The organism is Nocardioides sp. NPDC059952 (assembly GCF_042730435.1).
Lineage (GTDB): Bacteria > Actinomycetota > Actinomycetes > Propionibacteriales > Nocardioidaceae > Nocardioides.
Window position 1 is genome coordinate 1 of sequence record NZ_JBHWLY010000024.1, and the last position, 54,424, is coordinate 54,424.

A 54,424-nucleotide genomic window follows, 5' to 3' on the forward strand; every position below is an offset into this window, starting at 1 on the left:
CCCCGCCAGCCGCCCTCGCCCCCGCTGGCCGACCCGCGCGGCGGCCTGCGGCCGCGCGTTTCGAGACCCACCCGGCCCCCACTGCGCTCGATGGCACCGTGTTGGTCTCGACACGCCTACGCCTAGCGGCTCCGGCGGCTCGACCAGCGGGAGGCCGGCTCGACCAACGGGGCTCAGAGTCGCTCGATGACCAGAGCCATGCCTTGGCCGCCGGCTGCACACATGGTCTCGAGGCCGTAGCGGCCGCCGGTCTCCTGCAGACCGTGGAGGAGCGTGGTCGCGAGGCGGGCGCCGGTGGAGCCGAAGGGGTGGCCGAGGGCGATCGCGCCGCCGTTGACGTTGACCCGCTCGGGGTCGAGGCCGATCTGGGCGATGCTGGGGAGCACCTGGGCGGCGAAGGCCTCGTTCATCTCCACCAGGTCGATGTCGTCGGCGGTGAGCCCGGCGCGGGCGAGCGCCTGGCGGGACGCCTCGACCGGCCCGAGGCCCATGATCTCGGGCGAGAGCCCGGAGACGCCGGTCGACACGATCCGGGCCAGGGGCGTGATGCCGAGCTCGGCGGCGCGTACGTCGCTCATGATCACCAGCGCGGCCGCACCGTCGTTGAGCGGACAGCAGTTGCCGGCGGTGACGGTGCCGTTCTCCCGGAAGACCGGCTTGAGCCCAGCGACCTTCTCCAGGGTCACCCCGGCCCGCGGCCCGTCGTCCGTGGCCACCACCTCGCCGGACGGCAGCGTCACCGGCGTGATGTCCCGCTCCCAGAATCCCCGGGCGGCGGCGGCCTCGGCGCGGTTCTGGGAACGTACGCCCCACTCGTCCTGTGCCTCGCGCGTGATGCCGTACATCTCGGCGACGTTCTCGGCGGTCTCACCCATCGCGAGGTGGTAGTCGGGCAGATCGCCGGACTCGCGAGGGTCGGTCCAGGCCTCGCCCGCGGCTACCCGGGCGGCACCGCGCTCGCCCGCCTTGAGGAACTCCTCGGCCTTCGTGTCCGGCATCCCGTCGGCCTTGCCGCGCTCGTAGCGGGACACGCACTCGACCCCGGCGGAGACGAACGCATCGCCCTCTCCCGCGCGGATCGCGTGGAAGGCCATCCGGGTGGTCTGCAGCGACGATGCGCAGTAGCGGTGGACCGTGGTGCCGGGCACGGCGTCCAGGCCCAGGCGTACGCCGACGACCCGGCCGATGTTGTATCCCTGCTCCCCCGCAGGCTGGGCACAGCCCATCATCAGGTCGTCGATCCGCGTCGGGTCCAGCTCCGGGACGGACGCGAGGGCGCTGCGTACGACCTGCTCGGCCAGCTCGTCGGGCCGCAGGTCCTTGAGCGATCCCTTGAAGGCGCGGCCGATCGGGGAGCGGGCGGCGGAGACGATGACGGCTTCAGGCATGAGGGCTCCTCAGGAGTTGGGGGTGTGCTGGAGGAAGGCGGGCCACTCGCCGCCGCCGTCGACGGCGAGGACGGCACCGGTGATGTGCGCGGCGAGCGGGGAGGCGAGCATCAGACAGGCGTCCCCGATCTCCGACGGGGTCGCGAAGACGCCGCGCGGGATGGTCGCGGCCACCGCGGCCCGCTGCTCGGGGCTGCCGTAGTGGTCCTCGGACCCGGGGGTGGCGACGATGCCGCAGGCGATCGCGTTGACGCGTACGTCAGGGGCCCACTCCACAGCGATCGACCCGGTCAGGCTCTCGACCGCCGCCTTCGCGGCCCCGTAGACCGCTGTCCCGGGACTGGGCCGGTGTGCCGAGATCGAACTGATGTTGACGATGGATCCGCGGGTGGCCTTCAACGCCTCGTACGCCGCGTGGCAGACGTAGGCGGTGGCCAGGAAGTTGATCGCGGAGATCTTCTCGTGGAAGCGCGGCGACGCGGTCGCGAAGTCGGCGTAGGGCGCGCCACCGGCGTTGTTGACCACCACATCGAGGCGGCCGTGCCGGTCGGTGATGGCGCCGATCCAGGCCGCGACCTGCTCCGGATCCCGCACGTCCACCTGGGAGAACACCGGTTTGCGACCATCGACCACCGGAAGCTCGTCAGGCGCGTTCCGGCCGCATATCTCGACCTCCGCACCCGCCTCGAGGAACCGCGCGACGATCCCGGCTCCCACGCCGCGGGCGCCACCGGTCACCGCGACCACCTTGCCGCTGAAGTCGATCTCGACTGCCATGTCGGGCAGTCTAGAGCGCCTACCAAGCAAATGCTAGGTTGATGGTCCCGGTGACCGGATCAGAGGGTTCGGAAATAGTGCCTCAGACGCAGTGCACGTCCACCCAGTAGGTGTGTTCCCCACTCATGTGCTTCTTGACCTGGACCGAGACGGTGACCGAGCCGTTCGCGTCGGGGAGGAAGGTCTGCCCGGCGTGGTGCACGTCCTCGATCTCGCAGCCGGCCTGGTCGGTCACGGTGATCTTGTGAAGACCCGCCTCCGCGGCCTCGACGTGCGCCTCATGGAACGCGAGGACCGCCGGGTCGTACTCGGAGTACTTCACGTTGTGCGCCCCCAGGGTGTCGGTCCACTCGGCAGCCAGACCGTCGATGTACGGCCCGCCGTGCTGGGAGAAACGGGTGTCGATCTCGACGATCGCCTTCGCCTTGACCTTGAAGTTGTCGGTCTTGCTGTCGGCCGGGACGAAGCCGTGCCGGTTTCCGGGCGCGGTGGCGTCGAGCGCGTCGTACGGCGTCAACCAGACCTTGTACTCGCCACCGTTGTTCGGGGTGTCGAGGTAGGGGAACAGCTGCACGGTGATGCCGCCGTCCTCCGCGTCGGTGCCGGTCGCGTGCGCGCAGGCGCCGCTCGGGGCGACGCTGACGAAACGGCCACTGGCGTCGACCTGGACCCGGCGACAGGCCACCGGGTCAGTGGAGAGCAGGGTCTTGCCGGACGGGTCGGTCACCTGGAAGGCGTAGATCCCCGCGGGCAGGCCGGCCGCGTCGACAGGCGCGTTGATGCCGGGACCGCCGTTGAGGTAGACGTCCTCCTTGGCGGCATAGTGGTTGAGGTTGACGGGCGCACCGGTGACGTCGGTGGTGAAGATCGCGCCGGAGAGCTGCAACAGCGGCGGCGCGGCAGAGGCCGGCATCGACCAGAGCGCCGCCGCAGCGACCCCGGCCGCGACGACACAGACGAGCTTTCGGATCATGGGTTCTCCCCCTCGGATAGGTCGGATCTCGAGTCTTCGACGCACCCCGGTAAAGACCTCTGCCCGACCTCTGGGTATCACCCGAACCGGGTACCCCGGATTGTGTGATGGGCCACCCCGGCACCAACCCAGGGAATACCGGAGAGTCCCTCCGTCTTGCGTCAGGAGTGGATCGAGGCCATCAGCCTCGGCAGACCTGAGAGGAACTTCTTGTGACCACGACCGCCGTCGACACCTTCACGGACGTGATCCGCTCGCGCCGCTCCGCGCGAGCCTTCCTGCCCGACCCGGTGCCCGCCGACGACATCCGCGGTGTGCTCGAGGACGCCCAGCGCGCCCCGTCGCACAGCAACACCCAGCCGTGGGAGGTCCACGTCTTCTCCGGTGAGGCCCGCGAGCGCCTCAGCGAGGCGATGCTCAAGGCGTTCGAGGCCGGCCAGATGAGCCCCGACTTCACCACGACGTACGGTGCCGACGACAGCGTCCACACCCAGCGGTCCCAGCAGGCCGGGGCGGTTCTCTACGGCGCGATGGGCATCGCCCGCGAGGACGTCGACGGCCGCACCAAGGCCGTCGCCGAGAACCTCCGCTTCTACGGCGCTCCCCACGTCGCGCTGCTCTTCGTGCCGGAGCTCGGCGATGTCGTACGCGCTGCCAACGACGTCGGCATGTACGCCCAGAACTTCCTGCTCTCCCTCACCGCCCGCGGCTACCACGGCGTACCCCAGGGCATGCACGGCCTCTTCGCCGACGCCGTCCGCGCTCACCTCGGCCTGCCCGCCGACCTCAAGCTGCTCTACGGCATCTCCTTCGGCACCGCCGACCCCGACGCCTCGGTCAACCGCCTCGACATCGGTCGCGCCCCGCTCGACGAGCACATCGTGCTGCACGACACCTCGCTCTGAGTCGCTGCGCTGGGCTGTCGATCGAGCTGTAACACGTCGTTCGTAGGACTTCTCGCCCTATTGCGGCGACCGGATAGTCCTACGAACGACGTGTTACTCGGGCGGCGCCCGTCAGGCAGCAGCTCCGCGGATCTCCGCCACCGACGTACGCTGCGCCCGGCCCGCCGCGAAGAGGCTGAGCGCCACCGCGAGCAGGAGCCAGAGGACCAGGCCTCCGACCGGGACAGCGACCGCGCCATCGCTCTGCGCGACCACGACCCCGCGGAGCGCCTCGGCGGCGAGCGGGACCGGCAGGATCCCCGCGAGCGCACCGAACGACGCAGACGCGGTGGCGACCGGCAGCAGCCCGCCGAGGGTGACCAGCTGCAGCGCGAGGAAGCCGAGAGAGATCAGCCAGCCGCGACGCTGGCCGACGAGCGCGACGACGGCCTGGTGGACCGCGACGAACGCTACGGCGGCGAGCGCCGCGATGCCAACGGCGGCGGCAGGCCGGGCCAGGTCGGCGCCGAACGTACGGACCGCGAGCACGAGGAGCAGCGCCTGTGCCACCCCGACCAGGGCCGCCGGCCACAGACCGGCGAAGGTGAGCCTCCGCGCCGTGAGCGCGTCCCGCAGCCGCCCGGCGGGGAAGGCCGGACGGAGCAGGTAGATCGCGAGCGCACCGAGCCACAGCGCCAACGCGATCACCGCCGGCGCCAGCCGGGTCGCCCCAGAGGTGGAGGACTCCGAGGCGACCGCGACCTGCACCGGGTCGGCGACGACCTCGGCCTGCTTCTCACCAGGAACCGCGATCTGCGAGGCACCGTCGTCGAGACCCGAGGCGAGCGAGTCGGCACCCTCGGTCAGCGAGGACGTACCGGAGGCCAGCGAGTCGGCACCGGAGGCCAGCGACGCCGAACCGCTCTCGAGCTGCCTGGTCCCGGAAGCGAGCTGATCGGCTCCTGAGGCCAGCGCGGTGGCGCCGTCGTTGGTCTTCCCGAGGCCGGACTCGAGCTCACGCGCGCCCTTGGCGAGGCGGGCGTTGGCGTCGGCGACCTGGGACGCGCCGGACGCAACCTTCCCGGCACCGCCGGCCGCCGACGAGATCCCTCCGCTCAGCTCGGGCGCCGCCTGCGACAGCGCCGAAGCCCCCGAGGCGACCTGGGCCGCGCCTGCGGCGAGCTGGTCGGCCTGAGCCCCACCGGACCCGACCGCCTGCGCGGTGGCGCCGCACAGCTGCGGCTTGGAGGCCGCGAGCAGGGGGTCGCTCGCGCACGCCTGCGCCCAGCCCTTGGCGAGCTGGGTGTAGCCGTCCACTCCCTCCGACACCTGCGAGGCGCCGGTCGCGAGCGACGAGGCCTGCGACGGGAGCCCCGCGGTCGACCTCTCGAGCCGGTTGAGCCCACCGCTCAGCTCGTCGGCACCGGCGGCCAGCGAGGACGCGCCCTTCGACGCCTTGCCCGCCCCCGAGGCCAACGACCCTGCCCCGGTCTCCAGCTGCGCGGTCCCGCCGGCGAGCGAGTCGAGCCCGCCCGCGACCTGCGAGGCGCCGTCGGCAGCCCCGGACGCACCGGAGCTGAGCGACCGAGCACCGTCGGCGACCTTCCCGGCCCCCGAGTCGGCGGCAGCGGTGCCGTCGGCGAGCTGGTCGGCACCGTCGGCGGCCGAGTCCAGGCTGGTCTTGAGCTTTCCGGTCTGGTCCCGGACCCCGTCGAGGTAGGTCGTCGTGACCGTACGTCCCAGGGTCGAGGCCGACTGCCGCGCGACCTGCCGGGCGATCTCGGCGGTCACCTCGCTGGAGGCGTCGGACGCCTCCACGCTGACCCGGCCGGCACTCGGGTCGCTCCCCTGCACCCCGGACAGCGTCTTGGACAGGTCCGCGGGGATCGTGATCACCGCCGCGTACGTCCCGTCCGCATAGCCCGAACGCGCGTCCTCCTCGTCGGTGAGCTCCCAGCCGAGCGTGGGGCTCTGGGACGAGCCCGAGGAGGAGACCAGGTCCGCGGCGAGCGCGCGGCCGGCGTAGACCGTCTGCTTGTTCTTCCCGCTGCCCGTCGTCACCGGCTCGTCCAGGTTGACCACCGCGGCGGGTACCTCGTCGAGGTTCTCGGTGCGGTCGCTGAGCGCGACGAGCGCGAGCGCCGTCACGACGACCGGGAGCAGGATCGCGGCGGCCACCAGGCGACGGCCCGACCACCAGAATTTCGTACGTTTCATCGAACTGTCTCCAGGTCGGCGACCGAAGCCGCGGGGTCAATGAGCGCAGGATCAGGTGAGGTGCCGGCGGGCTCCGCGCCCGCGAGCGCGTCCGCGACCTGCGGCACCGCGGGCAACGACGGCATCCCGAGCAGGACCGTCGTGCCGCGCGAGGTCAGCGCGGACAGGGCCGCGAGCTGACCGGGGTCGAGCGAGGTGGCGCTGTCGATGGCGACCAAGGCCGGGGCGCGCCGCGCGCCGGCGAGCCGGAGCGCTTCGGCGACGTCGCCGACGAGTGCGGCCCGGGCCCGCACGGCTCCCGACTCCTCGGGCAGCAGCCGGTCGAGCACGACGAGCTGGCCGGAGAACCCGAGCCGTCCGGTGATCGCCGCGAGCGCAGAGGATCGAGCGACCGGGTCGGACCCGTGGACGATCCCGAGCCCACCCGGGCGTAGGTCGAGCGAGATCGGTGCGAGCGCCCCCGGAACCTCGACCTCGTGCGCCCGCACGGCGACCTCACCGTGAGCAGCGACGTACTCGGCGTGCTCGAGATGGTGGACGAGTGCCTCACCCTCGATGTCGAGGACCGGCATCCGCCGGTCCAGCCAGCCCGGCAGCCACCAGGCGCCGCGCCCGAGCAGGGCGAGCACCGCCGGCACCAGCGTCATCCGCACCAGGAACGCGTCCACGAGCACCCCGACCGTGAGCCCCAGCGCCATCGGCTTCACGATCGGATCGCCGTTGGGCACGAAGGCGGCGAAGACCCCGATCATGATGAGAGCCGCGGCGGTGACGACGCGGGCGCTCGCGACGAAACCGCTGTCCACGGATGCCCGGGCGTCGCCGGTGTGGACGTAGTCCTCCCGCATCCGGGAGACCAGGAACACCTCATAGTCCATGGCGAGCCCGAAGAGCACGCCCATCAGGATGATCGGGAAGAAGGCGATCACCGGCCCGACCTTCGCCACGTTCAGGACATCGGCGCCCCAGCCCCACTCGAAGACCGCGGCGACCACCCCGAACGACGCCGCCACCGAGAGCACGTAGCCCAGCGTCGCCTTCAGCGGCACCGCGATCGAGCGGAACACGATGGTCAGCAGGATCAGCGACAGCCCGACGACGACCGCCCCGAACGGCAGGATCGCACCGGACAGACGAGCGCTCACGTCGATCGCGACGGCCGTCTGCCCGGTCACCATGACGTCCTCGATCCCGAACCGCTCCTCGAGCTCAGCCGAGTCCGCACGGATCTCCTTCACCAGGTCCGCAGTCGCGGGCGAACTCTTGTCGGTGGTCGGGTAGATCACCACGAGCCCGAGATCGGCGGTCCGGTTCGGCGTGGCCAGCGCGACCTTCTGCACCCCGTCATAGCCGCCCAGCGCCTCGCCCAGAGAGTCCATCACCCCGATCGGGTCGGTGGTATCGATGATGTCCGCGGTCACGAACAGCGGCGCGTTGTAGCCGGGCCCGAAGTCACGGCTGATCAGGTCGTACGTCTCCCGCGGAGCGGTCCCCGGATCGGCGCTGCCGTTGTCGTTGAGCCCCAGCGCGAGGTCGCGCGCCGGGATCGCCAGGACGGCGATGACGAGCAGCGAGAGCACGATCGTGACGACCGGGATCCGGGTCACCAGCCGCACCCACCGTGCCCCGAGGGTGGTGGCGTGAGGCCGCCCCTCCGCGACAGCCTCACGCCGATGGGCCCGAGACCCAGGCTTCGGACGCAGCCGCTCCCCCGCGACCGCGAGGAGCGCCGGCACGGCGGTGAGCGCGACGAGCACGGCGACCAGGACGGCGGAGGCCGCTGCGTACCCCATCACCGCCAGGAACGGGATGCCCGCGACCACGAGGCCGCACAGGGCGATGATGACCGTGACACCCGCGAAGATGACCGCGCTGCCGGCGGTGGCGACCGCCCGGGCGATCGACTCCTCCACCCCGAGACCGGCGGCGAGCTGGCTGCGGTGCCTGACGATCACGAAGAGCGCGTAGTCGATCCCGACCGCGAGCCCGATCATCAGCGCGAGGGTCGGGGTGGTGGCCGAGATCGTGGTGACCGCGGCGACCGAGAAGATCCCCGCCATCGCGATCGCCACCCCGAGCAGCGCGGTCAGGATCGGCAGGCCGGCGGCCAGCAGCGACCCGAACGTGATCGCCAGGACCAGCAGGGCGATGAGGATCCCGATCCCCTCGGTCGCACTGACGTGCACCCCGGTGACCGAGTACGCATCCCCGCCGACGTGCAGTTCCAGAGACGACCCCGACGGCAGCTCCGCGGCGTCCTCCAGGTCCGAGGTCACCCCCTCCGGGAGCTCGTCGAGACCGAGGTCGAACTGCACCGTCGCCAGCGCGTCCCGGCCGTTGTCACTGACGGTGCGGCTGTCCGGGCCCAGCGGGTCGGTGACCGTCGCGACGTGATCCACCTTCCCGACGGCCGCGAGCACCGCCTCGACCTCGTGCCGGTAGTCGACGATGCGATCCCCCTCGGGAGCGACGAAGACCAGCTGGGCCGAGGTCCCGGAGACCTCGGGGAAGCGCTGCGTGAGCGCGTCGAGACCCTGCTGGGACTCGGTGCCGGGGATCGTGAAGTCGTTCTGGAGCTTGCCGCCGAGCGAGACGGTCAGCGCACCCAGGAGCACCGCGAGCAGGAGCCAGAGCGCCAGCACGGTCTTGGCGTGGCGCGCGACCTGTCGGCCGAGGCGGTAGAGATAGGAGGACACGTTCGATACATTAACGCATTCAATACGAAACTGTATCGTTGGCGTATGTGAGGATTACTACATGACCGAGGTGAAGGCCCCCAGGCGACGTACGAACACCCGCGCCCGGCTGCTGTCCGCGGCCGTCGACGTCTTCGTCGAGCGTGGGGCGCGCCGGGTCACCGTCGACGACCTGGTCAGCGCGGCCGGCTACACGCGCGGAGCGTTCTACTCCAACTTCGGCAGCGTCGAGGAGGTGCTGCTCGAGGCGTTCAAGGAGGAGTCGGAGCGGCTGATCGCGGCCGTACGCACCGCCGTCGGCGAGCACAGCGACGCCGACTCGAGCGGATCACTGATCGGCGCGGCCTTCGACGCGATCCGCCCCCTCCAGGACCGCTGGTTCGTCCTGCAGAGCGAGGTGGTGCTGCAGAGCCTGCGCGACGCCGATGCGCGAGAGATCAGCTCGGCGACGTTCACGGCGCTCAGCGAGCAGCTCGTCGAGGTCGTCGACCTCGCCCTGGACCGCCTCGACCGCACCTCCACGATGCCGAGCGACCTCCTCGCCCAGACGATGATGGGCGTGTTCCTGCACAGCGTCACGATGCGTACGATCCGCCCCGAGGACCCCCGTGCCGACCGGCTTCTCGAAGACGCGCTCCCGCAGATCATCGATGGGCTGTCGATCCCGAGGGCCTCCGCCTAGGCTGAGGTCCGGTCCCATTCTCGGGTCGATTCTCAGGGGGTTGTCACATGGGCGCACCGACATGGGTGTGGCTGGTCACCGTGGTCGCGATCGTCGGCCTGCTCGCGTTCGACTACGTCTTCCACGTACGCAAGGCGCACACGCCCACGCTCAAGGAGGCGGCCACCTGGTCGGCGATCTACGTCGCGATCGCGCTGATCTTCGGTGTCGGCGTGCTGGTCTTCGGCGGCGGGACGATGGGCGGGGAGTACTTCGCCGGCTACATCACCGAGAAGGCGCTCTCGGTCGACAACCTGTTCGTCTTCCTGATCATCATGACCAGCTTCCGGGTGCCCCGAGAGGACCAGCAGAAGGTGCTGCTCTTCGGGATCACGTTCTCGCTGATCGCCCGCACCGGGTTCATCTTCGTGGGCGCCGCGCTGATCAACACCTTCGCCTGGGTGTTCTACCTGTTCGGCCTGATCCTGCTGATGACGGCGGGCAACATGCTCAAGCCCGACGACGACTCCCACGGGGAGAACTTCGTCGTCCGGCTGGCCCGGCGGCTGTTCCACGTCAGTGAGCACTACGACGGCGACAAGCTGTTCACGGTGGAGGACGGCAAGCGCATCCTGACGCCGATGCTGCTGGTGATGGTCGCCATCGGCGGCACCGACATCCTCTTCGCCCTCGACTCGATCCCGGCGATCTTCGGCCTCACCCAGAACGTCTACCTCGTCTTCACGGCGACGGCGTTCTCGCTGCTGGGCCTGCGTCAGCTCTACTTCCTGCTCGACGGCCTGCTCGACCGACTCATCTACCTGTCCTACGGACTGGCCGCGATCCTCGCCTTCATCGGCGTCAAGCTGATCCTGCACGCGCTCCACGAGAACAACATCCCGTTCATCAACGACGGCGACCCCGTGCACGTGGTCGAGATCAGCACCGGCCTCTCCCTGACCGTCATCCTCGGTGTCCTCGTCGTCACCATCGTCGCCTCGCTCTTCAGCAAGCGCGGCCGCGCCCAGAACGCCATCGCCAACGCCCGCCGCCACGCCGCCGCCTACCTCGACTCGGAATACACAGCGGACCCCGCCGAGCGCGAACGCATCCACAACGCCCTGCTCGCCGAGCGCGACGTCATCGTCTCCCTCGGCCCGAAGTACCTGCAGATCGCGCGCGACGAGACCCCGCTCATGGAGCTCCTCGAGCGCGCCCTCACCAGCCACACCGCCGCCGTCGAGCGCGGCGAGGCCTCACCGGCAGGGCCCCCGAAGATCCTCCGTGAGGAGTAGGGGGAGCCAAAGGCTTGGTCGCGTCCCATCCCGGTGACCAGTCATCCTCGGCCTCGCCGCGGGCAAGCCTCGTGGATCAGGCTCGCGACCCGCTCAACCGGGCGGTGTCGAGGACGAGCCGCTCGGCAAGCGCCCGGGCGGAGGCGGGGTTCTGGCCGGTGTAGAGGTTGCCGTCGACCACGACGAACTCGGCCCAGCCCTCGGGGGCGGAGCTGTAGAGGCCGCCCTCGGCCTTGAGTCGGTCCTCGACGAGCCACTTCGCGAGCGGGGCGGTCCCGACGGCGTACTCCTCGACGTTGCTGAAGCCGGTGACCTCCCTGCCGGAGAAGAGCCAGCCGCCGTCGTCGTCGCGGGCGGGCAGCAGGGCCGCCGGGCCATGGCAGACCGCCGCGATCGGCTTGCCTGCGTCGGCGAAGCGGCGCAGCAGGGCGCCGAACGGGACCGACTCGGCGAGGTCCTCCATCGGACCCCAGCCGCCGGGGACGAAGACGAGGTCGAAGTCATCGACGTCGACGACTTCGAGCGCGATGGGCGGATGCCGCTCGATGATCGACTCCAGGTGGAGCCGGACCCGCAGGGCCTCCTCCTCGCTGTCGCCGTGGTAGACCGGGTCGAAGCCTGCCGGGTCGGCGGTCGGGACCACGCCACCGAGCGTGGCCAGAGTGATCTCGAGGCCGGCGTCGGCGAAGACCTGGTACGGCGTGCTCAGCTCCTCGGGCCAGTAGCCGCTCGGGTGCCGGGTGCCGTCGGCCAGCGTCCAGTAGTCGACTCCGGTAGCGGCGATGAGAACTCGAGTCATGGGAATGATTCCTCCTGTTTTCGGGTACGTGAAAGGACGCCGCGTCGGCTCGTGGTGAGCCCCGGCGCTACGAAAGGGTCGAGATCAGCTGGTCAGTTGGCCTGGTTGAGGCGCCCGACCGGGGGCAGATCGCCACCGGCGAGGGCGTCACCGAAAGCGCGCGGAGTCACCCCGAAACGATCGCGGAACTCGTTGATGAAGTGCGAGGTGCTCCGATAGCCGACGGCCTTGGAGATCTGGGTGACGTTGGACTCGTCCTCGACCAGGAGCTCGCGGGCCTTGTTGAGCCGCATCTCCTTGACGAACTGGTAGGGCGAGCGCCCGGTGACGTCACGGAAGAGGTGCGAGAACGCCGACGGGCTCATGAACGCCTGCTCCGCCATCTCGTTGACGCTCAGCGGCTCGGCGATGTGGTCGCGTACGTAGGAGATGATCGCGCTGACCGGGTTGTTCGCGCTCTCCCGCGCGGCCCGTTCGACCAGGCGGGAGTACTGCTCGGCCTGGAGCGCGCGGTAGACGATCTCCTTGAGGTACGTCGGCGCGAGCACGCGCCGGTCCGCACCGGTCGACAGGGCGCGCAGGAAGCGCAGGATCGCGTCCATCATGTCCCGGTCCAGGGCGGAGACGAACGACGGCGGCGGCACCGTCATCGTCGGCTCCGGCGACCGGGTGAACGCCGTCGTCTGGCGCTCGGCGATGATGTCGGCGGAGATCTCCCGGACCATGTCGTTGTCGAGCTGGAGCCCGAAGGAGAGGAACGGCTTGTCGTGGCTGGCCTCGACGATCTCGGTCAGGAAGGGCTCGTTGCCGCTGATCGCCAGGTAGGTGAAGGGGTCGTAATAGTGCGCGTCACCGCCCTGGGTGACGCGCTTGCGACCCTGCGCGATCACGCACAGGTGGAGCTCGCGGACTTCCTCCCATAGCGGGGCGGCCGGCTCGTCGAACCGATAGATGGTGAGCCCGGGCCACAGCCCGTCGTTGGTGCCGACCTGGTCGGCGCGCGACTTGAGCTCGGCGACCAGGTCGCCCGAGCTGATCCGGAAGTCCAGCGGGTTCAGCAGCTGCGTCATCTCACGCCTCCATGTCTCGCAATGATGGTACGCCCGTGTGGTCGGGATCACACCCGCCCTGATCGCAGGTCAGGACGGGTCGACGGTCTTCCAGTAGGAGTCCTTGCGGACGATCCGGCGGCCGCGAAACTCCCACAGGTCGCAGCCGCGCGCCTTCACCGCGATGCCGTCGACGGTGGTCCCGTGGACCAGCCACTCGGAGACGGCGAGGTCGCCGCTGACCCAGTGGCGGTCGGCGTCGTACCGGACGTCGGGGATGCCGGCGAAGCGCGCGGCCAGGGCCTCGCGGACGGCCTCCTTGCCGACGATCCGCTGGCCCCACGGCTCCGGGCCGCGGGAGGTGTCGAAGGTGCAGTCGTCGGCGAAGAACGCCATGATCGCGTCGAGGTCGTGGGAGTTGAACGCCTCCATGATGGCGTCCAGGAGCTCGACCGAGACGGTGTCATCGGTGGTCGCAGTGGTCTCTACGGGCATTGCTGGGTCTCCTCGGGTCAGGGTCAGAAGGCGGAGAAGCCGATGGCCTGGAGCTGCTCGCGGCCGTCGGGGGTGATGTCGGCCGGCTTCCACGCCGGCAGCCACTCCCACTCCAGGTCGAAGTCGGTGCCGTCCTCGGCCAGGACCGCGCGTACGTTGCGCGCCATCACCTCGGTGAGCGGGCAGGCCGCCGATGTCAGCGTCATCACCAGATGGGCGACGCCGGCGGCGTCGATGCGGATCTGGCGTACGAAGCCGAGGTCGACGACGTTGACCCCGAGGTCGGGGTCGATCACGTCGTAGAGGGCCTCGCGGACCGCGAGCTCGGCCTCGGTCTCGACGACCGGCTCACGCTCGGGCCGGTTCCTGGCCTCCGGCACGACGGGCACGAGAGGCTCAACAGAAGACACAGCCGCGACCGCGGCCAGCCCGGCCGGGCGCAGCACGACGGTCACATCGCTCGTCGGGCTGCTGATCCAGTCCGCGACGCCGTGGGCCTTGCGCCGGATCCGGACGATGTCCTCGGCCGCCACGGCGCTGCCGGCTGCCAGGACGAGCGCCGCCGGGTCAAGCCCGCGCTTCCCTGCGACGACGAAGGCCCTGTCGAGGACCCGCGCCAACGGCTCGCACGTACGTCCCGGACCCAGCCGCAACCGGGCACGGGCCTCGATCGCGGAGCGGCCGAGCACCCGGTGGAGCGCGGCCACCGCCTCCGCCTCGGCGACCCGGACCTGCTCCTCGTGGACGGTGACGTCGACTGCCTCGACGATCGCGGTCATGGTGGTGCTCATGAGGGTGCCTCCGTTCTACGGACCCGGGGCCGCTGCGGCAGCAGCCCCTTCAGGTCGAAGTCCTCGTCCGCGACCTGGGCCGCCGTCGCCTGGTGCGGCACGGCGAGCAGCTTGCGGGTGGTCATCAGGTCGCGAGGCCGGTCCAGCGTGGCCACCGCGGTGATCCGGCCGTCCTCGAGGGAGAAGACGGAGAAGGAACGGCCCTCGACCGAGCCTCGGACCACCTTCGTCGCGGTCGGGCCGGCGTGGCCGACGGCCTTGAGGCTGTGGTCGTACTGGTCGGACCAGAAGTAGGGCTCGTCGGTGAACGGCACCGACTGGCCGAGCAGGTTGCGCGCGGCGTTGGCGCCGTGCCGCATCGCGGTGTCGTGGTGCTCGACCCGGACGGAGCGCCCGTAGGTCGGGTGCAGCCGGGATGCGACGTCACCGATCGCGAAGACGTGAGGAGCACTCGTACGCCCCAGCTCGTCGGTCACGATGCCGCCGTCCGTGCCGTCGACGGCGATCCCGGCCTCGACCGCGAGCTCGGCGTTCGGGATCGACCCGATCCCGACCAGCAGCTCGTCGCACTCGACGACCTCGCCGTCGCGCGTCTGCAGCTCGATCCCGCGAGCAGTCTCGGTCATGCCGGTGACCTGCTGACCGGCGCGGATGTCGACGCCGTGATCGGCGTGGATGTCCACCATCGTGGTGCCGAACTCCTCGCCCAGTGCCCGGACCAGCGGCACCGGCGCGGGCTCGAACACGGTGACGCGTACGCCCCGGGCGGCCGCGATCGCGGCCACCTCACAGCCGATGAAGCCGGCGCCGAGGATCGCCAGGTGCGTCCCCGGCGCGAGCCGGGCGCCGAGCCGCTCGGAGTCGGCGATCGCGCGGATCGAGTGGACCCGATCGCCCTCGAAGCCGGTCAAGGTCCGGGCGCGGACCCCGGTGGCGAGCACGAGCGAGTCGTAGGTGAGCGAGCCGCCGTCGGAGAGCACCACCCGCTGACCGCCCGGGTCGACTGCGCTGACCCGGGTGCCGAGCAGCACCTCGACATCGTTCTCGGCGTACCAGCCCTCGGGGTTGGCCTGGAAGTCACCGAGGCCGAACTTGCCGGAGAGGAACTCCTTGGACAGCGGCGGACGCTCATAGGGCAGGTGCAGCTCATCGGAGACGAGGACGATCCGGCCGTCGTAGCCCTGGTCCCGCAGGCCGGCGGCGGCGGCCGCCGAAGCGACCCCGCCACCGACCAGCACGAACCCGCTCGACCCAGTCATGGGATCGACACCCAGATCGTGCCGTCGTCCTCGACCTTGGCGAAGTAGGCCAGCAGCGTGCTCGTCGACGGGTTGATGCCCTTCGCCGAGCACACGTCGAACTCCCACAGGTGCTGCGCGCAGGTGAGCTTGTTGCCGTCGAGGTCACCGTCGTCGAGCGCCCACTCCTGGTGAGGGCAGCGGTTCTTGTAGGCGAACACCTCACCGTCGATGTTGACCAGCAGCACCGAGGTTCCGTCGACCTCGACGGAGAGCATCTCGCCCTCCCAGAGGTCGTCGAGATGAGACACCTCGATCCACTTCTTGTCGGTCAGCTCGTCGGTCAGCTCTTCGGTCACGGTCTCACTCATCTCCATCAGCTCCGATCAGCTAGCGGCCGCGGCCACGTCGAAGATCCCGGCATGCAGCTCCTCGCGGGCGGCACGTGCCCCGGCGACGACCTCGTCGGCGGGCCGTCCCAGCAGCGGGGCGAGCGCACCGACGGCGTCGTCGGCACGGGCACCCCAGCGCTCGAGCCACTTGCGCAGCGGCTTCTCGTTGGCGGCGCGCTGCTCGAGGGCGTAGCGGCCGAGCGCCCCGCTCCACCGGTTGCGCCGCTGGCTGTCCTCGCCGAGGAGCCCGGACAGCAGCCACGACTGCTCGTCACCGGCAGCCCGGCTGACCTCGCCGAGCTGCTGGATCAGCAGGTGATCGAGCGTCGGCGCGAGGACCAGGTTGAGCGACGCGAAGGCCTCGCCCCAGTCGTAGGCGATCAGCGCCTGCTCGATCGCCTTGCGGGCGGGCTGCCAGGCGGCGTCCTGCTCCCACCGCCGACGCTCGTCGGTGCCGATCCCGGAGTCCGGGTGGGCGAGCTGGAGCGAGCGGGTGCGGTAGGCGATCACGCTCACCCGGCGGAGGAAGTCGGCGTTGGCGTAGCCGGCCGCGCTGGTGACGTACGAGCTGGGGCCGATGAAGCCGACGTACGCCTCCGCCTGCTGGAAGCCGTGCACCAGATAGCGCGACGGCGTGAGCAGCGAGCCGAGCCGCTGCACCTGCTCGGCGGAGAGCGTCTCGTCCGCGCCGGCGTAGCGCTCCAGTACGCCGTCGAGCTTGGTCTGCTCGGTGGCCTGGAGGTTCACGTAGGAGCGGTAGGCGATCTTGTCGGGGTCGCGGAACCCCTCCCAGTCGTCGGCCTGGAACGGCGAGTGCTCGCGGTAGGTCAGGAACCAGAGGTTGCCCGGCGAGGACGGGTTCTGCTCGAACACGCTGGCCTTGCTGGCGCGCGTGTTCCAGTTCTGCGAGTGGGTGACGATCTCGTACTCGCTCGGCATCCGGCGGACGTCGCCGAAGGCGCTGAACGTACGCAGCTTCCGCTGTCTCCTCACCGGCTTGGCGTCCTCGCTCATGCCGTCGCTCCTTCCGTGCTGGACGGGCTCGCGGCGGCCTTCACGGCCTCTCCGCTCTCCCAGACGATGTGGTCGCTGCCGGTCCTCACCCGGCCGGCGAAGGAGGACATCACGACCTCCAGCGACCGGATCCGGTAGTCGGACCCGAGGTACTCCTGCAGGGTCGCCTCGGTCAGGACGAGGCGGTCCTCGGCCTGGATCCGGATGTAGGCGCCGCGGTCGATGACCTCGATCTCGGTCTCCGGGTTGTCGTCCTCGAGCGCGGCGATGATCTGGTCGATCTCGTCACCGTGGCGCAGGACCGGACCTACGGGGTTGTTCATAGCGACTCTCCGGGGATGTCGTACTCGACCGCGACGTGGTCGAGCGGCTGGATGCCGGCTTCGGCGACGGTGATGTCACCGGGCAGCCGGCGGCCGTTGTGGATGACGTACTTCGGGTAGGGCAGGGCGCGCACGCGCCGCCCCTCCGAGTGGTGAGCCACCGCGGCGGCCACCTCGTCGATCGTGTTGGCGGTGGTGACCGGCACGAGGATCGCGACGAAGTCCGTCGCGAAGATCGCATGCAGCGGTACCAGCTCCGGGGCACGGTCCTCGGGACCGAGCTCCACCTTCTCCTGCGTCTGCTCGCTCATCAGCTCTCGGCTCCCGCCACGATCAGTCCGCTGGCCTCACGGCCGGCGTAGTCCTTGGTCCAGGCCGTGTAGTCCGGGTCGTCGCCCATGACGTCGGGCGTGATGCCCATGTAGTCGAGCAGCCCGGGCACGGTCATCGGCTGGATGTGGCCGGCCAGGAACCGGTCGACCAGGGTCAGGTGGTTGACGTTGTCGCGGTCCTTCCACCAGATCTGGCGGCAGCCGAGGCTGCAGAAGTGGTACTTCTTGCCGTTGTAGTCCAGCGAGTGGTCGCGGATCCGCCACTTGCCGTCACGCGACTGCGAGGGGTTGCAGGCCGGCAGGTGACACGTCGAGCACAGCCACGGCAGCGTCTCGGGCAGCGTCGCCTCGACGTTGTTGGCGTTGATGTTGTCGATGATCGTGTCCCACTTGTCGCCGTACATGGCCTCCCAGTTGGGGTACTTCTCGTTCAGCCAGTCGCGTTCCTCGGCCGAGACGCCGGCCTTCGGCTTCCACCACAGGGTCGGGCGCCACCACCACAGGCCCATGTGGAGGCTGTGGTGCCAGCTGTCCAGCGAGCGCATGAACTCGTCCCAGAACCACGGCTTCTTGAGGCCGTAGTCCTCGATCGTCCGCACGAACTGGTCGACGATCCACTCCTCCATGAACTCCTTGTACGACTGCTTCCGGTGTTCCAGCGGCGTGTAGTAGTCCATCGCCGGACCGGTCAGCGCCGCGAAGGCGCGGGCGTTGGCCCAGAAGCCCTTGTCGATGACCCACTGCGCCCGCGCCGGGTCGTGCTCGACCAGGATCTCGAGGGTCGCGACACCCTGCTGGGAGTGGCGCGCCTCGTCGGTCTGGATGCTCGAGATCATCGAGGCGAAGTTGACGTCGCCGGCCTCCAGCGCGTCGGCCGAGAGGGCGACGAACTGCAGGTTGGTGAAGCCGGTCTCGAAGGTCAGCGGCAGCATCAGCGCGCAGTCGACGACGTTCGACGTCGTCATGAACCCGTCGAAGAGGGTCCGCAGCGCGATCGGCACCCAGTCGTTGGTGCTGTACGTCTTCTGCGTCCAGTCGAACTGTGGGTCCTTCTGGACCAGCTCGTGGCCGAAGAAGGTGGTCAGGTTCTGGTGGCGCAGCTCGTCGAGCTGGCCGTAGACCGCCATGTTCCGCCAGGCGCCGTTGAGGCCGAAGCGGGCCATCTTCAGCTCCGCCAGCATCGCGGTGTACTCCACCTGCGCGACGCCACCGAAGTGCATCTTCGTCGAGGACTTCCAGCCCTCGTCCAGGTGGTCGAAGGTAGCCGTGCGCTGGAGGGCGGCCTTGACGGCGTACGTCGCCGACTCCTTCTCCCGCTGGGTGTAGACGTACTCGGGGTAGCTGACCTTGTAGCCCTCCTCCCACTTCGCCCAGGCCTCGCGCGGCACCTTGCCGGTGCCGGTCAGCCAGTCGGGGTAGACCGCCTCGTCGTCGACGTAGGACAGCGTCCAGTCGACGTCGCGGACGAAGCCCTCCCATTCCTCACGCTTGAGCAGCGTCATGATTCTCGATGTCCTTTCTCAGGGCTTTCGCCGGGGAGGCTTCTCAGTCGACTTCGAAGTGACCGAGCTGACGGTTGACGCCTGCGTTGTCCCAGTACGCCTTGATGGTGTCGATCAGGCCGTCCTCGTCGACGTGCAGGATGAAGAGGTGCGGCTCGGCGAAGTACTTGCCCTGCGGCGCGATGAAGCCCCACGCCGACTGCTGGGTGCCGGTGATGTCGCAGGCGACGACGACGTCACCGTTGTCGTTGCCGTCGATGTCGAAGATCGTGTTGCCGAGATCGGGGAACGCGTTGATCAGCCCGCTCCAGATCACCCGGCCGATGGTGCGGACCTTGCCGTCGCCACGTACGACGCGCTGCTTGGCCCACACCTCGAAGGGGGTGTAGGAGAAGTCGGCGTTGTCGGTGCACAGGTCGGTCATCGCGACGACGTCGCGCTCGCGGTAGCGGTCGAAGAAGGCGGTGACGACTGCGACCGCCCGCTCCGCGGTCATGGGCCCGGAAGTCGGCGATGTGGTCGGTGCGGTGTCCAGCTGAGTCATTTCGTGTCTCCTTCTCAGACGATCGTCACGCGGTCCTGCCGCTTCACGGCGAGACGGCGGTGGAGCTGGTTCTGGCACCAGTAGGCGTCGATGCCGACGATCTGGTCGCCGGCGACGGTGAAGCGCCACGCGGTGTCCAGGTCGAGGTGCTTCTCCTGGTTGATGGCGTCGAGGAAGCCGGCGGACTGGGTGCCCTCGATCTTGAACTCGGCGACGACGACGTTGCCGACCTCGATCACGCTCTTGACCGTGATCAGCAGGTCGGGGAACGCCCGCACCACGTCGTCGAGGAACTGGCGGATGACCTGGGGGCCGCCGTCGCGGACCTTGAGCGGGAAGACGGTCACGTTCGCGTCGCCGTCGAGGGTCGACATGGCCCCCTCGACGTCCTTGAGCGTGAACGCGTTCAGGAACGCTTCGACGGTCCGGCTGGGGGCGACGGTGACGTCTGTGCTGGCTGATGGACTTGGCATGGTCGGCTTCCTCAGGAGGTCTCGGAACTTCATAGGACGGCCAGCGCCTTCAGGACGGCGTCAGCGGTGGCCTCGGTCGAGTAGGGGTTCTGGCCGGTGATGAGATTGCGGTCGACGACGACGTGCGAGGCCCACGGATAGGGCGCGTCGTCGAAGATCGCACCGGCGTTCTGCAGCGCCGAGGCGAGCAGCCACGGCATGCCGAGCCGTCCGATCGCGTTCTGGTCCTCCTCCTCGTTGGTGTAGGAGGTGAGCCGGAACCCCTCGAACAGCCACTGGCCATCGATCCGGTCCGGTGCCGCGAGCAGCAGGGCCGGCGCGTGACACAGGGCCGAGATGGTCTTGCCCTGCGCGTGCAGTACCTCGACGAGCCTGGCCACGTCGGGGTTCTCCGGCAGGTCGACCATCGGGCCGTGGCCACCGGGAGCGAACATCGCGTCGAACTCGCCGAGCTGCTCGTCGCTGAGGGTGGAGAGCGCGACCGGGGAACGGAAGCCCTCGATCGCGGCCAGCCGGGCGACGCGGTCGTCACGCACGGCGACGCTCGCGGCGTTCAGCTCGTCGACCGCCTCCCGCAGGGACGCCTCCGGCAGCCCGCCGTCGAGCCGCTCGGTGAGCATCACATCGACCAGGTTCCGACCCTGCTGCCAGGCGATCTTCGCCGCGCGGCTGACCAGGTCGTGGGCCTCGACGGGCGTCTTGCCGGCGGCGAGCAGCCGCTGAGCGATCCGACGGCCGGCGACGAGGTCGAGCGTCGTGGTGTGGTCCAGCGTGATCCGGATGTCGTCCGGGTCGTGGTGGAAGGTGCGGTAGACCGAGGCGTAGTAGTCACGGTCTTCGGCCGGGTAGTGGAAGATCGGCTCGAGTCCGTACGGGTCGGCGACCGGGGTGTTGCCGTCGGGCGTCAGCACCACGACGTCGGCACCGGCAGCGACGAACCGCTCGTAGGAGAGCAGCGCCTCCTCCAACCAGAATCCGGTCGGATGCGCACTGCTCTCACGCAGGTCGATCTCTCGTGCGCTCGACACGAGGAAAGCAATTCGGGGCATCTTGTTCCTCCAGGTAACGGCCTGTTGAAGTGAACAAAACGATGCCGTGATGTGACGTGGAATACATCGCAGAAAACCGCTGGCAAGTAGCGAATTCCTGCGGTGCGCATCCCGTTGCTTCGCTCCGAGGACGACGAAGGGGCCCTCCGTGACGGAGGACCCCTAGGTGTGAACGGAGGTTCAGGCGCGGCCGTCCAGGTATCCGCCGAGCGCGGCCACCGCCTCGCTGATCGCGCCGTCGAAGGCCACGGCGACCTCGGCCGGCTCGACGTCGGACCCGTAGACCAGGACCGTGCGTCCCTCGCCCAGGTCGACGACGTCGATCGTGCCGAGGTGGGACTCGGGCACGAGGTCACCGCCGGTGATCCGGTACTGGTAGCGGCGCAGCGCGTCGTCCAGGGTGACGGTCTCCTCGACCAGCCGGGTGCCGTCGGCGAGGGTGACGTCGCGGCCGGCATCGGTCGCCTCGGAGTGGGTGATCGCGGGGAACCAGTCGGAGACGGCACCCACCTCTCGGACGGTCGCCCACACGATGGCGGCGTCGTGGTCGAGGACTGCGTGCGAGCGGATGGAAGGCATGCCGCCACGCTACGCCCGAGGGCATGCCGGATTCAGCGCGCTCGATGCCGCATTCCTGCAGCCTGCTCCCGGGGATGTCAGGCGAGGTCGAGCGCCTTGAGCACCGCACCGACGGTCGCCTCGGTCGAGTAGAGGTTCTGCCCGGTGATCAGGTGCTGGTCGACGACGACGTGGGACGTCCATGGTGCCGGTGCGTCGTCGAGGATCGCACCTGCGTTCTGCAGCGCCGCGGCGACGTACCAGGGCGGGGCCGGGCGGTCCTGGTCCTCCTCCTCGTCGGTGCTGGTGGTGAGCCGGAAACCCTCGAACAGCCACTGCCCGTCGATCCGATCGGGTGCCGCGAGCAGCGCCGCGGCACCGTGGCCGATGCTCGCGATCGGCGACCGCTTCTCGTCGAGCACGACGAGCAGCCGCGCCACGTCGGGGCTGAACGGGAGGTCCTCCAAGGCGCCGCGCCCGCCCGGCACGAGGAGCGCGTCGTACGCCTCCAGCTGCGCGTCCGTCTGCCCGGCGAGCGCCAGCGGCGAGCCGAGGTCGTCGATCTCGGCCAGGCCGGCCGCGCACTCCTCGGCCATCGCCGCGCTCACCAGCTCCAGCTCGGCGACCGCGGCCCGCATCGCGTCCTCGGACAGGCCGCCATCGAGCCCCTCGGCCACCATCACGTCCACCAGGTTGCGGTCCTGACGCCAGGCGATCTTCGCCGCCCGGCAGACCAGGTCGTGCGCCTCGGCACCGGCGTGACCGGCGAGGACCAGGCGCCGCGCGATCCGGCGGGACGCAGCCAGCTCGAGCCCGACGATGTGGTGGAGCGTGATCCGGATGTGGTCCGGATCGCGGTGGAACGTACGGCACACCGCAGCGTGGTAGCCACGGTCCTCCGCCGGCAGGTGGAAGACCGGATCGAGGCTGTGCGGGTCGATCACCGGAGCGCCGCCGGCCGGCGTCATCACGACCACGTCGGCGCCGGCCGCCATGAACCGGTCGTACGCCGTCAGCGCCTGCTCCGCCCAGTAACCGGTCGCGCCGGAGATGAGGAGGGCGATGCGGGGCACCTTCGGATTAAACCGCAGATCGCGGTCGTAGCCCAGGAGATCCAGCGGTGTGATCACATCCGGGATAGGCTCGGGCCATGCCTTTACCTCGCATCGAGCTGAGCGGACGCGTCGGCGACCAGGTGTTCGCGGCCATGCACTCCGCGATCCTCAGCGGCGAGCTCGCCGTCGGTGACCGGTTGCGCATCCGCGACCTCGCCGAGGAGCTCGGCACCAGCGTGATGCCGGTGCGCGAGGCGATCCGCCGGCTCGAGGAGATCGGCCTGGCCGAGTCGCTGCCCTACCGCGGCGCCGTGGTGCGGGGCTTCACCCACACCGAGCTTCTGGAGCTCTACTCGACCCGCCGCCTCCTGGAGATCGAGGCGACCCGGCTGGGCGCGACCCGGGTCTCCGACGAGGACCTGGCGTCGATGCGGAAGGAGTACGCCGCGATGGAGACCGCCGTCGCCGACGGCGACTCCCTCGAATACCTCGACAGCGACGAGCGGTTCCTCGCGATCCTCTACCGATCCGCCGACAACTCGGTCCTCGTCGAGCTCATCCAGGCGCTCTGGAACCGCTGCCGCACCTACAAGATCCTCGGTGCGCGGCAGGCGTTCGACACCGCCCACCCGGCCGAGCTGCTGACCTGGCAGGAGCAGCTCCTGGAGGCGGCCTCCGACCACGACGAGACGCGGGCGACGACCATCACGGCCGCCTCGCTCGACGCGGCGATCGACCGCATCCGGGCGTCGATGAACGACGCCTGAGGCGCCTGCCGCACCCGTTCCCGATCGAGAGGGCCCCACGCCACCCGGCGTGGGGCCCTCGTCGTCCTCCTCGAGAAGAGATGTACGTCACCTCTTGTGTGATCTGTGATCACAAGCGTATGGTCTTGGTCACACCACCACCGAAAGAGGAGTCACCATGAAGGACGCCGTTGTCGTCGGGGCCGGCCTCGCCGGCCTCTCCGCCGCCTGGCGGCTGCGCCACGCCGATGTGCTCGTGCTCGAGGCCGACGATCGCGTCGGCGGCCGGATCCGCTCGGAGCGCCGCGGGGCCTACTGGCTGAACTGGGGCGGTCACGTCTTCGCCGGGCACGACTCCTCCACCGACGAGCTGCTGACCGAGGTCGGCGTCGAGGCGACCGACATCCCGGGCTCGCTGCAGGCGCTGTCGATGAACGGGAAGTTCCTGCGCAAGGGGCACATCGCGACGTACCCGTTCCGGATCCCGATGCCGCTGAAGGCCCGGGTGGCCACGATGACCGCCGGCTCGAAGGTCGTCGCCGGGGTCGCCCGCTACACCCGGGTCGTACGCAAGCGGGCCGGTGAGACCGGCGCCGAACGGCAGCAGCGCATCTACGACTTCGCCAACGGCCGCTCCTTCGACGACCTCGTCGGCGACCTGCCCGAGGACGCGGCGGCGCTCTTCAAGACCACCGTGACCCGCTCGGCCGGCAACATGGACCAGATCTCCGAAGGCGCGGGGATCGGCTACTTCAGCCTGGTGCTCGGCTTCGGCCAGGGCCTGAGCCGCGGCATCGTCGGCGGACCCTCCACGCTGACCGGCGCCCTCGCCGACGCGCTCGGCGACCGGCTTCAGCTCGGCGCCGCGGTCCACGAGGTCGTCCAGAAGAAGGACTCGGTCGTGGTGCGCTACCGCCAGGACGGAGTCGACCGGGAGGTCGAGGCCCGCACGGTCGTGCTGGCCACCACCGCCGACGTCTCCCACCGGGTCGCCGTCGACCTCGACACCGATGTGCGCGACGCGCTCGGCCAGATCGAGTACGGCCCCCACGTCAGCACCGCGTTCCTCACCGACGAGACCTCGCCCCGTCCCTGGGACGACATCTACGCGATCGCCGCCCCCAAGCGGTCCTTCGCCATCGCCCTCAACCAGGCGAGCATCGTCCGCGGACGCGAGGGGGCCGGCGAGCGCCGGCCCGGCGGCAGCTTCATGACCTTCTCCCCCGCTGCCCTCGGCGCGGCCCTCCTCGACAAGTCCGACGAGGAGGTGGCGCAGATCCACCTCGCCGACCTCGAGCAGGTCCTCGACCACCCGGGCTTCTCCGACTCGGTCGTGGAGGCGCAGACCCAGCGCTGGCGGGTCGCCTCGCCGTACTGCTTCCCGGGGCGCGCGAAGCTCCAGCCCACCCTGCTGCGCGGCGGCGGTCGCGTATTCCTCGCCGGCGACTACCTCGGGACCCTCTACACCGAGACCGCCATCACCTCGGGCTTCTCCGCAGCCCAGAACGCCTCCGACCTGCTGGCCAACGACGGCCGGCGCCTCATCACGATCCCGAACTCCGCCCAGACCAACCACCCCACCACCGAAGGAACCCTCGCATGACCACCGAGCTCCGCGGCGTACTGACCGCCCTCACCACCCCGTTCAACCCCGACGAGTCGATCGACGTGGCCACGCTGCGCAAGGTCGTCGACCGCTCGATCGACGCCGGCGTCAACGGCGTCGTCGCGGCCGGTTCCACCGGCGAGGTCGGCTCGCTCTCCTCCGACGAGCGGCTCCTGCTGGTCGACACCATCATCGAGCAGACCGCCGGCCGGGTGCCGGTGGTCGCCCAGACCGGTGCCACCACCACCGCCGAGGCGATCCGCCTCTCGCAGGCCGCCCAGCGGAGCGGCGCCGACGTACTCATGCTGCTGACGCCGTTCTACGAGCCGCTGTCGGAGGCCGAGACGGTCCGCTACATCAAGGACGTCGCGGGCTCCGTCGACATCCCGGTCATGCTCTACAACATCCCGCCGGTGACCGGCGTCAACCTCGCCCCCGACACCGTGCGTGCACTGGCGACCGAGGTCGACAACATCCGCTACATCAAGGACTCCAGCGCCAACTGGGAGCAGGCCCTGACCCTGATCCACGACCACAGCGACGTCATCGGCACCATCGTCGGCTGGGACGTCTACACCTACAGCGCCCTCGCCGAGGGGGCCGTCGCGGTGATGGCCGGCGCCGCCAACGTCGTACCTGACGAGATCGTCACCGTCACCCGGCTCATCGCCGAGGGCAACCTCACCGGCGCCCTGGCCGAGTGGAAGCGGGTCTACCCCGTGATCTCGCACCTCTTCGCCACCGGCTTCATCCCCGGCATCAAGGCCGGCCTCGATCTCCAGGGCATCCCTGTCGGCGTCCCCCGCCGTCCGCTCGCTCCGCTCGCCGACGAAGACGTCGAGGGTCTCCGCTCGCTGCTGAAGGCGCTCGGCAAGGAGGTCGGTTGACATGGACGCGGCGACCGAGATCCTGGTGAACATCGCCGACCTGCTGTGGTCGGCCCCCATGGCGTACACCGTCCTCGGCCTCGGCGCCGTCCTCACCCTGGCGATGAAGGGCGTGCAGTTCCGGCGCATGCCCGACATGGTCCGTCAGCTGCGAGAGGGCAGCGACGTGACCGGCGGCCTCTCCTCGTACCAGGCCCTGGTGATGGCGCTCGCCAGCCGGGTCGGCGTCGGCAGCATCGCCGGCGTCGCCACCGCCATCGGCGCCGGCGGCCCGGGTGCGCTGCTGTGGATGGCCGTCACCGGCCTGGTCGGCTGCACCGTCGGGTACGCCGAGGCGACGCTGTCCCAGACGTTCAAGCGCCGGGTCACCGACGAGGACCGCCGCGAGGCCGGCGAGGACATCGGCGGCATGCCGTACTACATCAGGCACGGCCTCAACCTGCCGAAGGTCGCCGCACTGATCGCGCTGCTCGGCCTCGTCGGATACGGCTTCCTCTTCCCGGGCTTCCAGGTGAGCACGATCGCGGCCAGCTCCGAGCGCGCCTTCGGGATCCCGCCGATCGTCCCCGCGCTCGTCGTCACCGCCATGATCGGCGCGGTGATCTTCGGCGGCACCACCCGCATCGTCAAGGTCACCCAGGTGCTCGTGCCGTTCCTGGCGGTCGGCTACCTGATCCTGGCCTTCACCGTCATCGCGGTGAACATCGAGGCCGTCCCCGAGGCGATCTCCCTGATCGTACGTTCCGCCTTCGGGCAGGAGCCGATGCTCGCCGGCATGGCCGGTGCCGCCGTCGCCTGGGGCGTACGTCGCGCCGTCTTCGCCTCCTCCAACGGTCTCGGCGAGGCGACCTTCGCCGCTGCCGCGGCACGCACCTCGCACCCGGGCAAGCAGGGCCTCGTGCAGACCTTCAGCATCTACATCGACGTGCTGCTGATCTGCATGGCCACCGGCCTGATGATCGTCGTCTCCGGGTCCTACAACGTCACCGACGCCTCGGGCGCGGTCCGGATCGACAACCTGGGCGACGTCCCCGTCGGCCCCAACTGGGTCCAGGCGTCGATCGACACGCTCGCCCACGGCTGGGGCGCCGGGTTCGTCGCGGTGGCGGTGCTGCTCTTCGGCTTCGCCTGCCTGCTCGCCTACTTCTACGTCGCCAGCTCCAACCTGCTGTACCTGGTCGGCGGGAAGAAGTCGCCGGGCTGGTCGCTGGTCCTCAAGCTCGGCACGCTCACCATCGTCTTCCTCGGCGGCATCGTTCCCGCGGAGACGATCTGGGCCATCGGCGACATCGGCCTCGGCCTGATCACCTGGGTGAACCTGGGCTCCCTGGTCATGCTCGCGCCCCTCGTCTACCGGATCTACCGCGACTACGAACGCCAGCGCGGGCTGGGTCTCGACCCCACCTTCGACCCCCAGGCCCTCGGCATCAAGGGCGCCGACTTCTGGACCGAGTCGCACGAGTCGGCAGCCGCCCAGGCTCCGCGCTCGTAGGACCGCATCTCCTGACGCCCCGCCCCTCTGAGGATCGCCTCTGGGGATCGGGGCGTCAGGCGACGTGACGGCTCCGGAAGGAGGTCGGCGAGGTGCCGTGGAGGCGTTTGAAGGCGGCGCTGAGGGCGAACGGGTTGGCGTAGCCGACGCGGGCGGCGATCGCCGACAGGGTCAGGTCCGTGCCGACCAGCAGGTCCGCCGCCAGGGCGAGCCGCCACCGGGTCAGGTACGCCAGTGGCGGCTCGCCGACCTGCTCGGTGAAGCGCCGGGCCAGGGCGGCTCGCGAGAGACCGACCTGCTCGCCGAGGCCGGCGACCGTCCACGGCAGCTGCGGGTGCTGTTCCATCGCCCGCAGCACCGCGGCCACCGCGTCATCAGCAGGAAGGGCCGGGGAGGCCGCGAGCACCTCACGCACGGCCTTGACCACGAGTACGTCCAGCAGCCGGTCGAGCAGGGCCGCCTGGCCGGCCTCCTCACGCACCAGCTCTGCCGCCAGGAGGTCGAGGACGGCAGTGTCGAAGCCGCGCAGCACCACGCTGGTCGGCAGCCGGGACAACAGCAGCGAGCCCACCGACGTCTCGCGCTCATAGGTCCCGATGAGCATCACGGTCGCCTCCGGCGAGCGACTGTTTCCCCAGGTGCGTACGCCCAGCGCCAGCTCCTCGGCCAGCAGCGCGCCGTTCGGGTCGACGCAGACCTGGCCGGGCAGGATCCGGATGTCGGCGGGGCGATCGGCCGAGTCGGCGATGACATAGGTCGCCGGCCCGCGGCACACGATCACATCACCCGCGGCCACCTTCTGCGGTCCCTCGCAGCCGGTGAAGACCGCCGCGCCGCGTGCGATCGCGATGACCGTGAGCGGCACCTCGTCCTCGGCGGTGATCGACCACTCCCCGGCGAACACGGCCTTCAACAGGAAGGCGGCCTGGGCCCGTGGACCATCCATGAGCAGATCCAGCGACGACATGAGTGAGACGATAACGCATCCTGCCTGGAGTCACACGTATTCCATCGTCGCTCGCGGCAGACCAGATTAGAGGCATGACAACTCTCATCACCGGCGCCACCGGCAAGACCGGCCAGCGCGTCGCCCACCGCCTCCAGACCCTCGACCACGACGTACGTGCCGTCACCCGCCACTCGATACCCCGGTTCGACTGGCACGACCGGAGCACCTGGGCCGAGGCCGTCGACGGCTGCGACTCGGCCTACCTGACCTTCCAGCCCGACCTCGGCCTGCCGGGGGCCGACGAGATCATCGGCGCGTTCGCCGCCCAGGCGGTCGCCGCCGGCTGCACCCGGCTGGTGCTGCTCTCCGGCCGCGGCGAGGACGGTGCCCAGCGCGCCGAGCAGGCGATGACGGCCTCCGGCGCCGAGTGGACGATCCTGCGCTCGGCCTTCTTCCTGCAGAACTTCACCGAAGGTGCGTTCGCCGACGAGCTCGCCGCCGGGTCGCTCACCATGGTCGAGCACACCGTCGCCGAGCCGTTCGTCGACGCCGACGACATCGCCGAGGTCGCCGTCGCCACCCTCCTCGACAAGGGCTACGTCGGCCGGGTCCTGGAGCTCACCGGGCCGCAGCTGCTCACCTTCGAGGAGGCCGCGCGCGCCGTCGGCGGGCCCGGCGTCGCGTACCGCTCCGTGCCGACCGAGGACTACATCGCGGTCCTGACCGAGGCCGGGTTGCCGGCTGCGGACGCGGCCGGGCTGGCGTACCTCTTCGAGGAGGTGCTCGACGGACGCAACGCGTACGTCACCCAGGACATCGAAACGGTCCTGGGCCGCGCGGCTCGGAGCATCGACGGTCTCGCCGGTGGTGAGCAGTCATGAGCGAGGTCGTACTCACCGGCGCGAGACTGCTCAACGGCATCACCGCGGGCATCTACATCGCCTTCCTGGTCGCCTTCATGCCGGCGCTGCACGGCCAGCCCGACGAGGTCTACGCGCGGGTCATGAACCGGCTCAACGTGGTCATCGTCAACCCGGTGTTCCTGGCCTTCTTCCTGGGCGCCCCGCTCCTGGCCCTGCTCCTCCTCGGCTGGCACCGGAGCCCGCTCGCCATCACCGCCGCCTGCCTGTCCGTCGCCGCCGTCGTCATCACCTTCGCGGCGAACCTGCCGCTGAACGACGCCCTGGCGAACGGCGGCGCCGTGTCCGCGTACGAGAAGCCGTGGCTGATCTTCCACACCCTCCGGACCCTCACCGCGACCGGTGCCTTCGTTCTGCTCAGCCTGCCCGGGACGCTCGCCCGGACCTAGCAGCAGACGACCTGCTGCACCGTGAACAGGGTGTCCTCCTGGCGCTGCATGTTGACGTAGCCCTGGTCCACCCAGACCACCCGGAAGAGCCCGTCCCCGAGGTCCTCGACCCGGCGCTCGCCGCCGGCGTCGAGGTCGTCGAGGATGTGGTAGTAGAAGCCGTCGCCGGACGCGTCGCCGGTGCAGGCCCAGGCGGCCGGGTCGTCGAGGTCGGGGATGTAGAGGCCCGCGGCCTCGCAGTCACCTGCCTGGAGCGCGTCGACGAACTTGACGGCCGCGGTCTCCGCGCCGCTGACCGGCTGTCCGGCGGCGGTCTCCTCGCCGCCGGCCGGATCCTCGGCCGAACCGCCGCGCGCGACGAACCAGGTCGCGGCGCCACCCAGCACCAAGGCGACGACAACGGCGGCCGCGACGAGGACGGCGTTGCGCCGGCTACGCGTGGGCGGCTGCGGCTGCGTCGGGGACGGCGACGGCGACGGCGAGCGGAGCATGGTCTGCTCAGCATGAGGAGGCGGAGGAGGTACGGCGACCGCACGCCCCGCGGCCGCGGCGGTCAGCGCTGTGGCAAAGCTGCCCGCGTCCGGCCAGCGATCCTCTGCCCTCGGCTCCAGGGCGCGCATGATCACCGCGGACACCGTCGCCGGCACGGGCGCAACCGTGCCGAGGTCCGGAACTCGGGACACGACCGTCAACGCCGGCGCGGGCGAGCGCCCCGCGAACATCGCCCACGCGACCGCGCCCAGGCTGCGTACGTCGGCACGATGGTCGATCGGCAGCGACTCGTCGAACTGCTCGGGCGCCATGTAGGCGGGCGTCCCGATCTGCCGGGTCACCTCCGAGTGCTGGTCGAGCGCGCGGGCCACGCCGAGGTCGGCGACCATCGCGCGCAGCCGCCCGTCGGAACCACCGGCGAGCAGGATGTTGGCCGGCTTCACGTCGCGGTGGATCACCGAGCGTGCATGCAGAGCGTCGAGGCCGGCCGCGGCCTGGGCCACCAGGTCGGCCACCAGCAGCGGCGGCATCCCCTGCGGGTGCTGGGTGATCAGCTCCGCGACGCTGCCCCCGTCGGCGTACGCCATCACGAAGTAGGGCGCACCCGTCGGAGTCTCACCGATGTCGTGGACCGAGACGACGTGGGGCGAGTCGACCGACCGCAGGAAGCGCGCCTCCTGCAGGAACCGCTCCCGGATGTCGGCCGCCTGCGTCCACTGGGCGCTGAGCACCTTCACGGCAACGGGCGAGTCGAGGTCCGGGTCGTGGTAGAGCCACACCTCGGCGAATCCGCCGGAACCGAGCGGCTTGACCTGGCGCAGGCGCCCGAGCATCTGGGGAAGAGTCACCGGGACATTATGGGGGCAGGGTTGGTTTCATGGACGCGATGCAGTCGCCCTGGTGATCATTGGTTCATGCCGGTCGACATCTCCTCGATACCCGCCGGGCTGCTGCCCGCCGACGGCACGGATTGGCAGCCGGTCACGACCGGAGAGTCCGGCGCCGCGGTACTGCACGACCGTGGTCGTGGGCGTTATGCGAAGCTCGTCGCCGCCGCGGATGCTGGCGAGCTCGCTGCCGAGCGAGACCGGATCATCTGGCTAGGCGAGTCAGGCCTCCCGGCCGCGACAGTGCTCGAGTGGCGAGCCACCGAAGACGGTGCCTGCTTGATCACCAGTGCTGTTGCCGGCGTCCCGGCCGATCGGCTCGATGCGGCGGCGATCGGGCACGCCTGGGCGGCGATCGCTTCCATCGCACGGAGGCTGCACGACCTCCCCACGGCGGACTGCCCTTTCGACCGAAGGCTCGCGTCGATGATGCCGCTGGCTCGTACGACCGTGATCGAGAACCGCCGGGTCCAAGCCGAGTTCCTGCCGGTGTCGATGCAGCACGTGCAGGCGACAGAGATCCTCGGCCGGCTCGAGGACCAGCTGCCGCAGCGCCAACGTGAGGAGGAGATCGAGCGAGTCGTCTGCCACGGCGACCTCTGCCTGCCGAACATCCTCATCGACCCCGAAACGATGCACGTCACCGGACTGATCGACCTGGGCCGCCTCGGTGTCGCGGACCCGTACGCCGACATCTCCCTGCTGCTCGCCAATGCCCGCGAGACCTGGCCCGACGAAGCCACCGCTCGCCAGGCGGACGCCGAGTTCGCCCAACGATATGGAATCGAGCTCGACGCGCAGCGGCAGAGCTTCTATCTACTGCTCGACCCGCTGACCTGGCCCGCCTGAGGCGACGACCTGGGGCACACCTCCGCGCAAATGCCAACCGCCTCCGAACCAACATTTCTGCTGACTCAGAGGCGGTCTCATGTTCTGCGCGCCTGTAGGGATTCGAACCCCAAACCTTCTGATCCGTAGTCAGATGCTCTATCCGTTGAGCTACAGGCGCAGTGTTACCGAAGCAACGTGTAGAAGATTAGCGGAAGATGGTCCGTGACCAGAAATCGCCACGTGTGAGAGGATCTTGCGCCAGCCACAGCATCGGGGAGGTGGAGCGTGAGCAAGCGTCAACCCACGCCGTCCGGCGAGGAGAAGAACGTGAAGGACGAAGGACGCACGCCCAGGACGCGTGCACTGCTCGAGGCCAAGGGCATCGAGTTGTTCGAGCTCATCGCGAACCGCGGCGGGATCCCCGTGTCGGACCCACGGATCAGCGAGGACGGGGAGTACGCGGGTGCGTTGACAGCTCTTGAGGAGCTGGGGCTCGTTCGCAACCCCGACGAGGCACCGGGCACCTGGGTGACCGTCGACCCGGCGACGGTTCAGGCGCAGGTCGTCACACCCATGACCCAGGAGGGGATCAGGCTCCTCCAGGAGTCGGCCGAGTGGGCCAACGACTTCACCGCCCTGCACAGTGCCTGGCGCCGCTCGGCGCCGGCCGATCAACGTGGTGGCATGACCAGCATCCACCGGCCGCAGATCCAGCCGTTCATCGATTCCCTGGTTGCGGAATGCGAGTTCGAGGCGCTCACCGCGCAGCCGCAGGCAACGCGTGACCCCAGCGTGCTGGCGGAGACCGCCCGTAAAGACGCCGCGCTCCTCAGGCGCGGCGTGAAGATGCGGACGCTCTACCAGCATGCGGCCCGTCGCCACTCTGCGACTCGGGACTATGTCGCCGCGGTCTCACAAGCGGGAGGCGAGGTCCGAACACTTGACGAGTTCTTCAACAAGATCCTCATCTTCGATCGTCGGGTTGCGATCATCCCGGGACCCGACGGGATCGAGACGGCCCTAGCCGTACGGGAGCCTGCGATCGTGGCCTATCTGGTCGATGTCTATGAGCGATCGTGGGAACGAGCCCGCCCATTCTCCGCAGCCGACACATCGACAATGAAGGAAGTGGCCGGTGAGCAGCGGTCGATGACCCTGCGGATGCTGATCGAAGGGCATTCAGACCCCGCTGCCTCGAAACGCTTGGGCGTGAGCCCACGGACGTACGCCGGCTATGTCTCCGACCTCAAGGAGGAGTTCGGAGCGGACACTCGGTTCCAGCTGGGCTATGAGATCGGCCGCAGCGATGCCGAGGACGGCGGGCTCGACGGCAACACGCCACTACCGCGCGACTGACGCCGGTGATCTGTGTGGCCACTGATCACCGGCATCGGGTGCGGCACATCACCAACTGGTGTCGTTGTTCGCAGAGATCCAGCTGGTGTCTGCCTTGACGATCCAACTGGTGTCGGCTTGAGCCGGGGCCGAGGCGAACAAGCTGACGACGACCGTTGCAGCGGAGGCCAGAGCAAGCGCCGCCGCAGTGCGTACGAGCTTCATAGATTTCCCTTCATGGTCTCGAGGCCGCGGTGTCGCCGAGAGGCCTACCCATCCAAGTATGGTGCCAGCCGCAGGTTACGAACAACCATTGTTCCGGTGTACGAACCTCTGCGCGGCACAAAGATGCAGGTCAGAATGTGTTTGGCCCCCGTTTTGAAGGGGGCCAAACACATTGAAACTGGCGGAGGCGGAGGGATTTGAACCCTCGATGGGGTTTAAGCCCCAAACTCGATTAGCAGTCGAGCGCCATAGACCGGACTAGGCGACGCCTCCATACCGCTCGAACAGGCTACAAGAACCGCACTCCTGGGACCAATCAGGGGGCGTCGGACGAACCCGAGGTGGTGTCGAGGGGCTTGATGGTGGCCTTCAGATAGACCTGGAGATCGCGTACGAACTGCTCGCGGTCGATGCTGAGGATGGTCACCGGGATCGTGGTGGCGCCGCCCTTCTTGAGCCGCAGCTCCAGGCACGGCGTGCCTGCGGGCATCGTGGTCACGGCCTCCTGGATGTCGACCCAGCGGGCCTCGCGGACACCGGCACCCCGCACGAACGCGACCCGGTAGCCCTGGGCGCTGGCGCGCAGGACGTACGCCTTGTTGCGAAGCCACCAACCGAACCCGATCACCGCGGCGACGCCGACGACGAGCGGGAAGAAGAGCCACGCGAAGTCGATCCGGGCCGCGATCACAACGGCTGTGCCGGCGAAGACCAGGAGCGCCAGGCCGACCACGGCGGCACCGAGGAGGCGGGCCTGCACGGAGGGAGCGAGGCGGTAGTAGGTGAGCTCAGCAGATGACACGCTCTCCATTGTGGCCGACACGGGAGCCGAGAGCCGCATCGGCTTGCTCCTTTACGTGACCTAGGTCACAATCTGCTCATGACAGGTGTGCTTCCTAATATGTCGGATGCTCTTCGGGCCCTGGATACTGCAATCGCCGCTCCCCGTCCGGGGGCCAACGTCGGCCTGTGGCGCTGGTCGGTGCGCCAGCGTCTCGCGGGCGTACGTGATGCGTTGCTGGTCCTCGACACCGGTCAGGAGTGGCATGCCCTCAGCGATGTCGGCGCGCTCCGCGACCGCGGCACGCTGCTGAGCAGGCTCGCCGTCCTTGCCGACGACGTGCTCGACCGCATCGACCTCGAGGATCTGCTCCTCGAGCTGCGGCGGCTGATGATCGACGTGGATCGTCACCTGCAAGAAGTCTGAATCTGGCAGGGCCACGCCCGCGCCAACGCCCCCTCAGCCAGCTATCGCTGGCGCTCAACCTGGCAGAGGGGGCGGGATTCGAACCCGCGGTAGGTCTCCCTACGACCGCTTTCAAGGCGGTTCCGATCGGCCACTCCGGCACCCCTCCATGCGCCCGTGGGCGCGTGGGCGAGTCTAGTGCGCCTGAGGCTCAGGCGCTCAACTCGACGAGGACGTCGCCCTCCTGGACGACGTCTCCGGAGGCGACCTTGACCGCCACCACGGTGCCCGGGGCCTCGGCGAGGACCGGGATCTCCATCTTCATCGACTCCAGCAGCATGACGGTGTCTCCGACGGCAACTTTGTCCCCGGGTTGCACTCCGACGCTCATGACGTTCGCGACCATCTCGGCAGCGATCGTGGTGGGGACTCTTCGGTTCATACCCCCGAACCTATGGGTTACCGCGTGGTAGCCCCAGCCGTGGAGCGCCTCAGAGCAGCGCGTGGGTGCGGCCGGGCTCGGGGCGGACAGCGCTGGCCTCATCGGCCTCACGCGCCGCCCTGCGACCGCTGCCGGCGGCCGGCGAGCCGGTGAGCGCGAGGTCGATGCGGATGATGATGAACGCGATCACCAGGCCGATGAGGATGCTGTAGACGACCGAGAGAGCCGCTTCGGCGAGCCCGACGTCGGGGTTGAGGAACGTGCTCGCGACAGGTGCGGTGAGCGCGACACCGAAGAGGCAGACCCACCAGCCCTGGCGGCGCCGGGCGCGCATGTGGGTGCCCCAGACCAGCGCCGGGACCCCGAAGAGCGCCTGGATCGGGTGCGGGTAGCCACCGATGTGGATGCGGCACCAGCGCTGCATGTCGTCGACCGAGTCCATCAGGCCGGTGCTGCCGTAGCGGCGCAGCATCTCGGCGTAGATCAGGGTGAGCGCGAGCATCAGGCCACCGATGCCGACGATGATCGCGCCGCGCCGGCCGAGGCCGTGCAGGCCGGCACCGAGGCGGTAGACCGCGAAGAAGGCGATCGCGAGCGAGCAGGCCAGCGTTGCGTACTCGAATCGGGAGACCATCACGACCGGCTCGAAGCCGAGCGCGGCGAAGCTTCCGAGCGCGGCGATGCCGACTGCGATGAACGTCTCCCGGATCGTCTTCGGGAAGCGACGCGACGGGACGGTGGCCATCACCGCGAGGACCGCGGCCACCGATGCGACCAGAACCGCCGCACCCGTACGCAGCGCCTCGTTGTCCACGAGCACCACGACGAGCCCGGCAACCCCTGCCAGAGATCCGAAGATCAGCGGGCGGCCACCGGTGCGGTGCGCCAGCGCGAAGGTATAGGCGGTGCCGACCACGACGGCGCCGAGGCTGCCGAAGATCTCCGGGCCCAGGTCGAACGCACTGACCACGAGGCCGAGCACGCCGACGGCGAGCGCGGCCAGCCAGATCGCCCGGACGGTGCCGGCGGTCAGGCTCTCGATGAGGCCGAGGCCCGCGCGGGCGGCGCCTGCTCCGGGGACCCTCGGCTGCGCGAGGAACGAGGTCACCTTGGCGGCAGGGGTGGGCCGACCCGACGGCTCGATGTCGTAGGGCCCGGCGGGATCACGGACCGGCTCGAACTGGCCGGACTGGTAGGGGTCGGCCTGATAGCCGGGCTGCTGGACGTGGGGCGGCGTCTGCGGCGCCTGCGCCAGGCCGGTCGTGCCGAGGTAGGGAGCCGGCGTGGAGTAGGCCGGCGCCTGCCAGGCACTCGGCGGCGGCGCGGTCGGCCCGCTCAGGGCCGGCGCGGGCTCGGCCCGGTAATCCGGCGCCGGGTAGCCGCCGTAGGAGGGTTCCTCCGGTGCGGTCCGCGCGGCACGCTTGCCCGTGTAGCCGTTCGGCTCGTCGAACTGCTCGGGCTCGGCACGCCCGGCGATCCGGCGACCACCACCCGTGGAGGGAGGCTCCTGGGGCGGCTGACGCTCGTCGTACCACGCCTCGTCGGCCCAGCCGTTCTCGCTCCAGCCCGGACCGTTGCTCTGCCCGTCGAAGCTCTGGCCGGTGTCCTGATAGCCCGCCCAGTCGTCCTCCGCCCACTGGTCATATGCCAGCGCCTCGCTCGAGGTCGGCTCGACGTAAGCGGGTGTGGGTTCGCTGCGACCGGCTGCACGACGGCCACGCTTGCTCTTGTCAGCGCGACGGCGGGGGGCTCGGTCCATAACAGACGAGGGTACCGGGGAAGGGGTGAACCTAACGAGTCATCGATATCCGTTTACCGCTGTGACGGGGAGTTGTTGACGAGGGTCACATTCTGCGGTTGACCAGGGAGGGGTTGGTGCGCCGCGCCTCCTCGAGCACGGCTCGATCGATCGTCGCGGAGATGATCTCGTCGCCGTCCCCGGCCTCGGCCAGCACGTCCCCGAGAGGGTCGACGACCATCGAATGACCGCAGTAGCGAGGGGCCGACTGGGCAGCCGCCGCGATGAAGACGGTGTTCTCGATCGCGCGTGCTCGCACGAGCGTGCGCCAGTGGTCGACCTTGCGCGGACCGGCCACCCACGCGGCCGGCAGCACGATCAGCTCGGCGCCCTTCTCGACCAGGCGTCGCGCGAGCTCGGGGAAGCGCAGGTCGTAGCAGGTCATCAGCCCCGTCGGCACCCCCGCGACGTCGACCACGACGGGCTCGATCGCGCCCGCGAGCAGCGCGTCGGACTCCTTGTAGCCGAAGGAGTCGTAGAGATGGATCTTCCGGTACGCCGCCTCCGCCCCGCCCCGGACGAGCAGCGTGTTGAACGGCCGGCCGCCAGGATCACCGCTGGTCTCCAGCATCCCGGCCACCACCGTGGCCCCACGCTCCCCCGCCACCCGGGACAGCTCGGTCCCGAACGGCCCGTCCGTGCTCTCGGCGTAAGGGCTCAGGTCGGATCCCGGCTTGCCGAAGTCGCGCGCGAACACCTCCGGGAAGACGACCAGGTCGCTGTCGCTCGGCGTCAGCTCGGCCAGGAGTGACCGGTTGTCGTCGGGCTCGAGACCCGAGGCGTGCTGCACGAGGCTGATCCGGAGGCGGTTCCAGGTGGTCACCTCTCCAGACTAGAGTCCGGGGCGTGACTGCCTGGGACGAATGGGAGCCGTACGCAGCCGTGCTGCTCGCCGGAGGACGCAGCTCCCGCCTCGACGGGATCGACAAGTCCGGGATCGAGCTCGGCGGCCGCACGATGCTGGCTTGGACGCTGGACGCCGTCGTCGACGCGATGGAGGTCGTCGTCGTGGGCGACCCGGTGCACACCGAGCGCCCGGTGACCTTCGTCCGCGAGGACCCCCGCTTCGGTGGCCCGGTCGCCGCCCTGCTGACCGGCGTGGACGCGCTCCTGACCACGCGGGCGTACGTCGGGGTGATCGCCGTCGACATGCCCTTCCTGCGTCCGCGGACCCTGTCGCGGCTCCGGGAGGCGGCGTTCGGTCGCGACGGCGCCGTGCGCGTCGGGCCCGACGAGCGCCGCCAGCTGGCCCTGGTCCTCTCCACCGCACGGCTCGCCGAGGTCCGTCCCGACCACGAGGGGCAGCACGGGATGCCGTTGCGCAAGCTCCTGGCCGGCCTCGACCTCGTCGAGGTCCCGTCCGAGGGCGACGAGCATCGAGACATCGACACCTGGACGGACCTGAAGTCGATCTGAGGAATCGCCTCAGTGGCTCGCGCGCCAGCTGTAACACGCTGTTACACCGACTATCCGGTCGTTCAGAACGACCGGATAGTCCTACGAACGACGTGTTACACGACACCAGGCACACAACTCACCCCTCATGCAGCCCCCTAGTGTTGGAGGCATGCGAGCCGTCGTAGCAGAGCAGCCCGGAGGGCCTGAGGTCCTCACCGTCACCGACCGACCCGACCCGGAGCCGGCACCCGGTGAGGTCGTGATCGACGTCGCCGCCGCGGGGCTCAACCGGGCCGACCTGCTGCAGCGCCAGGGCTTCTACCCGCCCCCGAAGGGCGCCAGTGACATCATCGGGATGGAGTGCAGCGGCGTCATCTCGGCAGTCGGCGAGGGCGTCGACGAGTGGGAGATCGGCCACGAGGTGTGCGCGCTCCTGGCCGGCGGCGGGTACGCCACGAAGGTCGCTGTCCCGGCCGGACAGGTGATGCCGGTGCCGGAGGGGGTCGATCTGGTCACCGCCGCCGCGCTCCCCGAGGTCACCACCACCGTGTGGTCCAACGTGTTCATGGTCGGCGGGCTGACTCCCGACGAGACGTTCCTGGTCCACGGCGGTGCCGGCGGGATCGGCACGATGGCCATCCAGCTCGCCAGCCAGATCGGCGCCCGGGTGATCACCACCGTCGGTTCGGCCGAGAAGGCCGAGCTCGCCAAGTCCCTCGGCGCCGAGGTCGCCATCAACTACAAGGACCAGGACTTCGTCGAGGTCGCCAAGGTCTACGGCGGCGCCGACGTCATCCTCGACAACATGGGCGCGAAATACCTCGCCCGCAACATCGACGCCCTCAACCCCGAGGGCCGTCTGGTCATCATCGGCATGCAGGGCGGCACCAAGGCCGAGCTCGACATCAATGCCCTGCTCCGCAAGCGGGCCGCGGTCATCGCCACCAACCTCCGCGGCCGCCCGGTCGAGCAGAAGGCGACGATCTGCGCCGAGGTCGTCGAGCGCATCTGGCCGATGGTCGAGGCCGGCGAGGTGAAGCCGGTCGTGCAGGACGTACTTCCGCTGGCGGAGGCCGCCGAGGCACACCGGCTCATGGAGTCCGGCACCCACACCGGCAAGATCCTGTTGACCACCGCGCCGTAGGTAGGGTTGGGCGCATGACTCAGGAGCAGACCGGGGAAGTCGTGGTGATCGGACCCGACGGGCAGCCGATCGCGGTGCCCGCCGACGTACTCAAGAACGCCACCGCACCGGAGGCGAACGAGGACGAAGAGCGCGATGTGACCGACCTCGTGGAGCAGCCCGCGAAGGTGATGCGGATCGGTTCGATGATCCGCCAGCTGCTCGAGGAGGTGAAGGCCGCCCCGCTCGACGAGGCCTCCCGCAACCGGCTCCGCGAGATCCACCAGGCCTCGATCAAGGAGCTCGAGTCCGGGCTCGCACCCGAGCTGGTCGAGGAGCTGGAGCGGCTCTCGCTGCCGTTCGCCGAGCAGCAGACCCCTTCCGAGGGTGAGCTGCGGATCGCGCAGGCGCAGCTGGTCGGTTGGCTCGAGGGTCTCTTCCACGGCATCCAGACCGCCATCTACGCCCAGCAGGTCGCCGCGCGCGCCCAGTTCGAGCAGATCCGCAAGGGCCTGCCGCCGGGCGTGAGCCTCTCCCCCGAGGGTCAGCCGGCCGCCGGCCAGGGCGGGCCCCCGCAGGGCGGCCAGCACGACCACGGCGACACGTCCGGCGGGCTCTACCTCTAGCCGAGTGGCGGGATGTTCACCGAGGTAACTCGGTGAACATCCGCTTCCTTCGCGGAACTCCACGAGGAAAGCGAGCGCCGACCGAGTTACCTCGGTCAGCAATCACGGCAGCGGCCCACCGACGAGCGCGACGACCACACCCACCCCTGCCGCGAGCAGGAGCGTGAGCACGACTCCTCGCCTCAACAGCAGCAGGAGTACGCCGGCGGCAGCCAGCACCACCCACTGCCACCACTCGCTCGTCGCCATGGCCAGCGGCACCGCGGAGCCGAGGATGGCACCGATCGCGGCCGGCCCGGCGCCGTCGAGGAAGGCACGGGCGAGCGGCGAGGAGCGGAGCGCCGCGAAGTGCCGTCCGCCCGCGATGATCATCACGAACGACGGCCCGAACGCGATCACGGCAGCACCCAGCGCGCCGAGGAGCCCGGCGGCCGCGAAGCCGACGACCGCAACGGTGTGGACGACCGGGCCCGGGGTGATCTGCCCGAGCGCGACCGCGTTGAGGAACTCGGCGTCGCTCATCCAGCCGTAGCGGTCGACCGCATCTGCCTGCATCAGCGGGATGATCACGAACCCTCCCCCGTACGACAGCGCGCCGACCTTGAAGGCCGTCCACGCCAACGGCGCCGCCACCGCGGCGGTCAGCGCTCCCTGGGCCAGGACCGGCACGGTGAGGACCGACTGGAACGAGTTCGTACGCCACGGCCTCCGCATCGCGACCTCGACGAGCCCGGCGCCGATGAGCACGAGGACCACCCAGGCCCCGGTGGTCGCGGCGGCGACGGTGCCGACGAAGGCGTAGAGGATCCATCGCGGACGCGACGAGGTCCGCTCATAGGAGGACGGCACCAGCGCCCAGCCCGCCTGGACCGCGACCGCGGCGACCGCCGCGCCGGCCCCGGCACCCGCGCCGAGCACCCACGCGGGCGGGTCGCCCAGGAACAGCGCCGCCAGGGCGAGGATCAGCACCAGACCCGGCAGGATGAACGCGAGCCCGCCGACCAGCGCACCGAGCACCCCGCGAACCCGCCAGGCCGTGAAGATCGCCAGCTGGGTCGAGGAGGGTCCCGGGAGCAGGTTGCAGGTCGCGATCGCGTCCTCGAACTCCTCCGGCTCGACCCAACCGCGGCGCTCGACGACGGTCTCGCGCAGCAGGCGGATGTGGGCGGGCGGTCCGCCGAACCCGATGACTCCGATCCGGCCCCACTCCCGCGTGATCTCCACCAGCGTCGTGGTCATGACGCGCAGCGTACGGGCTCGGCGTGAAGTTGCTCAGATGTGGATCTTCTGTAACTCCAAAGTGGCGAAAAGCTGCGTCATGACCTGGTCGCGACCCCGTTTCTCTCACGTGAAGGCCGCCGGACAACGGACGGCCAGCGCCGTCCGCCGAGAAGAGGAAACACCATGGCTACCACCACGATCACCGCACGTCACCGCAGTGACCTGACCGCCGTCGAGTCGATCCGCAACAACGTCCTCGACGCCGTCCGCAGCCTCCGCAAGCCCGACCCGTCGGAGCACAAGCACCGTGGCGGGATGCCGCCGGCCGTCGGCAACACGATGTTCGGCGTCGCCGCCGTGGCAGCCGCCGGCATCGTCGCGCTCGGGGCCTTCCGCTGACCATGCGCCTACATCTTCGGTCCGTCGTACACAGCCTGATGCTGTGGGTGGACGCCCTGGGCCTACTGAGGGGGAGGGCCAGGGCACGGCCGGGGGGCCGCCGCACCACGGACTGAGTGTCGTCGCACGAGCGGATCGGGGGATTCACGCTCGCGCAGACGGCACCTGCGAGAGATCTCGTCATACCGGGGGATATCGACCGGATCTCGCAAGACCGCAGCCGACCATCCAGTGGGGGATGGTCGGCTGCGGCGCGTCTGCAGGTCGGCCGTCAGGCCGGGACCGACGACTCCTCCACCCGTCCGCCATCGGCAGGATCGGAGGCGGCCGCGTCGCGGCGTACGTCGGCGTCCTTCCACAGGTCCAGGAGCACCGCCGGCCAGATCTCCTCATCAGTCGCCGCGAGCTCCGGCCGCGTCCACCAGCGGTGCGCGGCCATGGTGAGCAGCTCCTCCTCGGTGTGGCCGGCGGTGGAGACCTCGAAGGCCGGCACCCAGCAGGCGTAGAAGACGTCGTCCTGGTCGATGACCACGTCGCTGTAGCCGTGCACGACGGTGCGCCGCATCGTCGGCCCGAGCAGATCGGCCTCGGTGACCCGGAGACCGGTCTCCTCCTCGAGCTCCCGCACCGCGGCGACCCGCTCGCTCTCGCCCGCATCGATGCCGCCGCCGGGGGTGATCCACCAGCGCGCTCCTGGGATGCCCGGGTCGGAGTCGGCGAAGAGCAGGATCCGGTCGCGGTCGTCGATCAGGAGCACCCGGACCGTGCTCCGGGTGCGGCGTGGCCGCTCTGCGGGCGCGACCGGGACGAAGGTGCGTGGGGAGTCTTCCTCGGAGGCCATGGCCCCATCCTCACCCACGCGGTGCGTACATGATCACGCCCATCCCGGCCAGACACAGCGCCGCACCGGCGATGTCCCAGCGGTCTGGCCGGTAGCCGTCCATCGCCATCCCCCAGGCGATCGAGCCGACGACGAAGACTCCGCCGTACGCCGCCAGGATCCGCCCGAAGTGGGCGTCGGGCTGCAGCGTGGCGACCACGCCGTAGAGGCCGAGCGCGATGAACCCGGCACCGACCCAGAGCCAGCCGCGATGCTCCCGCAGCCCCTGCCAGACCAACCAGGCGCCACCGATCTCGGCGATCGCGGCCAGCACGAAGAGCAGGAGGGAACGGAGGATCAAAAGCCCTCGCCGATCAGATGGGCGCCGCCCAGCGGATCGTTGTTCCAGGAGATCGTCGTCCAGCCCTCCTCCAGGCTGCCCTCGATGACCGCGAGGCCGGTGTTGCGGATCCGGTTGTCGTCGCCGAAGGCCGGCGACCGGGTGGTGCGCAGCCCGGTCCACATCCGGATCGCGGCACCGTGCGAGACGATCGCGACGGTGTCATCGGGCCCGTGCTGCTTGGCCACGGACTGCACCGCGGCGTCGTAGCGCGCCAGGAACTCGTGGCCCGCCTCACCGCCCGGAACCGGGGTCTCGAGCGTGCCGGTGACCCAGTCGCCGAGCGCCTCGAGATACGCCGTCACGGACTCCTTGTCGGTGGCCATCTCCAGGCGACCGGCGGTGATCTCCTCGAACCCCTCCTGCACGACGACCGGCAACCCGAGCCGGCGAGCGAGCGGCTCGGCGGTCAGCTGCGTACGCACGAGCCGGGAGGCGTACAGTCCCGCGATCCTCTCCCCCGCCAGCGCATCCGGCACCGCCGCGGCCTGGGACAGTCCGAGCTCGGTCAGCCCCGCTCCCGGGAAGGCGGTGTCGAGCGCCCCCGAGACGTTGCTCGGGGTCTGGCCGTGTCTGATCAGCAGAAGTCTCATATGCCGGTAAGGGTACGGGACCCACCGCACCGGAGGTGACGGACTAATCTGAATCCGGACGAACTACTTCCGGGAGCCGCCACGATGGGACATGACGAGAGCCCGACCGCTCGCGCACTGCTCACCCTCGAGCTGCTGCAGTCCTCCCCCGGCATCACCGCCGAGCGGCTGGGCGAGCGGCTGCGGGTCACCGAACGCGCGGCCCGACGCTACGTCGCGATCCTGCGGGAGGCGGGGATCACGGTCGAGTCCGAGCGCGGTCCCTACGGTGGCTACCGGCTCGGCCGAGGGATGCGTACGCCGCTCATCTTCACCACCGCGGAGGCGCTCGGCCTGGTGATGGCCCTGCTCGACGGTCACCACGACATCGCCGACGCCACCGGTCCGGTCGGGAGCGCGGTCGGCAAGATCGGCCGGGTGCTGCCCGAGTCGCTGTCCCAGACGGTGGCCGCGGTGCGGCGTACGATCTCGGCCGTTCCCGACCAGAGCGCCGTCTCGCCCGATCCGGACATCACCACCAGCCTGGTCCAGGCCTGCGACTCCCGGCGGCGCACGACCATCGCCTACACGACCGAGAACGGCAACGAGCGCAAGATGGTCGTCGACCCCTGGGCGGTCGTCGTGCGCCACGCCCGCTGGTACCTGCTCTGCTGGTCGCACACAGCCGACGCGCGCCGGGTGCTCCGCGTCGACCGGATGGGCGCGGTCGACATCGAGGAGACCGGCTTCGTACGTCCGGAGATCGACCCCGTCGCCGAGGTCGAGGAACACCTCGGCGAAGGCTGGGCCTATGAGGTCGAGGTCGTCTTCGACGCCCCGTTCGCGCAGGTCGACCGCTATCTTCCGCGCGTCCTGGGCCGCCTCGAGCCCATCGACGAGGGCCACTGCCGTCTCGTCGGGAGCACCAACAGCCCGGACTGGTACGCCCAGGAGCTCGCCCGCCGCGCCGTCCCGTTCCGGGTGGTCGAAGGCGACGAGGTACGCCGCTGCGTAGCCGCACTCGGCCAGCGACTCCTCGACGCCGCCGCGCGCTGAACGCCGAGACGTCACCCGCGTCGGCCGAGGTGGCAGGGAGGTGCCGTCTCGGCCGACGTGAGTGACGTCTCGACCGACGTACCTGACCTCTCGGCGGGTCAGCTGAGGCGAGCGGGGAGGTGCGAGTAGCCGCGAAGGATGCGGGTGGGGTGGCGCTCACGGTCGCCGACGAGCTCGAGGTCGGGGAAGCGCTCGAAGAGGAGCCGGAGGCCGATCTCGCCCTCCATCCGGGCCAGCGCGGCGCCGAGGCAGAAGTGGCGGCCGCTGGAGAAGGAGAGGTGGTCGCGGGCGTTCTCCCGGGTGACGTCGAAGGTGTGCGGGTCGGTGAAGACGGCCGGGTCGCGGTTGGCGGCGGCCAGCACGGTGTTGATGATCGTGCCGCGCGGGATCGCCTGGCCGGCGATGGTGGAGTCACGCCGGGCGACCCGCCCGGTGAGCAGCACGGGCGGGTCGAGGCGCAGGATCTCGTCGGCGGCGTTCGACCACAGGTCGGGCTGCGCCTTGAGCACCTCGAGCTGTGCCGGGTTGTCGTGGAGCAGCGCGATGCCGTTGCCGATCAGGTTCACGGTGGTCTCGAAGCCGGCCGCGAAGACCAGTCCGGCGATGGCCCTCAGCTCCCGCTCGCTGAGCCGGTCGCCGTCGTCGCGGAGGGCGACGAGCTGGCTGAGCAGGTCGTCACCGGGGTGCTCGGCGAGATACTCCAGGTGGCCACGGAGCCAGGTGTCGAACTCCTCCAGCGAGGCCTCCATGTCGCGGAAGGTGCGCCAGCCCAGGCCGATGTCGAGGCTCAGCGCCGCACCCTTGCCGAGCTCGAGCATGCGTTCGCGCAGGTCGACGGGGACGCCGAGCACCTCGGAGATGACCGTGATCGGCAGCAGCCCGCAGTAGCGGGTGACCAGATCGACGTCGGCCCCCGAGGCGGCCTCCTTCTCCAGGTCGTCGAGCAGCTCTCGGGCGATCTCCTCCGTCCGGGCGCGCAGCTTCTCGACCGCGCGCACCGTGAAGACACGAGTGACGAGCTTGCGGTAGCGGGTGTGCTCCGGCGGCTCGGTCGCCAGCAGCGACGGCGGCTGGAGCGGGGCGAAGACGTCGCTGGCCGACCAGCTCGCAGCCCTCGCCAGCAGACCGGTGCCCGACTCGTCGGGCGCGAAGAACCCGGTGATGAAGTCGTTGCTGGTCAGCACCTCCTTGATGACCTCGTGGTCGACCGCGAGGTGGCTGAACCCGCCCTGGTAGAGCGGACCGCGGGAACGGAACTCCTCGAACAGGTCGACCAGGTCGAAGGTGTGCGACCCGGGCCCGCTCAGGATCAGGTCGCCCTGGAGATCGCCCTTCCGGGCGGACCGGACGATGGCCGTACGCGGCAACCCGTGCCCCAGCGCCCAGCGCACGCCCTGCTTGGCGGTGCGTTCCACCGTCCCCAGGGTCCGGCCCAGGGTCCGGCCGGCAATCGAGCCGGCGCCGGCGGGCGGCGTGATCTTGAGCGGCATGCGAGACCTCCGAGGCGCAGGAACACGTTCCTGTGCAGCGTACGCCGAACGGGAGTCCCATACATCCGACCGTGGTAGCAATTCAGTCCTGTATCGAACCGCCTCGGCCCGGGGGTCAGCGCTTGACGAACTCGCGATCGCCCTTGGGCCACGAGTGCGTGTAGCCGGTGACCTTCTTGGCACCCTCGACCCGCACGCTCCACTCCGCGTGCCCGGACGCGACCGGCTTGACCACGACGAGCTGGTCGGGCTCGGTGATCGTGACCGTACGCGTGAACCGCTCCGGCGCACCCCACGGATCCATCGCGATCGTGGCCGTCACCGGCAGCCTGCTGGCGTCGATCCGCAGCCCGATGGCCTCGGTCATCGCGATCGCCTCGACCGACAACGTCCTGGTCGGCTCGGGCGCGGGCTTCTTGGTCGGCTTGGGAGTCGGTGTCGGAGTCGGTGTCGGAGTCGGTGTCGGAGTCGGTGTCGGCGTCGGCTCGACGCGGACCGAGGATGCCGACGCGCTCGGCGAGGGCGCCTCGTCGCTGGCCCCCGCGCTCGGCGCCGACTGCTGGCTCTGCGGCTCCTTCTTGTCGGACGAGTCCGCGTCGGAACCGGTCACGACGCCGCGTACGACCTCATAGATCAGGATCAGCAACAGGACAGCGAGGACGACCAGCACCACCCGGCCGCGACGCGTCATCCGCGACCGACGGTAGGGGGTCGATTCCAGGTGGTGCAGCGGCACCAACGGTCCGGCGACGGCCCTCCTGGCGGGGGTTCCTCGCACTGGTTCGGGCTCGGGCTCTGACTCGGGCTTGGACTCCGCTTCCGGCTCTGGTTCCGGCTCTGGTTCCGGTTCAGGCACCGGGACCGGCGCAGGTGCCGGAGGCGGGACCGGTGCCGGAGGCGGGACCGGTGCCGGGGGCGGCGCTGGCTCGGGCTCCGGTTCGGGCTCAGGCTCCGGTTCGGGCTCAGGCTCCGGTTCGGGCTCAGGCGCGGGTGGCGGCGCAGGTGGCGGCTCGACAGCCGGCGCCGGAACGGCCAGGACGGGCGGCACGTACGGCTCAGGCTCGGGCTCGGGGTCCGGCTCGACGATGCCTTGGACGATCACGGGCCCAGCCCCGGCGGGGAGCCAGGCCGCTCCGGGAACGTCGTCCGGCGAGGCGTAGCTCCCGAAGACCTCGAGGGTCTCGACGTCGGTGACGTGTCCGTCGGGATGGACGACCATCCGGACGCGGGCCTCGTCGTCGGTGGCTACGACCTGGACGGGCTTGCGACTCGGGCCGGCGAGCTGTTCCCGCACGGCTCGTACGCCTGCCTGGTGCGGATCCTCACCCCACGGACGGTCCACCACCAGGCCGTTGAGCGTCGTGACCCCGCGGGTGACGGAGAGGATGGCTGTCTGCTTCCGGGCCATCAGTGGCCTCCGGAAGGGTCAATGCACACGTGTGGGGGTCCTCGCGGTGGGGAAGCGGGCAACGGGCTCGGAAAGTGTGTCGTTCAAGCCTCAACAGGGCAACTCACACGCGCAAGCCCTACCCACCAGTTACCGTCTTGTCAGCCTGACTTCTCAGGCGGGCTCGCGAACCCTGTCGTCGAGGAAGTCGTCGAGCATCTCCACGGCGACCGCGTTCGCGGCTTGGATCTTGTCCTGGCTGACACCGCAGATCCGCAGGCACGAGGAAGCGATCGCCCACGCCTCCGGGCACGTGATCCTCCGGACCGTGTCGGTGGTGATCATCTCGGCGCGCATGCTGATGACACCTTCGACCTGCTGGATGAGCATGTTGCCCAGCTGCTTCAGGCTCACTCCCTCCAGCACCTTCTCCGAGGCCACCTCGCTGGCCAGATCGGCGTAGGCGGCGGCGAGCTCTTCGTGTTCCTGGCGGAACTCGGTGTAGACCTCGCCGTTGGTCACGTCCGGCAGCATGTAGAGCATGCCGACGTTGTGGTCCACATCGGCAAGCGTGCGTACGTCGACGAGCACCAGCAGATAAAGAGCCGTCTCATAATCGAGCGGCGGCACCTGGCTGCGGATCTTGTCGACCTTGTCCGTGGTCGGACGGACCGACTTACGGAGCAGCTCGACGAGGATCTCATCCTTGCCGGCGAAGTGGTAGTAGAGAGAGGCCTGACGGATGCCGACCTGGTCGGCGATCTCACGGGTGGACGTCGCTGCGAAGCCCTGGGACACGAAGAGTCGCGCAGCGGCATCGAGGATCTGGTCACGGGGTGAGGCATTACCCGAATCGGGCACATGCCTGGGGCGGCCGGGCCGAGAACGCCTAGTTGTCATGTACGCCATCTAAGCGGCCTCCCGAGTTTCGGGGAAGATTCGAAAGAGTCTTCTTCCCCTAAAGAACAGAGTCGAAAGTCCCACAGGAGGGTTGAATTCGCTGTCAACAAAGTGTAAGGCACGGCGATTCATCAGGCGCTGCACAGCAGCCTCCCGGGGCGATAATGCTGGCGGAATTCTGCCCAGTGTGACGGGGGTTTCGGCCCGTGAACAGAGCCATGTGCCACCTGGAGGAATGACCCCGGTCCCGTAACAGACATCCACGCTGAACGTTAAAGGCCCTGCTCAGACCGGTAACGACGCCAACTCCCGTGCGACGAGATATCGGCAGCCCTTTCGACCGCAAATGGCTCGACGAGAAATCCCGAGACCGAGGACCCGTCCGACAACGTGACCTTTCCGATAACCATCGGAGCGGGTACGCCATCCACGAATGTCCCGAAGCCCGCAGCCGGGACGCGCCACAGCTCGCCCTCGATCGGCACCCCGTTCCCGGGGCCACCCACGCGGACCAGTCCGGGCTTGGGCGGCACGGTCTCGAGCGCGAACAGCCGGTAGTCGGCGGAGGTCGACATCGGGCGCAACAGCGTCGCGCCGGCCTCGACCAGCTGGTGGTTGAGCGGTTGCCCCGACAGGTGCGCGCCGACGACGAAGAGATCGACACAGGGGCTGAGCAGCGTGTGGCCGAGCGCGGCCAGGGCGCGATCGCTGCCGGCGGCTCCGGTCAGCATCACCCCGAAGGGCAGCCCGCCGACCTGCCCGGCCGGGACCGCGAGCGAGGCCATGTCGAGCAGGTTCGCGAAGTTCGTGTACCGGCCCAGGCGCGCGTTCGCGCCGACCGGATCCGCGGCCACCTCGGCGAGCGTCGGATGCCACGTCGTCGTCGGCGTCAGCAGCGCCGAGCAACCCACCAGGGCCTCCCTCCCCGCCGCTCCCAGGCGCGCCAGGTGAGCCACGTCGCGTGCCCAGTCGGCTGCGCCGGGCGATGCCCCGGCGAGCACGATCGCGGCTACCGTCGGGTCCAGGCCGGTCCCGATGAGGTCGCGGTTGGCCTCGAGGTGGGAGCCCACCGCGGCGTACCTCTCGGCGACGAAGGCGCCGTCGTAGAGCAGCCTGGCGGCCTCGAGGAACGGCGAGATGTCGGTCTCGACGATCTCGATCCCGGCAGCGGCCAGCCGCGCGACCACGGCCCGGAAGGCGTCGGCCCATCCCGGAGCGAGCCCATCGAGGTGCTCGCCGGCCGGCACCGCCACCCTCGGCACGGGTGGCAGCCCGGCATCCGCCGGCAACGTACGCGACAACGGATCCGACGGGTCGGGACCGGCCATCAGCTCCGCGGCCGCGCGCGCGGACCCGAGATCCCGGGCGAAGACGGTGACGCAGTCGAGCGTGTAGCAGGCCGGCACGACGCCGGTGACCGGCACCAGCCCGCGCGAGGGCTTCACTCCGACGATGCCGTTGAGCGCCGCCGGCACCCGGCCGGAGCCCGCGGTGTCGGTCCCCAGCGCGAGGTCGACCAGACCCAGGGCGACCGCGACCGCCGAGCCCGACGAGGATCCGCCCGAGATCCGGCTCGGATCCCAGGCGTTGCGGACCGCTCCGTACGGACTGCGGGTGCCGACCAGACCGGTCGCGAACTGGTCCAGGTTGGTCTTTCCGACGACCAGCGCCCCGGCCGCCCGCAGCCGGGCGACGGCGGTGGCGTCAGCCGTAGGCGGGTAGGCGAACGAGGGCGCTCCCGCGGTTGTCGGCAGGCCGCGGACGTCGATGTTGTCCTTGACCGCCAGCAGGCGTCCGGCCAGCGGCAGGATCTCGCCGCCGGCCACCTTCGCATCGATCGCGGCGGCCTCCTCGAGCAGGTCGTCACGCGTACGCAGCGAGATCCAGATCTCCGGCCGACCCGATGCCTCGATGCGGTCCAGCGCCTCGGTGGCGCGGGCGACCGCACCGTAGGGAAGGGCGTGGATCAAGACCCGAGCCCGTCGAGAGCGATGTCCTGAGCTTGTCGAAGGGGCCGCACCGCGGCGATGACCTGACCCGGGACGATCTGCTCGCCCGGCTTCACGTAGACCTCGACCACCTCGCCGGAGACCGGGACCGGGACGCTGGCCTCCATCTTCATCGCCTCGACGACCATCAGCGGGGCATCCTGGGTCAAACGGGCTCCGCGGCTCGCGACCACCTTCCACACGGTCGAGGTGAACGGCGCGGTCACCTGCACGCACCCTTCCGGCACCTCGACCTCCGTGGGTTCACCCCGCGCGTCGATGCGGTCGCAGATGTCGAACTCCCCCGCCGCCTTCCAGCGCTCGCGCTCCTCCTCGAAGGCGGCGGACTGCTGGTCACGGAAGGCTGCGATCGAGTCCGCGTCGGCGGTGAGGAAGCGGTCGTACTCCTTGATCGAGAAGGTGCCCTCCTCGGTCTCGAACTCACCACGCCCGGCGTCGACCTCCGCCCGCAGCTCCAGGAGCTCGTCCGCGGAGACCGGATACCACTCGATCCGGTCGAAGAACCGCAGCGCCCAGGGGTCGTCGTGGAAGAGCCCGCCGGCCGACGTCGAACGCCGGAAACGGTTGAACACCTGCGTCGTCCGCCCGACCAGCTGATATCCGCCCGGCCCCTCCATCCCGTAGATGCACATGTACGCGCCGCCGATGCCGACGGAGTTCTCCGCGGTCCAGGTGCGGGCCGGGTTGTACTTGGTCGTCACCAGCCGGTGCCGCGGGTCCAGCGGCGTCGAGACCGGCGCCCCCAGATAGACGTCTCCCAGCCCGAGCACGAGGTACGTCGCGTCGAAGACGGTCCGATGGACCTCCTCGACCGAGGCGAGTCCGTTGATCCGGCGGATGAACTCGATGTTCCACGGCGCCCACGGTGCGTCGTCGCGTACGCCTGCGGTGTAGCGCTCGATCGCCTCCCGGGTCGCCGGGTCGTCCCAGGAGAGCGGCAGTCGCACCCGCCGCGAGGGCACGGTCAGCTCCGACGTGGCCGGGAGGTCCTCCTCCAGCTCACGCAGCAGCCCCGCGACCTGGCCGGCCCTCAGGACCGAGGAGTCGGTGTGCACCTGCAGCGACCGGATCCCAGGCGTGACGTCGATGATGCCGGCGGGCGCGTGCTCGGCCAGGGCCGACTGCAGCGCGTGAACGCGCATCCGAAGACCCAGATCGAGGGTCATCGGCCCGTACTCCACCAGCACGGAGTTGTCCCCGCTGCGCCGATAGGTGACCTCAGGCCGCGCCGGCGTCCGGGGCAGCCTGCCCAGCACACCGTCGTCGCCGTCCCCACCCGCACCGCCGGCCACCGTCAGGGAAGCCCGGTGGTTGACCAGGCCGGCGGCCTTGCCCTCCCGCACCGGCACGAACCGAATCGTGTCGCCGGGTCGCAGCTGCCCGATCTTCCACAGCTCGCCGCTGGCGACCACCGCCGGACAGACGAACCCTCCCAGCGACGGCCCGTCCGGGCCGAGGATGATCGGGGTGTCGCCGGTGAAGTCGAGCGAACCCACCGTGTAGGGCGTGTCGTGGATGTTCGAGGGATGCAGCCCCGCCTCGCCACCGTCGGCCCGGGCCCAGGTCGGCTTCGGCCCGATCAGGCGTACGCCGGTGCGGGCCGAGTTGTGGTGCACCCGGTAGCTCGCCGAGTAGAGCTGGTCCAGGTCCGCGCGCGTGAAGAACTCCGGGGCACCGTGCGGGCCCTCGGTGACGCCGATCTCCCAGCTGTTGGTCAGCGCCGGCCGTCGCGAGAGCGGCGTCGCCGCGGGCTGCACCTGGGGGTCGACCGCTGTCCCCGGCCGGAGCACGTCACCGCGCTGGAGCGTACGTCCGGCGTGCCCGCCGAACCCGCCGAGGGTGAAGGTCGAGGCACTTCCCAGATACTCCGGTACGTCCAGGCCACCCCGGACCGCGATGTAGGTCCGCAGCCCCGGCCCGTCGGTACGGCCCAGCTTCAACGTCGCTCCCGCGGGGAGCTCGATCGGCTCCCACTGCGGGGCAGGGACGCCGTCGACGCTGACCGGCATGGGGGCACCGGTCACGCAGACGACGGCGGGATCGGAGAAGACCAGCGTCGGCCCCGCGGCCGTCGCCCGGCCGGTCGCCAGCGGCACCGTGACCTCGAGACCCGGGGCACCGCGGTCGTTGCCGACGGCCAGGTTGGCCTCGGCGAAGGAGACCGGGTCGAAGGGACCCGAGGGCGGCACGCCGACCTGCCAGTAGCCCACCCGGCCGGGAAGGTCCTGGACGGTGGTGAGCACACCCGGGTCGAGCACGTCGATGCGTGGATCAGGGTCCCCACCGCTGCCGGCCTTGGCACGTTCGGCCAGGGTCGAGGTCGAGTGCGTGGCCGAGCGGAGCTCGGCGTACGTCGTCATCGCGCGCAGCGCGGAGACGTTGGTGACGATCCCGTCGATTCGCGTCCTGGCCAGCGCTGAGCCCAGCGTGTCGAGCGCCTCCTCGCGGGTGGCGCCGGTGGCGATCACCTTCGCGAGCAGCGGGTCGTAGTGGGGCGAGACCTCGAGCCCGGTCTCGATCCAGGAGTCCACCCTGACGGTGTCGGTCGGCTCCGGTAGGAGCGCGCGCGTGACCAGGCCGGACGACGGCATCGAGTCCTTGGCAGGGTCCTCGGCGTAGACGCGTGCTTCGACGGCGTACGCCTGGGGTGCGGGGGACTTGCGGAAGAGCTCGTCGGGCAGGGCGGTGACGCCGTCGCGGGCCAGCCGCAGCATGAGCGCGACGATGTCGATGCCCATCACCTGCTCGGTGACGGCGTGCTCGACCTGGAGGCGGGTGTTCACCTCCAGGAAGGAGATCTGCTCACGGCTCGGGTCGTAGACGAACTCCACGGTCCCGGCCGAGCGGTAGGAGACCGACTTGGCGAGCTGGCGTGCGGAGTCGTGCAGGACGGTGCGTACGTGCTCAGGGAGGGAAGGCGCGGGCGCCTCCTCGATCACCTTCTGGTTGCGGCGCTGCAGCGAGCAGTCGCGGTCGCCGAGCACGGCCACCTGACCCTCGCCGTCACCGAAGACCTGCACCTCGACATGACGGGCTGGCCGCACCAGGCGCTCCAGGAACACCCCCGCGGTCCCGAAGCTGGTCTGGGCGAGCCGGGCGACCCGCTCGAACGCGACCCTCACGTCCGATTCCGAGCTGCACGCGGTCATCCCGATACCGCCACCGCCGCCGGTCGCCTTGACCATCACCGGCAGCCCGATCCGGGCCGCCTCGTCGGCCGCCTCGTCCGGGCCGGAGAGCAGCCCCGAGCCGGCCAGCATCGGCACCCCGGCGTTCTCGGCGAGCCGGCGGGCCGAGTGCTTCTCGCCGAACGCGCTGATCTGGTCGGGCGTCGGACCGACGAACCGGAGTCCCGCCGCCTCCACCTCCCGGGCGAATGCGGCGCTCTCGGACAGGAACCCGTAGCCGGGGTGGAGCAGCCCCGCACCGGTGCGCAGGGCCGCCTCGATGATCAGGTCGCCGCGGAGATAGGAGTCCCGTGCGGGCGCGGAGCCCAGGCAGACGGCCTCGTCGGCCTCCCGCACGTGTGGTGCCGCCCGGTCGGCCTCGGAGAAGACCGCGACCGTACGCATCCCGAGCTCACGCGCGGAGCGCATCACCCGGCGGGCGATCTCCCCTCGGTTGGCGACCAGAACGGTGTCGAAGGATGGACCATCCGTCATGCGTCGGCCTCGTAGTCGACATCCGGCTCGGACACGATCATCCGTAAGGGCGTCGGGTTGAAGTCGTTGCAGGGGTTATTCATCTGCGGGCAGTTGGAGATGAGGACGAGCGTGTCGATCTCGGCACGCAGCGCGACCCGTCTGCCGGGCGCCGACATGCCGTCGACGATGCCGAGGGCACCGTCCTCCTCGATCGGTACGTTCATGAACCAGTTGATGTTCGAGACGATGTCGCGCATGCCGAGCCCGTGCTTGGCCCCTTCGGTCAGGAAGTTCTCCCGGCAGCCGTGGTGATACATCACGTGGTGGCCGTAGCGCAGCGTGTTGGACTCGCGCGAGCAGGCGCCCCCGATGGTGTCCTGGCGGTCGATCTCGTTGTCGACGACGGTCATCAGGGCACGACCGAGGTTGCTGCGCAGCACCGTCCCGGTGCGGATGTAGGCGTTGTCCTGCCAGGCGAGCGTGTCCGGAGCGCTGTAGCGCTCGTCGGTGTGGTGCGCGTTGTAGAGCAGGCAGTCACCCGACTGGTTGCCACCGACATCGACGATCGTCAACACCTGCCCGACACGTACGACACCCGACCACGAGGCCCGCGGAGCCACCTGCTCGTCGAGCACGACCGCACCCGGCACCAGCGGGTCACCCCACTCCAGGTGAGTGCTGTCGGCGTA

General features: G+C 70.0%; 54 protein-coding genes and 3 tRNA genes (1 of these 57 cut by a window edge). 17 read left to right on the plus strand and 40 right to left on the minus strand.

The features are described from left to right. Positions 1-173: 173 nt before the first annotated feature. From ACFV9G_RS13070 to ACFV9G_RS13080, 3 genes are all read right to left on the minus strand, one after another. Positions 174-1,388, minus strand: coding sequence for an acetyl-CoA C-acetyltransferase (locus ACFV9G_RS13070; protein WP_378727900.1), 1,215 nt, complete (start codon positions 1,386-1,388; stop codon positions 174-176). Between the two features lie 9 nt (positions 1,389-1,397). Next, complete coding sequence (locus ACFV9G_RS13075) at positions 1,398-2,165, minus strand: SDR family oxidoreductase (protein ID WP_378727901.1); 768 nt, start codon at positions 2,163-2,165, stop codon at positions 1,398-1,400. 82 nt (positions 2,166-2,247) lie between these two features. After that, a complete protein-coding gene (locus ACFV9G_RS13080) occupies positions 2,248-3,138 on the minus strand; it encodes a hypothetical protein (protein ID WP_378727902.1) in 891 nt (296 codons plus the stop codon). Positions 3,139-3,350: 212 nt separating this feature from the next. On the opposite strand from ACFV9G_RS13080, the gene ACFV9G_RS13085 reads away from it, so the two are divergent. Next, positions 3,351-4,043 (plus strand): nitroreductase, encoded by a 693-nt coding sequence (locus ACFV9G_RS13085; protein WP_378727903.1) that lies wholly within the window; start codon positions 3,351-3,353, stop codon positions 4,041-4,043. Positions 4,044-4,154: 111 nt separating this feature from the next. On the opposite strand, the gene ACFV9G_RS13090 is transcribed toward ACFV9G_RS13085, so the two are convergent. Both ACFV9G_RS13090 and ACFV9G_RS13095 read right to left on the minus strand, forming a co-directional pair. Then, positions 4,155-6,239: a YhgE/Pip family protein gene (locus tag ACFV9G_RS13090; RefSeq protein WP_378727904.1), complete on the minus strand. Its 2,085-nt coding sequence runs from the start codon at positions 6,237-6,239 to the stop codon at positions 4,155-4,157. Next, a complete protein-coding gene (locus tag ACFV9G_RS13095; RefSeq protein WP_378727905.1) occupies positions 6,236-8,935 on the minus strand; it encodes an MMPL family transporter in 2,700 nt (899 codons plus the stop codon). Before ACFV9G_RS13095 ends, ACFV9G_RS13090 begins: the two co-directional genes overlap by 4 nt. 61 nt (positions 8,936-8,996) lie before the next feature. Between ACFV9G_RS13095 and ACFV9G_RS13100 the strand changes: the two genes are divergently transcribed. Next, positions 8,997-9,617, plus strand: a complete 621-nt coding sequence (locus ACFV9G_RS13100; RefSeq protein ID WP_091044591.1) for a TetR/AcrR family transcriptional regulator — start codon at positions 8,997-8,999, stop codon at positions 9,615-9,617. A gap of 47 nt (positions 9,618-9,664) precedes the next feature. After that, a complete protein-coding gene (locus ACFV9G_RS13105) occupies positions 9,665-10,891 on the plus strand; it encodes a TerC family protein (RefSeq protein ID WP_378727906.1) in 1,227 nt (408 codons plus the stop codon). 76 nt (positions 10,892-10,967) lie between these two features. Here ACFV9G_RS13105 and ACFV9G_RS13110 read toward each other — a convergent pair whose 3' ends face one another. From ACFV9G_RS13110 to ACFV9G_RS13180, 15 genes are all read right to left on the minus strand, one after another. Next, positions 10,968-11,690 carry a type 1 glutamine amidotransferase domain-containing protein gene (locus ACFV9G_RS13110; RefSeq protein ID WP_378727907.1) on the minus strand — a complete coding sequence of 241 codons (723 nt, stop codon included), beginning with the start codon at positions 11,688-11,690 and terminating at the stop codon, positions 10,968-10,970. A 92-nt stretch (positions 11,691-11,782) separates the two neighbouring features. Further along, positions 11,783-12,760 carry an AraC family transcriptional regulator N-terminal domain-containing protein gene (locus ACFV9G_RS13115; protein WP_378727908.1) on the minus strand — a complete coding sequence of 326 codons (978 nt, stop codon included), beginning with the start codon at positions 12,758-12,760 and terminating at the stop codon, positions 11,783-11,785. Between the two features lie 69 nt (positions 12,761-12,829). After that, positions 12,830-13,234: a nuclear transport factor 2 family protein gene (locus ACFV9G_RS13120; RefSeq protein ID WP_378727909.1), complete on the minus strand. Its 405-nt coding sequence runs from the start codon at positions 13,232-13,234 to the stop codon at positions 12,830-12,832. A 23-nt stretch (positions 13,235-13,257) separates the two neighbouring features. Beyond that, entirely contained in the window at positions 13,258-14,025 is a 768-nt protein-coding gene (locus ACFV9G_RS13125) for an iron-sulfur cluster assembly protein (protein ID WP_378727910.1), read from the minus strand. Continuing rightward, positions 14,022-15,284, minus strand: coding sequence for an NAD(P)/FAD-dependent oxidoreductase (locus ACFV9G_RS13130; RefSeq protein ID WP_378727911.1), 1,263 nt, complete (start codon positions 15,282-15,284; stop codon positions 14,022-14,024). The genes ACFV9G_RS13125 and ACFV9G_RS13130 overlap by 4 nt, the downstream gene beginning before the upstream one ends. After that, positions 15,281-15,634 carry a Rieske 2Fe-2S domain-containing protein gene (locus ACFV9G_RS13135; protein WP_378727912.1) on the minus strand — a complete coding sequence of 118 codons (354 nt, stop codon included), beginning with the start codon at positions 15,632-15,634 and terminating at the stop codon, positions 15,281-15,283. The genes ACFV9G_RS13130 and ACFV9G_RS13135 overlap by 4 nt, the downstream gene beginning before the upstream one ends. Positions 15,635-15,649: 15 nt before the next feature. Beyond that, entirely contained in the window at positions 15,650-16,669 is a 1,020-nt protein-coding gene (locus ACFV9G_RS13140; RefSeq protein ID WP_378727913.1) for a hypothetical protein, read from the minus strand. Beyond that, the gene (locus ACFV9G_RS13145) at positions 16,666-16,992 is read right to left on the minus strand and encodes an MmoB/DmpM family protein (RefSeq protein WP_378727914.1); all 327 of its coding nucleotides are present in this window, start codon (positions 16,990-16,992) and stop codon (positions 16,666-16,668) included. The genes ACFV9G_RS13140 and ACFV9G_RS13145 overlap by 4 nt, the downstream gene beginning before the upstream one ends. Then, complete coding sequence (locus tag ACFV9G_RS13150; RefSeq protein ID WP_378727915.1) at positions 16,989-17,303, minus strand: toluene-4-monooxygenase system B family protein; 315 nt, start codon at positions 17,301-17,303, stop codon at positions 16,989-16,991. The genes ACFV9G_RS13145 and ACFV9G_RS13150 overlap by 4 nt, the downstream gene beginning before the upstream one ends. After that, positions 17,303-18,826 carry a toluene monooxygenase gene (locus tag ACFV9G_RS13155; RefSeq protein ID WP_378727916.1) on the minus strand — a complete coding sequence of 508 codons (1,524 nt, stop codon included), beginning with the start codon at positions 18,824-18,826 and terminating at the stop codon, positions 17,303-17,305. The genes ACFV9G_RS13150 and ACFV9G_RS13155 overlap by 1 nt, the downstream gene beginning before the upstream one ends. Positions 18,827-18,869: 43 nt before the next feature. Continuing rightward, positions 18,870-19,370: a nuclear transport factor 2 family protein gene (locus tag ACFV9G_RS13160; RefSeq protein ID WP_378727917.1), complete on the minus strand. Its 501-nt coding sequence runs from the start codon at positions 19,368-19,370 to the stop codon at positions 18,870-18,872. Between the two features lie 14 nt (positions 19,371-19,384). After that, positions 19,385-19,843 carry a nuclear transport factor 2 family protein gene (locus ACFV9G_RS13165; protein ID WP_378727918.1) on the minus strand — a complete coding sequence of 153 codons (459 nt, stop codon included), beginning with the start codon at positions 19,841-19,843 and terminating at the stop codon, positions 19,385-19,387. A 29-nt stretch (positions 19,844-19,872) separates the two neighbouring features. Continuing rightward, a complete protein-coding gene (locus ACFV9G_RS13170; RefSeq protein WP_378727919.1) occupies positions 19,873-20,892 on the minus strand; it encodes a DJ-1/PfpI family protein in 1,020 nt (339 codons plus the stop codon). Positions 20,893-21,072: 180 nt separating this feature from the next. Next, positions 21,073-21,471 (minus strand): SRPBCC family protein, encoded by a 399-nt coding sequence (locus tag ACFV9G_RS13175; protein ID WP_378727920.1) that lies wholly within the window; start codon positions 21,469-21,471, stop codon positions 21,073-21,075. A gap of 77 nt (positions 21,472-21,548) precedes the next feature. Further along, positions 21,549-22,523, minus strand: coding sequence for a DJ-1/PfpI family protein (locus tag ACFV9G_RS13180; protein ID WP_378727921.1), 975 nt, complete (start codon positions 22,521-22,523; stop codon positions 21,549-21,551). Positions 22,524-22,600: 77 nt separating this feature from the next. On the opposite strand from ACFV9G_RS13180, the gene ACFV9G_RS13185 reads away from it, so the two are divergent. From ACFV9G_RS13185 to ACFV9G_RS13200, 4 genes are all read left to right on the plus strand, one after another. Further along, entirely contained in the window at positions 22,601-23,272 is a 672-nt protein-coding gene (locus tag ACFV9G_RS13185) for a GntR family transcriptional regulator (RefSeq protein WP_378727922.1), read from the plus strand. A 157-nt stretch (positions 23,273-23,429) separates the two neighbouring features. After that, positions 23,430-24,854 carry a protoporphyrinogen/coproporphyrinogen oxidase gene (locus ACFV9G_RS13190; RefSeq protein ID WP_378727923.1) on the plus strand — a complete coding sequence of 475 codons (1,425 nt, stop codon included), beginning with the start codon at positions 23,430-23,432 and terminating at the stop codon, positions 24,852-24,854. Further along, positions 24,851-25,744 carry a dihydrodipicolinate synthase family protein gene (locus ACFV9G_RS13195; RefSeq protein WP_378727924.1) on the plus strand — a complete coding sequence of 298 codons (894 nt, stop codon included), beginning with the start codon at positions 24,851-24,853 and terminating at the stop codon, positions 25,742-25,744. Before ACFV9G_RS13190 ends, ACFV9G_RS13195 begins: the two co-directional genes overlap by 4 nt. Position 25,745: 1 nt before the next feature. Further along, positions 25,746-27,236: an alanine/glycine:cation symporter family protein gene (locus tag ACFV9G_RS13200; protein WP_378727925.1), complete on the plus strand. Its 1,491-nt coding sequence runs from the start codon at positions 25,746-25,748 to the stop codon at positions 27,234-27,236. A 55-nt stretch (positions 27,237-27,291) separates the two neighbouring features. Here the strand turns inward: ACFV9G_RS13200 and ACFV9G_RS13205 are convergent, their stop codons facing one another. Next, positions 27,292-28,203, minus strand: coding sequence for an AraC family transcriptional regulator (locus ACFV9G_RS13205; RefSeq protein WP_378727926.1), 912 nt, complete (start codon positions 28,201-28,203; stop codon positions 27,292-27,294). A gap of 74 nt (positions 28,204-28,277) precedes the next feature. On the opposite strand from ACFV9G_RS13205, the gene ACFV9G_RS13210 reads away from it, so the two are divergent. Next, positions 28,278-29,066 carry an NAD(P)H-binding protein gene (locus ACFV9G_RS13210; RefSeq protein WP_378727927.1) on the plus strand — a complete coding sequence of 263 codons (789 nt, stop codon included), beginning with the start codon at positions 28,278-28,280 and terminating at the stop codon, positions 29,064-29,066. Further along, positions 29,063-29,494 carry an anthrone oxygenase family protein gene (locus ACFV9G_RS13215; RefSeq protein ID WP_378727928.1) on the plus strand — a complete coding sequence of 144 codons (432 nt, stop codon included), beginning with the start codon at positions 29,063-29,065 and terminating at the stop codon, positions 29,492-29,494. Before ACFV9G_RS13210 ends, ACFV9G_RS13215 begins: the two co-directional genes overlap by 4 nt. On the opposite strand, the gene ACFV9G_RS13220 is transcribed toward ACFV9G_RS13215, so the two are convergent. Beyond that, positions 29,491-30,834 carry a serine/threonine-protein kinase gene (locus ACFV9G_RS13220; RefSeq protein ID WP_378727929.1) on the minus strand — a complete coding sequence of 448 codons (1,344 nt, stop codon included), beginning with the start codon at positions 30,832-30,834 and terminating at the stop codon, positions 29,491-29,493. The two genes, ACFV9G_RS13215 and ACFV9G_RS13220, sit on opposite strands and share 4 nt — an antisense overlap. A 66-nt stretch (positions 30,835-30,900) precedes the next feature. Between ACFV9G_RS13220 and ACFV9G_RS13225 the strand changes: the two genes are divergently transcribed. After that, positions 30,901-31,722: an APH(3'') family aminoglycoside O-phosphotransferase gene (locus tag ACFV9G_RS13225; RefSeq protein ID WP_378727930.1), complete on the plus strand. Its 822-nt coding sequence runs from the start codon at positions 30,901-30,903 to the stop codon at positions 31,720-31,722. A gap of 87 nt (positions 31,723-31,809) precedes the next feature. Here ACFV9G_RS13225 and ACFV9G_RS13230 read toward each other — a convergent pair. Beyond that, a tRNA-Arg gene (locus ACFV9G_RS13230) sits at positions 31,810-31,882 on the minus strand. A gap of 149 nt (positions 31,883-32,031) precedes the next feature. Between ACFV9G_RS13230 and ACFV9G_RS13235 the strand changes: the two genes are divergently transcribed. Next, the gene (locus ACFV9G_RS13235; RefSeq protein ID WP_378727931.1) at positions 32,032-33,060 is read left to right on the plus strand and encodes a LuxR family transcriptional regulator; all 1,029 of its coding nucleotides are present in this window, start codon (positions 32,032-32,034) and stop codon (positions 33,058-33,060) included. Between the two features lie 48 nt (positions 33,061-33,108). Here the strand turns inward: ACFV9G_RS13235 and ACFV9G_RS13240 are convergent, their stop codons facing one another. From ACFV9G_RS13240 to ACFV9G_RS13250, 3 genes are all read right to left on the minus strand, one after another. Beyond that, positions 33,109-33,264, minus strand: a complete 156-nt coding sequence (locus ACFV9G_RS13240; protein ID WP_378727932.1) for a hypothetical protein — start codon at positions 33,262-33,264, stop codon at positions 33,109-33,111. A gap of 179 nt (positions 33,265-33,443) precedes the next feature. After that, positions 33,444-33,537: transfer RNA gene (locus ACFV9G_RS13245), tRNA-Ser, on the minus strand. 43 nt (positions 33,538-33,580) lie between these two features. Further along, positions 33,581-34,075, minus strand: coding sequence for a hypothetical protein (locus ACFV9G_RS13250; protein ID WP_378727966.1), 495 nt, complete (start codon positions 34,073-34,075; stop codon positions 33,581-33,583). A 90-nt stretch (positions 34,076-34,165) separates the two neighbouring features. On the opposite strand from ACFV9G_RS13250, the gene ACFV9G_RS13255 reads away from it, so the two are divergent. Further along, complete coding sequence (locus ACFV9G_RS13255; RefSeq protein WP_378727933.1) at positions 34,166-34,471, plus strand: hypothetical protein; 306 nt, start codon at positions 34,166-34,168, stop codon at positions 34,469-34,471. Positions 34,472-34,531: 60 nt separating this feature from the next. Here the strand turns inward: ACFV9G_RS13255 and ACFV9G_RS13260 are convergent. From ACFV9G_RS13260 to ACFV9G_RS13275, 4 genes are all read right to left on the minus strand, one after another. Further along, positions 34,532-34,619 (minus strand) — tRNA-Ser (locus tag ACFV9G_RS13260). 42 nt (positions 34,620-34,661) lie between these two features. Next, on the minus strand, positions 34,662-34,892 hold the full coding sequence (locus tag ACFV9G_RS13265) for a biotin/lipoyl-binding carrier protein (RefSeq protein WP_091044463.1): 231 nt from the start codon (positions 34,890-34,892) through the stop codon (positions 34,662-34,664). Positions 34,893-34,941: 49 nt separating this feature from the next. Further along, positions 34,942-36,651 (minus strand): hypothetical protein, encoded by a 1,710-nt coding sequence (locus tag ACFV9G_RS13270; protein WP_378727934.1) that lies wholly within the window; start codon positions 36,649-36,651, stop codon positions 34,942-34,944. A gap of 85 nt (positions 36,652-36,736) precedes the next feature. After that, the gene (locus ACFV9G_RS13275; protein WP_378727935.1) at positions 36,737-37,513 is read right to left on the minus strand and encodes a carbon-nitrogen hydrolase family protein; all 777 of its coding nucleotides are present in this window, start codon (positions 37,511-37,513) and stop codon (positions 36,737-36,739) included. Positions 37,514-37,536: 23 nt separating this feature from the next. On the opposite strand from ACFV9G_RS13275, the gene ACFV9G_RS13280 reads away from it, so the two are divergent. From ACFV9G_RS13280 to ACFV9G_RS13290, 3 genes are all read left to right on the plus strand, one after another. Further along, a complete protein-coding gene (locus ACFV9G_RS13280; protein WP_378727936.1) occupies positions 37,537-38,106 on the plus strand; it encodes a molybdenum cofactor guanylyltransferase in 570 nt (189 codons plus the stop codon). Between the two features lie 151 nt (positions 38,107-38,257). Continuing rightward, positions 38,258-39,232: an NAD(P)H-quinone oxidoreductase gene (locus tag ACFV9G_RS13285; RefSeq protein ID WP_378727937.1), complete on the plus strand. Its 975-nt coding sequence runs from the start codon at positions 38,258-38,260 to the stop codon at positions 39,230-39,232. Positions 39,233-39,246: 14 nt separating this feature from the next. Continuing rightward, a complete protein-coding gene (locus ACFV9G_RS13290) occupies positions 39,247-39,837 on the plus strand; it encodes a bacterial proteasome activator family protein (protein ID WP_378727938.1) in 591 nt (196 codons plus the stop codon). A 102-nt stretch (positions 39,838-39,939) separates the two neighbouring features. On the opposite strand, the gene chrA is transcribed toward ACFV9G_RS13290, so the two are convergent. After that, positions 39,940-41,076, minus strand: coding sequence for a chromate efflux transporter (gene chrA / locus ACFV9G_RS13295; protein ID WP_378727939.1), 1,137 nt, complete (start codon positions 41,074-41,076; stop codon positions 39,940-39,942). A 165-nt stretch (positions 41,077-41,241) separates the two neighbouring features. Here chrA and ACFV9G_RS13300 point away from each other — a divergent pair, with 165 nt between their 5' ends. Beyond that, on the plus strand, positions 41,242-41,457 hold the full coding sequence (locus ACFV9G_RS13300; protein WP_378727940.1) for a hypothetical protein: 216 nt from the start codon (positions 41,242-41,244) through the stop codon (positions 41,455-41,457). Positions 41,458-41,728: 271 nt separating this feature from the next. Here ACFV9G_RS13300 and ACFV9G_RS13305 read toward each other — a convergent pair whose 3' ends face one another. From ACFV9G_RS13305 to ACFV9G_RS13315, 3 genes are read right to left on the minus strand one after another with little or no spacing between them, the layout of a single operon-like run. Beyond that, positions 41,729-42,298, minus strand: a complete 570-nt coding sequence (locus ACFV9G_RS13305; RefSeq protein WP_378727941.1) for an NUDIX hydrolase — start codon at positions 42,296-42,298, stop codon at positions 41,729-41,731. A 10-nt stretch (positions 42,299-42,308) separates the two neighbouring features. Further along, positions 42,309-42,638, minus strand: a complete 330-nt coding sequence (locus tag ACFV9G_RS13310; RefSeq protein ID WP_160026218.1) for a YnfA family protein — start codon at positions 42,636-42,638, stop codon at positions 42,309-42,311. Then, the gene (locus ACFV9G_RS13315) at positions 42,635-43,270 is read right to left on the minus strand and encodes a histidine phosphatase family protein (RefSeq protein WP_378727942.1); all 636 of its coding nucleotides are present in this window, start codon (positions 43,268-43,270) and stop codon (positions 42,635-42,637) included. Before ACFV9G_RS13315 ends, ACFV9G_RS13310 begins: the two co-directional genes overlap by 4 nt. Positions 43,271-43,354: 84 nt before the next feature. Here ACFV9G_RS13315 and ACFV9G_RS13320 point away from each other — a divergent pair, with 84 nt between their 5' ends. Continuing rightward, positions 43,355-44,305: a helix-turn-helix transcriptional regulator gene (locus ACFV9G_RS13320; RefSeq protein ID WP_378727943.1), complete on the plus strand. Its 951-nt coding sequence runs from the start codon at positions 43,355-43,357 to the stop codon at positions 44,303-44,305. A 98-nt stretch (positions 44,306-44,403) separates the two neighbouring features. On the opposite strand, the gene ACFV9G_RS13325 is transcribed toward ACFV9G_RS13320, so the two are convergent. The 6 genes from ACFV9G_RS13325 to ACFV9G_RS13350 form a co-directional block, all read right to left on the minus strand. Beyond that, positions 44,404-45,795 carry a cytochrome P450 gene (locus ACFV9G_RS13325; RefSeq protein ID WP_378727944.1) on the minus strand — a complete coding sequence of 464 codons (1,392 nt, stop codon included), beginning with the start codon at positions 45,793-45,795 and terminating at the stop codon, positions 44,404-44,406. A 115-nt stretch (positions 45,796-45,910) separates the two neighbouring features. Next, positions 45,911-47,203 (minus strand): hypothetical protein, encoded by a 1,293-nt coding sequence (locus ACFV9G_RS13330; protein ID WP_378727945.1) that lies wholly within the window; start codon positions 47,201-47,203, stop codon positions 45,911-45,913. A 153-nt stretch (positions 47,204-47,356) separates the two neighbouring features. Then, positions 47,357-48,082 (minus strand): TetR/AcrR family transcriptional regulator, encoded by a 726-nt coding sequence (locus ACFV9G_RS13335; protein WP_378727946.1) that lies wholly within the window; start codon positions 48,080-48,082, stop codon positions 47,357-47,359. Positions 48,083-48,354: 272 nt separating this feature from the next. Further along, positions 48,355-50,052 (minus strand): allophanate hydrolase, encoded by a 1,698-nt coding sequence (locus ACFV9G_RS13340; protein ID WP_378727947.1) that lies wholly within the window; start codon positions 50,050-50,052, stop codon positions 48,355-48,357. Further along, positions 50,049-53,753 (minus strand): urea carboxylase, encoded by a 3,705-nt coding sequence (uca, locus tag ACFV9G_RS13345; protein ID WP_378727948.1) that lies wholly within the window; start codon positions 53,751-53,753, stop codon positions 50,049-50,051. Before uca ends, ACFV9G_RS13340 begins: the two co-directional genes overlap by 4 nt. After that, on the minus strand, positions 53,750-54,424 hold the 3' portion of the coding sequence (locus tag ACFV9G_RS13350) for an urea amidolyase associated protein UAAP2 (protein ID WP_378727949.1). 117 nt of this gene lie beyond the right edge of the window; only the last 675 of its 792 coding nucleotides appear in the window; its start codon lies beyond the right edge, outside the window — the gene reads right to left on this strand; it ends in the stop codon at positions 53,750-53,752. Before ACFV9G_RS13350 ends, uca begins: the two co-directional genes overlap by 4 nt.

Excerpts from the sequence above, each read along its gene's own strand:
- ACFV9G_RS13175 (WP_378727920.1), bottom strand. The coding sequence starts at position 21,471 with ATGCCTTCCATCCGCTCGCACGCAGTCCTCGACCACGACGCCGCCATC.
- ACFV9G_RS13185 (WP_378727922.1), top strand. The coding sequence starts at position 22,601 with ATGCCTTTACCTCGCATCGAGCTGAGCGGACGCGTCGGCGACCAGGTG.
- ACFV9G_RS13135 (WP_378727912.1), bottom strand. The coding sequence starts at position 15,634 with ATGAGTGAGACCGTGACCGAAGAGCTGACCGACGAGCTGACCGACAAG.
- ACFV9G_RS13120 (WP_378727909.1), bottom strand. The coding sequence starts at position 13,234 with ATGCCCGTAGAGACCACTGCGACCACCGATGACACCGTCTCGGTCGAG.
- ACFV9G_RS13305 (WP_378727941.1), bottom strand. The coding sequence starts at position 42,298 with ATGGCCTCCGAGGAAGACTCCCCACGCACCTTCGTCCCGGTCGCGCCC.
- ACFV9G_RS13190 (WP_378727923.1), top strand. The coding sequence starts at position 23,430 with ATGAAGGACGCCGTTGTCGTCGGGGCCGGCCTCGCCGGCCTCTCCGCC.
- ACFV9G_RS13320 (WP_378727943.1), top strand. The coding sequence starts at position 43,355 with ATGGGACATGACGAGAGCCCGACCGCTCGCGCACTGCTCACCCTCGAG.
- ACFV9G_RS13110 (WP_378727907.1), bottom strand. The coding sequence starts at position 11,690 with ATGACTCGAGTTCTCATCGCCGCTACCGGAGTCGACTACTGGACGCTG.
- ACFV9G_RS13330 (WP_378727945.1), bottom strand. The coding sequence starts at position 47,203 with ATGGCCCGGAAGCAGACAGCCATCCTCTCCGTCACCCGCGGGGTCACG.
- ACFV9G_RS13170 (WP_378727919.1), bottom strand. The coding sequence starts at position 20,892 with ATGCCCCGAATTGCTTTCCTCGTGTCGAGCGCACGAGAGATCGACCTG.
- ACFV9G_RS13115 (WP_378727908.1), bottom strand. The coding sequence starts at position 12,760 with ATGACGCAGCTGCTGAACCCGCTGGACTTCCGGATCAGCTCGGGCGAC.
- ACFV9G_RS13300 (WP_378727940.1), top strand. The coding sequence starts at position 41,242 with ATGGCTACCACCACGATCACCGCACGTCACCGCAGTGACCTGACCGCC.
- ACFV9G_RS13155 (WP_378727916.1), bottom strand. The coding sequence starts at position 18,826 with ATGACGCTGCTCAAGCGTGAGGAATGGGAGGGCTTCGTCCGCGACGTC.
- ACFV9G_RS13145 (WP_378727914.1), bottom strand. The coding sequence starts at position 16,992 with ATGAACAACCCCGTAGGTCCGGTCCTGCGCCACGGTGACGAGATCGAC.
- ACFV9G_RS13255 (WP_378727933.1), top strand. The coding sequence starts at position 34,166 with ATGTCGGATGCTCTTCGGGCCCTGGATACTGCAATCGCCGCTCCCCGT.
- ACFV9G_RS13225 (WP_378727930.1), top strand. The coding sequence starts at position 30,901 with ATGCCGGTCGACATCTCCTCGATACCCGCCGGGCTGCTGCCCGCCGAC.
- ACFV9G_RS13290 (WP_378727938.1), top strand. The coding sequence starts at position 39,247 with ATGACTCAGGAGCAGACCGGGGAAGTCGTGGTGATCGGACCCGACGGG.
- ACFV9G_RS13210 (WP_378727927.1), top strand. The coding sequence starts at position 28,278 with ATGACAACTCTCATCACCGGCGCCACCGGCAAGACCGGCCAGCGCGTC.
- ACFV9G_RS13205 (WP_378727926.1), bottom strand. The coding sequence starts at position 28,203 with ATGTCGTCGCTGGATCTGCTCATGGATGGTCCACGGGCCCAGGCCGCC.
- ACFV9G_RS13100 (WP_091044591.1), top strand. The coding sequence starts at position 8,997 with ATGACCGAGGTGAAGGCCCCCAGGCGACGTACGAACACCCGCGCCCGG.
- ACFV9G_RS13075 (WP_378727901.1), bottom strand. The coding sequence starts at position 2,165 with ATGGCAGTCGAGATCGACTTCAGCGGCAAGGTGGTCGCGGTGACCGGT.
- ACFV9G_RS13200 (WP_378727925.1), top strand. The coding sequence starts at position 25,746 with ATGGACGCGGCGACCGAGATCCTGGTGAACATCGCCGACCTGCTGTGG.
- ACFV9G_RS13130 (WP_378727911.1), bottom strand. The coding sequence starts at position 15,284 with ATGACTGGGTCGAGCGGGTTCGTGCTGGTCGGTGGCGGGGTCGCTTCG.
- ACFV9G_RS13070 (WP_378727900.1), bottom strand. The coding sequence starts at position 1,388 with ATGCCTGAAGCCGTCATCGTCTCCGCCGCCCGCTCCCCGATCGGCCGC.
- ACFV9G_RS13270 (WP_378727934.1), bottom strand. The coding sequence starts at position 36,651 with ATGGACCGAGCCCCCCGCCGTCGCGCTGACAAGAGCAAGCGTGGCCGT.
- ACFV9G_RS13140 (WP_378727913.1), bottom strand. The coding sequence starts at position 16,669 with ATGAGCGAGGACGCCAAGCCGGTGAGGAGACAGCGGAAGCTGCGTACG.
- ACFV9G_RS13150 (WP_378727915.1), bottom strand. The coding sequence starts at position 17,303 with ATGAGCGAGCAGACGCAGGAGAAGGTGGAGCTCGGTCCCGAGGACCGT.
- chrA (WP_378727939.1), bottom strand. The coding sequence starts at position 41,076 with ATGACCACGACGCTGGTGGAGATCACGCGGGAGTGGGGCCGGATCGGA.
- ACFV9G_RS13285 (WP_378727937.1), top strand. The coding sequence starts at position 38,258 with ATGCGAGCCGTCGTAGCAGAGCAGCCCGGAGGGCCTGAGGTCCTCACC.
- ACFV9G_RS13195 (WP_378727924.1), top strand. The coding sequence starts at position 24,851 with ATGACCACCGAGCTCCGCGGCGTACTGACCGCCCTCACCACCCCGTTC.
- ACFV9G_RS13240 (WP_378727932.1), bottom strand. The coding sequence starts at position 33,264 with ATGAAGCTCGTACGCACTGCGGCGGCGCTTGCTCTGGCCTCCGCTGCA.
- ACFV9G_RS13325 (WP_378727944.1), bottom strand. The coding sequence starts at position 45,795 with ATGCCGCTCAAGATCACGCCGCCCGCCGGCGCCGGCTCGATTGCCGGC.
- ACFV9G_RS13165 (WP_378727918.1), bottom strand. The coding sequence starts at position 19,843 with ATGCCAAGTCCATCAGCCAGCACAGACGTCACCGTCGCCCCCAGCCGG.
- ACFV9G_RS13125 (WP_378727910.1), bottom strand. The coding sequence starts at position 14,025 with ATGAGCACCACCATGACCGCGATCGTCGAGGCAGTCGACGTCACCGTC.
- ACFV9G_RS13105 (WP_378727906.1), top strand. The coding sequence starts at position 9,665 with ATGGGCGCACCGACATGGGTGTGGCTGGTCACCGTGGTCGCGATCGTC.
- ACFV9G_RS13160 (WP_378727917.1), bottom strand. The coding sequence starts at position 19,370 with ATGACTCAGCTGGACACCGCACCGACCACATCGCCGACTTCCGGGCCC.
- ACFV9G_RS13250 (WP_378727966.1), bottom strand. The coding sequence starts at position 34,075 with ATGGAGAGCGTGTCATCTGCTGAGCTCACCTACTACCGCCTCGCTCCC.
- ACFV9G_RS13080 (WP_378727902.1), bottom strand. The coding sequence starts at position 3,138 with ATGATCCGAAAGCTCGTCTGTGTCGTCGCGGCCGGGGTCGCTGCGGCG.
- ACFV9G_RS13215 (WP_378727928.1), top strand. The coding sequence starts at position 29,063 with ATGAGCGAGGTCGTACTCACCGGCGCGAGACTGCTCAACGGCATCACC.
- uca (WP_378727948.1), bottom strand. The coding sequence starts at position 53,753 with ATGACGGATGGTCCATCCTTCGACACCGTTCTGGTCGCCAACCGAGGG.
- ACFV9G_RS13090 (WP_378727904.1), bottom strand. The coding sequence starts at position 6,239 with ATGAAACGTACGAAATTCTGGTGGTCGGGCCGTCGCCTGGTGGCCGCC.
- ACFV9G_RS13315 (WP_378727942.1), bottom strand. The coding sequence starts at position 43,270 with ATGAGACTTCTGCTGATCAGACACGGCCAGACCCCGAGCAACGTCTCG.
- ACFV9G_RS13335 (WP_378727946.1), bottom strand. The coding sequence starts at position 48,082 with ATGACAACTAGGCGTTCTCGGCCCGGCCGCCCCAGGCATGTGCCCGAT.
- ACFV9G_RS13265 (WP_091044463.1), bottom strand. The coding sequence starts at position 34,892 with ATGAACCGAAGAGTCCCCACCACGATCGCTGCCGAGATGGTCGCGAAC.